Below are 56,792 nucleotides of genomic sequence, written 5' to 3'. Positions count from 1 at the left end.
GCGCCACCGCAGCGGTCTCGGTCGAGGAGGGCGCCGACAAGATCCGGCTCGGCAAGGCGCTGTTCGCCGTGGCGGGCGGGTTCGACGACCTCGGCATCGAAGGCATCGTCGGCTTCGGTGACATGTCAGCGACCGCGGACTCCGCGGCGATGGAGGCCAAGGGCATCGACGAACGTCGCTACTCGCGGGCCAACGACCGCCGGCGCGGCGGCTTCGTCGAGTCGGCCGGCGGCGGCACCGTCCTGCTGGCGCGCGGCGACATCGCCGCGCAGCTCGGCCTGCCGGTCCTCGGCGTCGTCGCGTGGGCGCAGAGCTTCGGCGACGGCGTCCACACCTCGATTCCGGCTCCCGGACTCGGCGCACTCGGCGCGGCCCGCGGGCAGGCGTCGTCGCCGCTAGCGACATCGCTCGCCTCGCTGGGTGTGAGCCCGGACGATGTGGCCGTCGTGTCCAAGCACGACACGTCCACCCGCGCCAACGACCCGAACGAGTCCGAACTGCACGAGCGTCTGGCCCGAGCCATCGGCCGCGGCGACGGCGCACCGCTGTTCGTGGTGTCGCAGAAGTCGCTGACCGGCCACGCCAAGGGCGGTGCAGCCGCGTTCCAGCTGATCGGCCTGTGCCAGGTGCTCCGCGACGGCGTCGTCCCGCCGAACCGCAGCCTCGACTGCGTCGACGAGAAGATGGCCGAGTACCCGCATCTGGTGTGGCCGCGGGAGACGCTGCGGATGGGCGAGAAGTTCCCGCTCAAGGCCGGTGTCCTCACGAGCCTCGGCTTCGGCCACGTGTCCGGCCTGATCGCAGTCGTCCACCCGGAGGCGTTCGTGGCCTCGCTCGACGAGTCGGCTCGCGACGGCTACCGTCGTGCGGCGACCGCTCGCCTGCGGGACGGCAAGCAGCGGCTGCTGTCGTCGATGTGTGGCGGTGACGCCGCCTACCAGCGGCCGGAGGGACGACGCTTCGGTGACGGCGATGAGCACACCGTCGAATCGGCCGTGCTCCTCGACCCGGAGTCGCGTCTGGCCGCGGACGGAACATACGCCCGATGAGCATTGTCGGAGTGGGGATCGACATGGTGTCGGTTCCCGAGTTCAGCGAGCAGTTGTCGACACCCGGCTCGACGTTCATCGGCCACTTCTCGGTCGGTGAACGGCGGGACGTCGCAGATCGCACCGGCGACGGCGCGCGGAACCTCGCGGTCCGCTGGGCGGCGCGCGAGGCTGTCATCAAAGCGTGGTCGTCGAGCCGGTTCGGCCTGGCGCCCCTGCTGCCGGACACCGCCGTCAACCAGGTGGAGATCCAGTCGGACGCCTACGGTCGGCCGCGTGTGCGGCTGCACGGCGATCTAGCGAATGCGATCGGGCACTTGAACATTCATGTGTCGTTGACACACGACGGCGACATGGCTGGCGCCGTCGCGATCCTCGAAGAGCCTGCCGCCGGATAGGAGGAGTGGCCCGACCGGTGCGGGCCAGACGCGTTAGGGGATCAGACGCGCTAGGGGATCAGATGCGGTAGGGGATCAGACGCGGTCGACGGACTCTTCGAGGAGCAGGTAGCCGGCGAGCATGCGCTTGAGTTCGCCGACCACGCTGTCGTGGTCGTGCGGCGCCTGCACCGAGAAACTCAGCAGCGAGTACGCGGCGTGCACGAGGACCTCGGCCATCATCTGGCGGCGGTCCCGCTCGGACGTCGGCGTCAGCGGGGCGAGGATGCGCGCGACCTGCTCGGCGAGGATCTTCTCGGTGATCGACGCCGTCGCGCGGGTGGCGGGCGTCGACTGCACGGCCAGCCACACCGCGCGACGGGACGGGTCAGTGCGCCACAGGTCGGCGAGATGGTCCAAGAACTTCTCGAGGAGTTGCGGCCACTGCAGTGACGGGATCTCCGACGCGAACGCCGAGAGCTCCTCGCTCACCGCGGTCGTGTCCTGGCGGTCGAGCTCGCACACCACGACGTACTTGTTGGCGAAGTACTGGTAGATGGTGCCGATGGGGAGCTCGGCGCGCTGCGCGATCTGCTCGCACGTCAACGACTCGAAGCCGACGTCGGTCAGCACGTCTCGTGCCGACGTCAGAATCGCTTCGAAGGTGCGCCGACTCCGTTCCTGCGTCGGTCGTTTACGCGGGACCAAGGGTTCCGGCGCCGGCTCTGGCTCGGTCATGCCGCCTCGCGTCAGATCGAGAGGTCGCGTCGCAGCTTCGCGACGTGTCCGGTGGCGCGCACGTTGTATTGGGCGGCTTGGATGACGCCGTTCTCGTCGACGAGAAACGTCGACCGGATGACGCCCTGTACGACCTTGCCGTACATCTTCTTCTCGCCGAACGCGCCCCATGCGGTGAGCACAGTCTTGTCGGGGTCACTCAGGAGCGGGAACGTGAGCTCGTCGCGTTCGACGAATTTCGCGAGCTTGGCGGGCTTGTCGGGCGAGACGCCGATGACGTCGATTCCCTGACCGTTGAGCTCGGCGAGGCTGTCGCGGAAGTCGCACGCCTGTTTGGTGCACCCGGGCGTCATCGCCGCAGGGTAGAAGTAGACGATCACCTTGCGTCCCGCGTAGTCCGAGAGGGACACCGGCTTCTCAGCCGAGTCGAGAAGAGTGAAATCGGGGGCGGTGTCGCCGACGGAAAGACGCGCGTTCTCAGACATACCGCCAGGCTATCCGATGGGAGTGACACTGAACTCCCATAGGCGTCAACACCTTGTAGGCTTCAACCCGAAGTAGAACCCTGATAAGTCGACGAGTAGTGGAGGACGACCGTGGCCGGTGACACCGAACGGATCGAGAAGGACATCGCCCAGGCGCGCGAGGATCTCGCGAAGACCCTCGATCAGCTGGCGGTGAAGGCGAATCCGCAGCGTCTGGCCGACGATGCGAAGACCAAGGCGCTCGCGATCGCGAACACGCCCGCCGTGAAGTACGGCGCCGCTGGGGTTGGCGCCCTCGTCCTGGTCGTGGTGATCCGCAAGATTCTGCGCTGACACTCTGCTGGTCAGCACGCCCGCATGGCCCGTCGGTCTGATTCAGGCTGGCGGGCCATGCGGCGTCCTGGACCCGATAACCGATTCCGACCAGGCGATTTGGGTTATCTCGACGCGTGCTGTTAATGTTTCTTTTCGCAAGGCCAAGCGCCATTAGCTCAATTGGCAGAGCAGCTGACTCTTAATCAGCGGGTTCGGGGTTCAAGTCCCTGATGGCGCACTTTCGAAACCCCCGGTCTGGACCATCTGGTCCGACGGGGGTTTCTCGGTTCTCCGAAGTCAGGCCTCGACCACGTCCGGGTCCCGCATCGACTCCAGGAGCATGATCGCTTCAGTCGTCGCGCCGTGAAAACCGATACCGGGGGTCCTTCTCGTGAGTCGCCGTACGCAGCAGCACTCGCCACCGTCGAGACCGTGTAGTACGTAATCAATGCGAGCCGACGTGCGCGGCGGCTATAGATCAGGCTGCGAGGTGGTGTTGGTCCTCTCGCTTGATGGTGGCCGCGGCGACGAGCACGCCGATCGCCACTCCGATGAGGGTGTCGCAGACGCGCGTCGCGGCGACCGCGGCGCCACCGGAGGCGCCGAGACTGGTCAGCACCAGCGCCACTGTGGTGATGAAGATCTGGGCGACGGCGTAGTTGCGGGTCACGAACATCTCGCCGCAGGTCTGGCAGACGATCGCGACGATGACCAGCGGCCAGTATCCGGGCTCGACCGCGAAGATGCCGACGGCGATCATCGCGCCGGCGACGTTCCCCATGACGCGCTGGATGCCGCGCTGCACGGTGTGTCGATAGTGTGCGCCCTGCAGGGCGGTCAGTGCGCCGATAGTGGCCCACAGTGGATGATCCAAGCCCAGGGCTGCGGCGACGAGTCCGGCGATCAGGCATGCCGCGGTCAGCCGAGCGACGTCCAACAGGATGCTGCGGTCGCCGACGCGCCGTACTCCCTCACGGAAGACGCCGTCGGGTCGAAGCGCTTCGATGCCGGCGATCTCGGTCGTCGACGGCGGGCGGACGTCGGCGCGGATTCTGCGCAGGTCTGCGGCGAGACCGGCGAAGTCGCGGTGCGCGGGATCGAGGCTGTCGCGTGAGCGGCCGTCGACGACCTTCTCGGCGGCGTCGATGAGCGCGAACAGTTCGCGGGTGTGCTCGTCGACGCGTCGCCGCGGGGTCAGCGCGACGACCTCGCGCGCCTGAGAGACGGCGTGCCGTGCTGCGGATTCCGACGCGTCGTCGCCGGCCTCGATCGCAGATGCGGCGGCGAGTGCACGCGCCACCGCGACGCGGGCTGGGGCGTGCGGGTGCAGCAGCGCGGGCCACATCGTGACGACCCACCCGAACACCGCGCCGACGGTGATCGCGAGGGTGACCACGCCGACGTCGTGAGCGGTGTCGGCGAACCCGGCGGCGCCTGCGGCCGCGAAAACCATGATGGCCGCGCCGGGACCGGTGATGCGGAAGGCCTGCAGCAGCCAGAAGGCCAGGCCGCCTGCGGCCGACAGCAGGACGACCTGCGTCCAGATGGTCAATCCGAGGGCGCCGAGCGCGGCGCCGAAGGCTGCGCAGACGATGACGGCTCCAACGACGACTGCCAGTTTGGGAGCCAGTCGCGGGTACGGCTCGTAACGCAGAAACGCCGAGCTGAGTGTGCCGAGGGCTGCGAACGCGGCGACGTCGGTGAATCCGAGGAGCCCGCACCCGACGAGCGCGACCATGGTGGCGAACCCGACTCGCAGTGCGAGTGCCACGGTCGGGTCGGCCTGACGCATCTCAAGAGCTCCCCGCCATGCTGCGGGCGATGCCACATGCGCCAGTGCCAGCCCCGACTGGCGAGCGCGAGTCTGGGGGACAGGGGAGGGGGCGGTGTGCATGAACTCAGAATAATAGTTTACGGATAAAATATCTATGAAATACTTCCGCGAACTCGGTATGGTGTGTCACATGGCTCCGCAAACCACTCCGGGTGGACCCGATGCTCCGGGTGGACTCGACGCTCCGGGTGGACTCGACGCTCCGGGTGGACTCGACTACGTGGAGCGGGCTCGCAGCGATTGGGCGAAGCGGTTTCCGGGCATGGATGTGCGGCCGATCGACGTCATCGGACGCATCACGCGGATCAGCACGCTCGCGCTCGCGCGTTTCGAACGCGAACTCGACGCGACCGGCATCGGCCGCACCGAGTTCGATGTGCTGAGCGCGTTGGCGCGCAGTGACCATCCGTTGCGTGCGAGTGAGGTGACCTCGGTGACCGGGGCATCGGCCGCGTCGACCACCAAGCATGCGGAGCGGCTCGCGACGATGGGGCTGATCGAGCGTGAGCGACTCGAACGCGATGGACGAGTCGTGCTCCTGTCGTTGACCGAGGCCGGCCGCGAGCTCGTCCACGAGCAGTTTCCTCGGCGGGTTGAGAGTGAACTGCAGATGCTCGACGGGCTCGATGACGGTGAGATCCGGTTGCTCACCGACATGCTCAGGCGGATCACCGAGAACGTCGAGAAGCGGAGCTGATGATCGGTACTGCGTGCCCGGTGATTTGCCTGGTGGTGGGCGCGAGACCTCAACCTCTGGTCGACGTCGGAACCCATTCGACCGAATGGGTTACAGCAATGTGATCTTCGGGTCGGTGCTGTGGTCGATGTCGGACCCACCAGGTACTGTCGGAGTCGATTCATCGAGGTAGTGGAGCTTCTGTTCATCGGTAACGTCGCCGACCGCAGCGACGACAAATTGGACAGTGCTGCACCTGCGTGTGGCGAATCGGTCCGGCCGTTCTCGACGACGAGGAAAGCGGTCGGCATCTCGTACAATCGACGAGAACCGGAACACGGTCCGCTTTGGGTCCCATGACCATGTGTCGGGGACAGTAAGAAGAGGTTTGGGAGCAAGATGGGCATCACTCGGAGTGGTCGACGCCGATCCGCAGTCAAGATATGGGCGATCATGTTACTGGTCGGGGCGACCGCATTCGTGTCGGCCTGTGGCAGTACGTACGGCACTGAAGTGCATGCGAACGGCGAGTTCGCCGACATGATCAAGCCTGCGGTCTCGGTTACCGACACGGCCGGTAAGGCGCTTGATAAGAACGAGGTCGATGTCCAGCCCGGGCAGCCGATCGTGGTGAAGGCGACCGAGGGCGCCATCACCGACGTGAAGATCAAGAAGGCGAGCGGCGGCTACATCAAGGGCGACGTCAGCGACGACGGTGCTACCTGGACGAGCGCGGAGGCGTTCGGTTACGGCCGCACCTACTCGGTTAAGGCGACCGCCTCGGGCGTCGGTGGCACCACCACCAGCACCACGAGATTCACCACGCGTTCTCCGGAGAATCAGACGGCCGCCTACATCAGCCCGCCGGACGGCGAGACCGTCGGCGTCGCGCAGACGATCGGCGTCCGATTCGACGAGCCGATCGCCGATCGAGAGGCCGCACAGAAGGCCATTACGATCACGACCAACCCGAAGACCGAGGGTGCGTTCTACTGGATCAGTGACCAAGAGGTTCGCTGGCGTCCCAAGGAGTTCTGGAAGACCGGCACCAAGGTCGACGTGAAGGTCAACATCTTCGGCATCGACCTCGGCGCCGGGACGTTCGGCCAGGACAACGTGTCGTCGAGCTTCAAGGTCGGGCGCGACATGGAGTTGTCGGTCGACGACAGCAACAAGATGGTCGTCGTCAAGCGTGACGGCAAGGTGATCCGCCGGATGCCCACGTCGATGGGCAAGGATGCGACCCCCACCGACAACGGCATCTACATCATCGGCGACCGCCTCGACCACATCATCATGGACTCGTCGACCTACGGTGTGCCCACCAACTCACCTGACGGCTACCGCACCCCGATCGACTACGCGACGCAGATGTCCTACAGCGGCATCTATCTGCACGCGTTGCCTGCGACCGTCTGGGCCCAGGGCAACACCAACACGTCGCATGGCTGCCTCAACCTGAGCAACGAAGATGCGCTCTGGGTGGTGCAGAACACACTGCGCGGCGACCCGGTGACTGTCTCGGGCACCGTTGGTGGAACTCTGTCGGGGACTGATGGGCTCGGGGACTGGAACATTCCCTGGTCTGAGTGGTCGAAGGGCAACGCGTAGCCACCGAGACGCGCGCCGGGGCACGCCTCCGGCTGCCATAAGTGAACATATGATTCAGGGTCCGGCCGAGTGTTCTCGGCCGGACTCTGCCATTGGTTGGTGTTAGTATCGCCTCCGATAGAAAAAATCACTGAAGATTGGTATGCACACCATGGCTCGTCCCTCCTGGGAAACTGAGGATCTGACCGCGCTGCGTGAGATGGCGCGTGCCTTCTGTGAGAAGGAGATCGCACCCAACACCGAGCGGTACATCGACCAGCACCACGTCGACCGCGATCTCTGGAGCAAGGCAGGCGAACTCGGCCTCCTCTGCATGTCGATCCCGGAAGAGTACGGCGGCGGTGGCGGCACCTTCGCCCACGAGGCCATCCTGATCGAGGAACAGGCCCGCGTCGTCGACTCGTCGTGGGGCCAGAGCCTGCACAACGGGATCATCGCGCATTACATCCTGGCCTATGGTTCCGAGGACCTGAAGAAGAAGTGGTTGCCGAAGCTGGCCTCCGGTGAGGTCGTCGGCGCCATCGCCATGACCGAGCCCGGCACCGGCTCGGACCTGCAGAGCGTCAAGACCAAAGCGATCAAGGACGGCGACGACTACGTCATCGACGGCTCCAAGACGTTCATCACCAACGGCGGCCAGGCAGACCTCGTGATCGTCGTCGCCAAGACCGACCCGACGGCAGGCGGCAAGGGAATCTCGCTGATCCTCGTCGAGACCGACCGCGACGGCTTCAGCCGCGGCCGCATCCTCGACAAGGTCGGCATGCGCGGCCAGGACACCGCCGAACTGAACTTCGCCGGTGTGCGAGTTCCGCAGTCGAACCTGCTCGGCGAGCAAGAGGGCCTCGGCTTCATCCAGCTGATGACACAGTTGCCGCAGGAACGACTGATCATCGCCGTCGCATCCGTGGCAGGCATGGAGACCGCCCTTCAGAAGACCCTCGAATACACCAAAGAGCGCACCGCATTCGGCAAGCCGGTGTTCGCGTTCCAGAACACCAAGTTCAAGCTGGCCGAGGTCGCGACCGAAGCGCACATCGCACGCCTGTTCGTCGACGACTGCATCGAGAAGCATCTGCGCGGCGAACTCGACATCCCGACCGTCGCGATGGCCAAGTGGTGGACAACCGATCGCGCCATGCAGGTCGCCGACACCTGCCTCCAACTGTTCGGCGGCTACGGCTACATGAACGAGTATCCGATCGCCCGCCTGTGGGCCGACAACCGCGTCCAGCTGATCTACGGCGGCACCAACGAGATCATGAAGGAAATCATCTCGCGCTCGTTGTGAGACGTCGGAGGTCGAGCCGCATCGACTGACGGGAAGGGCCCGGTTACCAGCGGTGGCCGGGCTCTTTTGGTGTCCCCCTTCCGTTGTCTCCCCTCCTCGGTCGTCGCAGGTTCACGGGGCCGGATTCGAGTACGCGGCCAAGAACTCGGCGAGCAACTTCGCAGTGACGGGCTTCGGCAGCGACTCGATGGCGGCGATCACCGCACTCAGGTCGAGCGAGCCCGCGGCGTCGGACGGATCGGTGTGCGGATCGATCCCCGCGCCGACGAGAACAGCTTCGGTGGAGGCGGAGTCGAGCGTCAGCGCGTCGTCGACGCTGACGGCGCCGGAGTCGAACGCGGCCGCGAGCTCCCGCAACGCGGCAGGCGCCACCGAGCGTTCGAGTCCGCGTGCCGTGTCCGCGCCGTCGCGCAGTGCGTGCGACAGCTCGTCGACGACGGCCGACGTCACGGGCGTGATCGTCAGGTGGGTGCTCGCGGCGAGAGTCGACTCGTCGGCCTGCACATACGCCGGCTGTGGCTGCAACGTGAATCCGCGCGCGGCCACCTCGTCGGCCCAGCGATGCGGATCGATCGGCGTCGCCGCGTCGGGGTCGGCCGCGACGGCGAACACCGGTCCCGTCGGATCGCCGACGACACGTAGCCCGTCGATGCCGCCGACGACGTCAACTAACCGTCCGGCAGTGGCCGCGATGTCGGCGACGAGCCGGGTGAACCCGGCCTCGCCGAGGTACCGCGTGATGGCCCACGCGGCGGTCGCGCCCGCCGCCGACTTCGATCCGAGAAGGGTGGGGTTGACCACCGGATACCCCGGCCAGTCGGTGGTCGCGAAGAAGGCGGCGCGATGTCGGTCGCGGTCGGTGTGCAGGAGTACGGACGCGCCCTTCGGTGCGTAGCCGTACTTATGGAAGTCGGCGGACAGACTCGTGACGCCGGGCACCGTGAGGTCCCAGTCGGGCAGCGGCGTCGGCCACCAAGCCAGGGCGAGTCCGCCGAGGCACGCGTCGACGTGGAGGCCGACCCCTCGTCGTAGGGCTAGATCTCCGAGTTCGACGATCGGGTCGAGCGTTCCGGTCGGATAGTTCGGAGCCGACCCGACCAGCAGTATGGTGTCCTCGTCGATTGCACCCGCAATCGCGTCGACGTCGGCCCGCGTGGTGGTCGGATCCACTGGCACGCGGCGCACCGTGACTCCGAGAAGCTTCCCGGCCTTGTCGAAGGCGGCATGAGCCGTCGAGGGGACGACGACATTGCCCGCTCCGGCGGGCGTGCGCGTGTATTCGCGCGCCGACAGAACCGCCAGGACGCAACTCTCGGTTCCGCCGGAGGTTATCGAGCCGACCGCGTCCGACGATCCGAAAGCAGTGCGCGAGAACGAGATCAGGTCGCGTTCGATGGCCGCCACCGAACCGAACGTCGTCGGGTCCAGACCGTTGACCGGCTGCACGAGCGCTGCGGCGTCGGCGGCGAGCCGGTCGACGGCCGCCAGACCCGAATCGTAGACGTAGGAGAGGATCCGTCCACCGTGCGTCGGGGCGTCCGTGGCCCGGAGGCGTCGGAGCTCGGCGACTATCTCATCGGGGGTGATCACCGGTTCGGTGTCCTTTCGTAGCGCAGGAGTACGACGATGCTGACCGCGACCAGGACTGCGGGCAGGAGCGAGAATCCGCCTGCGATGCCGGCGACGGCCGTGTCGCTCTGGGGTTTCGTCTCGTCGCCGGTCGACGAGACGAAACCGGTCATTGCGAGTACGAGCAGGTATGCACCGGGACCGAGCGCCAGCCCCAGCGTCTCGCCCGCGGTCCACAGTCCCGATAGCGCGCCGCCCTGGTCGCGACCGCGCGCGGTGGACACCTCGTCGATCACATCGGGGAGCATCGCGAGCGGGAACGTCTGCATGCCCGCATAGCCGATCCCGGCGACAGCGACCAACCCGAAGATCCACGGCCCCGGCGCGGTCATCGCTCCGGCCAGCCCGAGCGCGGCGACACCGAATAGCAGCGACGCGACGATCAACGCGACACGTTTGCCGTAACGGGCACCGACCCGGACCCACACCGGCATCACGAGGAGCGCGGGCCCGACGAGCGCCGCGAACAGATAGGTCAACGCGGCCGAGTCGTCCAGTACGTACGTCGCCATATACTGCGCGCCCGCGAGCATCACCGCGCTTGCCAACGCCTGTACGACGAAGACCGTCAGGAGGATCCGGTAGTGGGCGTTCTCGCGCACCGCGGTGAACGCGTCGCGGTGGTGGACGCGAGCATCGTCGACGACGGGTCGCGCGCGAGTACCGGTCGCCGCGAACGAGGTGGCGGCGACCATCCCTGCCGCGATGAGGGTCGCGGCCGCGACCGCCATGACTAGGTATCCGACGGCTCCGCCGCCCAATGCGTCCCGGATCGCGGGCGCCCCCGCACCGACGATGAGGATCGTCAACGCCAACACCGCGATACGGACCGAGATGAGGCGGGTCCGCTCGTCGTACCCGTCGGTGAGTTCGGCGGGCAACGCGATGTACGGGACCTGGAAGCATGCGTACGCGATCGCTCCCGCGGTGAAGAACAGCAGGACCCAGACGGCGGAAGCCGCGGGGCCGAATCCGGTCGGAGTCGCGAACGTCAGAACGAACGTCGGCACGAGTGCGGCCGAACCGAACCACATCAACCCAGTGCGGGTGCCCGCCGTCGCAGCATGGCGGTCGCTGATCGCACCGATGACCGGGTTGACGACGACGTCGACCGCTTTGGGAACCACGACGACGATCGACGCGACGAGGGCGGCGACCCCGAGGGTGTCGGTGAGGTAGTACGCGAGCACCAGCCCAGGCAGGACCCCGAAGCCGCCCGTCCCGACGCTGCCGGCCGCGTAACCTGCGACGATGCGGCGACTGAGCCGACCGGCGGTGCGTTGCGACGTCACGCCCGGCGACCTTCGACGCGCTCCGGCGTGTGTGCGGTGGCCATTTCGTGAACCTATCGGACCAGGCGAGAATTGTCGCCGAGTTCAGCCTATGGCGCTCACGGGTCCCGTCCGCGTCACGCTCACCGCCGCCGTGTAGAACGGGAGGCATGCTGACCAACGACGACCGGATCGCAGCACTCGAGGCGATCGAGTCGATCAAGAGCCTCAAACACGGCTACTGGCGAGCCTGCGACGCCAAAGACCCGGACGGGTTCGCGGCGTCGTTCATCGCCGACGGTGCGGTGATCGACTACGGGCCCCTCGGCAGATTCGATGACGTGAAGCCGATGGTGGACATCTTCCGCACCATTGCGTGCCGCAAAGTCGACGGGCGGTACGCGGTGCTCGACATGCACCACGGCACGCACCCGATGATCGAGTTGACGGCGCACGACACCGCGGTCGGCCGCTGGTCGTTGCGGTTCCGTCAGGTGAACACGATCGAGCGGACCGAGACCGTGAGCATCGGAGAATACGACGACGAGTACCGCTTCTCCGACGGCGCGTGGCGCATGTCGGTGTGCCGATTCACGCAGCGGTGGTCGATCACGAGGCCGCTGAGTGACGACGTGGTGCTCGAAGAGGGTATTTTCGATAACCGTGGTTGACTTCGCATATGTGATCGCCGGCTCGGAAGCGACCGGCGGCGCCGGTATCCAGACCGACCTCAAGACCTTCCAGACGCTGGGCGCGTTCGGACTCGGCACCATCACGTGCATCGTGTCGTTCGATCCGAAGAACGGGTGGGGTCACCGGTTCGTGCCGATCGAACCGGCCGTCATCGCCGACCAGATCGAGGCAGCGACGAGCGCATACGATCTCGACGTCGTCAAGATCGGAATGCTCGGCACACCAGCCACCATTGATGTCGTTGCCGATGCGTTGGCGGCGCAGCCCTGGCGGCACGTGGTCCTCGACCCGGTGCTGATCTGTAAGGGGCAGGAGCCCGGTGCGGCCCTCGACACCGATCAAGCGCTGCGGGCGAAAGTGCTGCCACACGCTACCGTCGTCACCCCGAACCTGTTCGAGTCGCAGACTCTGTCGGGGATGGACGAGATCACCACCGTCGACCAACTCGCTGAAGCCGCGCGACGGATCGCCGAGCACGGACCCCGGTACGTGCTGGCCAAAGGCGGGGTCGAACTACCGGGCGACGAGGCGGTCGACGTTCTGTTCGACGGTCAGGATGTGACCGTGCTGCGCGCACCGAAGATCGGTGGCGAACGGGTCTCCGGCGCAGGCTGCACGCTGGCTGCGGCCCTCACCGCCGAACTCGCGAAGGGCGCGGGTGTCCTCGACGCTGCCCGTCGTGCCAAAGAGTTCACCAGGGCGGCGATCGAAGCCCGGGTGAGCGGCAACCTCCCTTTCGACGCGGTCCGGCAAGGAACGTAGGGGCTCAGCCTTCGCCTAACTGGCCGGACAGGCGGTCGCGGCGTTCGGCGGACGGCTGGTTCAATCCGACGATCTCCACCTGCTTGCCCTTGGCGTGGTACTTCGCCTCGATGGCGTCGAGCGCGGCGACCGTCGATGCGTCCCACACGTGTGTGTCGGCGAGATCGATGACGATGCGTTCGGGATCGTCGACGTAGTCGAACTGGTAGACGAGGTCGTTACTGGAGGCGAAGAACAGTTCGCCGCGCACATGGTAGGTCCGGACGGCCTGGCCGTCGTCGACACTGTCGGCGTGCGTGACCTCGGTGAAGTGGGCGACTCGCCGCACGAACAGCAGAGTCGCGACGACGACGCCCGAGATGACGCCGATCGCGAGGTTGCTGGTGACGACGGTCGCGACGACGGCGATCACCATGACGGCCGTCTCGCTCTTCGGCATCCGGCGGAGGGTGGACAGACGGATGCTGTGCCAGTTGAACGTGGTCGCCGAGACCATGATCATGACGGCGACGAGCGCAGCCATCGGGATCTGCCCGACGATGTCGCCCAACCCGACGACGAGCACCAGCAGCGCCACACCGGTCAGGAACGTCGAGATGCGGGTGCGCGCGCCCGCCGTCTTCACGTTGACCATCGTCTGGCCGATCATGGCGCAGCCGCCGATCCCGCCGAAGAAGCCGGTGACAACATTCGCGACACCCTGGCCCCAGGCCTCACGAGTCTTGTTCGAGTGGGTGTCGGTGATGTCGTCGACCAGTTTCGCGGTCATCAGTGACTCGAGCAGACCGACGAGCGCCATGCCGACCGCGTACGGGGCGATGATCTGCAACGTCTGGAGGTCGAACGGGACGTCGGGGATCAACCACTGCGGTAGGGAACTGGGGAGCTCGCCCTCGTCGCCGACTGTTGGCACGCCGACGCCGAAGGCCATCGCGACGGCCGTCAACACGATGATCGCGATGAGCGGTGACGGCACGACGGTGGTGAGTCTCGGCAGCCCGACGATGATGGCGAGTCCGGCCGCGATCATCGGATACACCATCCACGGAACATTCAGCATGTGCTGGACCTGCGCGGAGAAGATCAGAATGGCGAGAGCGTTGACGAAGCCGACCATCACACTGCGCGGAATGAACCGCATCAGTTTCGCGACCCCGCACACGCTGAACACGATCTGCAGGACACCCGCGAGAATGACGGTCGCCAACAGGTAGTCGATGCCGTGATCGCGGACGACGGGTGCGATCACGAGTGCGGTGGATCCGGCGGCGCCCGAGATCATGGCGGGGCGTCCGCCGACGATGGAGATCGACACCGCCATCGTGAAGGACGCGAACAACCCCATCCGAGGATCGACGCCTGCGGCGATCGAGAACGAGATCGCTTCGGGGATCAACGCGAGCGCGGTCACTACACCGGCCAGCGTCTCCCGAGTCAGGAGGCGAGGACTCCGCAGCGCGGTGATGACTGGTCCGTCGACGAGACGGGACACCGGTGCCTGCACTGCGGGCTACTCCTGACGGTCGATGGCTCTACAACCGGGGAAACGATACCCCGATGGTCGTGCAACCTTCGTGTCAGGAACGCAGGAGGTCCGCGAGGATCCCGAGGCCGCGGTCCGTCTGGTCTGTGTCGGCGTGGCTGAAGTTCAGCCGCATCGTCCCGATGCTCGGTCGGTCCGGAGAGAACTCCTCACCGGGCATGAATGCGACGCCACGTTCGATCGCGGCGTCGAGCAGCCCTCGCGTGTCGACGTTCCGAGTGAGGTGGAGCCAGAAGAAGAGCCCGCCCCTCGGTGTCTCCCAAGTGGCGAGATCGCCGAAGTGTCGGGTCAACGCATCGTCGAAGACATCCCGCCGGGAGCGGTAGAAGTCGGCGAGACGGTCCAGGCGCGCTCCCCACCCCGGATCGGTGACGGCGTCGAGCACGATGTGCTGCGACAGCCGGGAGGTGTGCAGGTCTGTCGCCTGCTTGACCATGACGAGTCTGTCGAAGAGGTCATCGGACGCCGCGATGAACCCGAGGCGCAGTCCCGGCGCGAACGTCTTGGAGAACGAGCCCTGGTAGATCCATGAACTGCCGCCCATGCGGGCCGCGATCGGCGTGCGATCGCAGGTGTCGTAGACGAGATCGCGGTACGGGTCGTCTTCGAACAGCACGGTCCCGTCCCGTAGACATCGTGCGGCGAGTCGATCGCGCTCGGCGTCGGACGCGCACGCGCCGGTCGGGTTGGCGAACGTTGGCACGACGTACGCCAGGGCTGTCCGCGCACTGTCGGGGTCGGCGAGGTCGACGAATCGCGCGCCATAGAAGCGGAACACCTGGAGTGCGGCGAGGTAGGTCGGGTACTCGACGGCCGTGGGGGTCCCCGGGTCGACGAAGAGCTTCGCTGCGAGGTCGATGCCCTGCTGACTCCCGCTGAGGATCATGACGCGATCCGGGGGAGCGTCCACGCCCAGTCCGCGCAGTTGCCGAGACACCGCCGCCCGCAGTTCGGGTTCGCCTTCAGTCGGGCCGTACTGGAGGGTCGACGCCGGCACGACGCCAGAGAGCTGCGGGAGGGTGTCGGTCGCGGGGAGACCGCCGGCGAACGAGATCATGCCGGGCCGGTCGATCACGTCGAGGATCGCACGGATCGGCGACGGTCGGAGACCTTCGATACGCTGCGAGAACACTCCGGAACCTCCACATATGGGTCAACACTGTTGATACAAGTGTGGGCTCGAACGCAAGATAGGTCAATATGGTTGACTCAAACCGCGAGGCGGAACTTCGACGGGCTGTCGAGGCGCTGTACTTCGGCTACCGCTCTTTTACGTCGTTGCCGGACCAGATCCTCGCCGAGTACGACCTCGGGCGCGCCCACCATCGCATCCTCTACTTCGTCCAGCGCGAACCCGGCATCTCCGTGGGCTCGCTGGTAGCTGTCCTCGACGTCTCCAAGCAGGCGCTCAATCGCCCGATCAGGGAGTTGGAAGCTCTCGGATTCGTGACGATCAGAAGCGATCCGCACGACGGACGGATTCGTCGCCTGTCGACGTCGGCGGCGGGCGCGGCGCTCGAGTCGCGACTCACCGGCGCTCAACTTGACCTCCTGGAGTCGGTGTTCGCCGACGTCGACTCGCATGCCGAGCGCGGATGGCGTGATGTGATGGCGCGCCTGGCTGGTGACGGGTAGGTGCGTGCGGGTGAACTCTGCTGGGTGGGAATATAAGCGGACCGCGGTACGGTTACGGTCGATATGAAGAAAATCGGATTCCTGTCGTTCGGGCATTGGTCGGACGCGTCGGGCTCACAGGCTCGGACCGCGGCCGACGTCCTCCACCAGTCGATCGACCTCGCGGTTGCCGCCGAAGAACTCGGCGCCGACGGCGCCTACTTTCGTGTTCACCACTTCGCGCGGCAACTCGGCTCGCCGTTCCCTCTGCTGGCCGCGATCGGCGCGAAGACGAACAGCATCGAGATCGGTACCGGCGTCATCGACATGCGGTACGAGAACCCGCTGTACATGGCCGAAGACGCGGGTGCGGCCGATCTCATCTCGGACGGCAGGCTGCAGCTCGGCATCTCGCGGGGATCACCGGAGCAGGTGATCGACGGCTACAAGTACTTCGGATACGTGCCGGACGACACGGAGTCCGACGCCGACATGGCGCGCAAGCACACCGACGTCTTCTTGAAGGTCCTCGAGGGTGAGGGCTTCGCGCAGCCGAATCCGCAGCCCATGTTCCCGAACCCGCCCGGACTGCTGCGCGTGGAACCGCACTCGGACGGCCTGCGCGAGCGCATCTGGTGGGGTGCGGGATCGCGGGCGACGGCCGAGTGGACCGCCCGGCAGGGGATGAACCTGATGTCGTCGACCTTGTTGACCGAAGACACCGGGGTGCCGTTCCACCGTTTGCAAGCCGAACAGATCCAGCGCTTCCGTGACGAGTGGGCCAAGCACGGGTTCGACCACGAGCCCCGAGTCTCGGTGAGCCGCAGCATCTTCCCGTTGCTCGACGACATGGACCGCGCATACTTCGGCGGCCGCGGCGACGACCGGGACCAGGTCGGGCACATCGACGGCGGCAGTGCGCGATTCGGCCGGTCGTACGCCGACGAACCGGACCGACTCATCGAGCAGCTGCGTGACGACGAGGCGATCGCGGCGGCGGACACCCTCCTGCTCACTGTGCCGAACCAACTAGGCGTCGACTACAACGCGCACGTGATCGACGGGATCCTCCAGCACGTCGCACCCGGGCTGGGGTGGCGCTGAGCTCCGCGGGAAATGTCGCGTACTCTTGCTCCCGCGCGGCGACGCACGTCGTCGTAGTCGGGGAGGGCTGAAAAGTGAAGAAGACCAGTATGCGAATCGCCGTGGTCACGGCAGCTGTCGTCACCACGGTGTCGGGGGCCGCGGCATCCGTCGTGCCCGCCGCCGGCGCCAAGACACGTACGTCCCACGTCTTGGAGTTCAAACTCGATCCGGTCTCGACGCAGCTCGTCGCGTCCGATCCGATGAAGGCGGCCGTGTCGTTGGCACGATCACCCGGCGGCAGCATGATCGGCGAGGACGCCTGGTTCGCGATGCTGACGGTGGGCCACATGGCAGACACCATTCGTCAAACGCGTGGACCGCGGCCGTGCCTCGTCGGCACCTATGAGCTGTCGGCGACCGACAGTGCGCGAAGTGCGACGTGGAGCGTCGACCGCTCGTGTGCACGTGTCGTACCCGAGTTCGCTCGGGTGATACGCACGTCGGAGCGCGGCCCGGACGGGCGGCCGATCGGCTCGGTCCGTGAGCGTCCCGCCACCGGATGATGCTCGGTATCCTGAGGTCATGACGGTCACGCTGCGCGCGCAAGAAGCGTCGGACACCGAATTTCTGCATTCGCTGTTCAGCGACCCGACGGCCGCCCGCTACTGGTTCATCGAGCCATATCTCACTCGGGCGGACGTGCAGACCCAGTTCGAGCGTCGTCGCGGCGACGTCACCGCACGCCGCTTCGTCATCAGCGATGACGGCGCGGACGTCGGGATCGTCGAACTCGTCGACATCTCGCCGTTGCATCGGACGTGCGAATTCCAGATCATCGTCGCGCCCGGCAACCAGGTCGCGGATACGCGCAGGTTGGGACGCGTCTCGTGTTGGACTACGCATTCGGGACGTTGAACCTGCACAAGGTGTATCTGCTCGTCGACGTCGAGAACGCCGGTGCGATTCACGTGTACGGCAAGGTCGGTTTCGAAACCGAGGCGACGCTGCGGGAGGAGTTCTACGCAGGCGGCGGGTACCGGGACGTGGTGCGGATGGTGATCTTCGCGAGGGATTGGGACGGAGTCTGACCTCGAGTTCCCCGCTCAGAGTCACCATCGACCGGTGAGGCAATGCCGGGCCTGAGCGGGGAATATGACGTCACACGCTCGGAACGACCCGCGTTCCGTGGTCGTCGACGAGCAGTGCTTGATCGTCGTCGAGCGCGAGCAAACGGAAACGGCGCCCGAACTCGGTGAATGTCCGCTCGATCACGGCGGACGGATACGCGGGCAGCATCCCGCCCGCGTGCGGCACCGGAACCTGCGGGATCCAACCGAAGCCCGCCGTGCTCGACAGACCCGGCGCGTCGGCGGGGTCGTCGAGCAGGCCTGCGGGTTCGATGTCGGGGCCTGCGATCACCGAGCCCGCGCTGAGTCCGATGTAGGGGAGACCGGCGCGGACCCGTTCGTCGAGTAGCGCGGCCGTGCCCGATTCGGTGAGCTCGTGCCAGAGGGCGAACGTATTGCCGCCGCCGACGTACACCGCGTCGACCTCGTCCGGCGACGCCGCGAAGTCGATCACCCGGAAGCCTCTGTCGACCAGCAGTTCTCGACCGGCCCCAATCACGTGGCCGATCGTCACCTCGCGCGGGGGCCGCCCGGTCGCGGCGGTGACGAAGCGCACGAGCGCCCCGTCACCGAGGGACAGGAGAAGTAGACGCACGGGAGCGAAGTTACACGCCTCCGCGCCGAACCATCCGGCCGTGAGCATTCTCGACGTCGACCTTCTCGCCGCGCAGCCACGTACTCCTGGCGACGGGATGCGACGCTGCCCACGCACGCGAAGACTAGTGGGGCGTCACCCATCCGATCTCCGAGGCGCTCCGAATCACCCTCGTACGTGTCATCTGTGATTGGAGAGAGTCTCATGTTCCGTCGTCTCATGGTTGCCGCGGTCGCCGCAGCGTCGTTCGCCGCAGTCCTGCCCGTCGCCGCTCCCGCCGACGCCGCACCGCTGCGTCCCGTGCCACGCGTCGACCTCGAGCGCTATCTGGGCACATGGCACCAGTTGGCCGCCAATCCTGCGCCGTACAACATCGACTGCGTACGGGACACCACCGCGAAGTATTCGCTCATCGACAGTCGCACTGTTCGCGTGCAGAACTCCTGCACCACGGTGACCGGCCAGAAGCGGTCGATTCTGGGGCGCGCGAGGGTCAACGGACCCGCATCTCTGCACGTGTCGTTCCCGAGCGTTCCGGGACAGAACCGAGTCGACGGACCGAGCAACTACCTGGTCGCGCACATCGCGGACGACTACTCGTGGGCGTTCGTGGGCGACCCGGGCCGCGTCTCCGGATTCGTCCTGTCGCGGAAGGGGTCGGTGGATAGCTCGACGTGGAAGCAGATCCGGACGGTCGTCGAACGCCAAGGCTACAACTCGTGCCTCATGCTGACGTCTCCGGTGACCGGCGGATTCCGTGACATCCGCCCGCTGTGCACGGTCAGTTCTTGAGCTCGGTCCAGCGGTCGAGCGCATCGAGGCGCTCGGCCGCGTGGTCGACGATCTGCGCGGGGTAGTCGTTTGGGCGGTCGTGTCGAAGGCGGTGGACCTCGCGTCCGGGGACTGCCCGCAGTTCGGGGATCCAGCGCCGGATGTAGGCGCCGTCCGGATCGAACTTTTCGCCCTGCAGGGTCGGGTTGAACACACGGAAATACGGTGCGGCGTCGGTACCCGAACCAGCCACCCACTGCCATCCGTGCTGATTGGACGCGAGATCGCCGTCGATGAGCAGGTCCATGAAGTGGCGGGCGCCCCACTGCCACGGGAGGTGGAGGTCCTTGGTGAGGAACGACGCGACGATCATGCGAACCCGATTGTGCATCCAGCCCTCGGCAGCGAGCTGGCGCATCCCGGCGTCGACGATCGGGTAGCCGGTACGGCCGTCGCGCCAGGCGCGGAACGCGGCGTCCGCCTCCGGTCCGGAATCGTAGGGCAGGCGCGCGAACCGCTCGTCGAAATTCTCATAGGCCGTGTCAGGCCGGTGGTACAGGACGTCGGCGTAGAACTCCCGCCAGCACAATTCGCTGCGAAACTTCGACGCGTCGGTGTCCGACCTGTCACGCAGGTCGTGAAGCAACGTCCTCGGATGCAGGCACCCGGCCTTCAGATACGCGGACAGTCTGCTAGTGCGGTCCAGATCGGGTCGATCGCGATCGCCTGCATAACCGTCGAGCGCATCTCGGAACTGCGTCCAGCGCCGCAGGGCGGCGTCTTCTCCGGGAGCCGTCTTCGGGTCCGCGGTCAGTGCGGGCAGCGGATTTCGTTCGCCGAAGTCCGCCGGGTCGATCCAGGCCACTGTCGAGGCGTCCGTCGATGCGGGCGAGCGCCACCCGTGGTCGTGCCACGCCCGCTGATAGGGGCCGAAGACGCGGTACTCGCCGCCGTCGGCCTTGCGGATGCGCCCCGGTGCGACGGCGTACGGCGAACCGGTCCGCACCAATGGCGTGTCGCCGAGTGCCCGTTCGACACGCTCGTCACGACGGGCACCGTATGGGGAGAAGTCGGCCGAGACGTGCACAGACCCCGCGCCGAGCCGATTGACGAGTTTCGGCAGCACGACGGCCGGGTCGCCGTCGAGGATGATCAGCCGGTTCTCAAGCGCACGATCATGCTCGGCCAGGCACGCGAGGAAGAAGTCGGTGCGGGGGCAGGGACGCGCGACGCGGCTGTCGAACACGAACACTGCTGCCGCGCTCTCGGCGTCCGCCGCCGCAGCCGACAGCGTCGGCAGATCGTGGACGCGCAGGTCGCGGCGGAACCACACGATGGCGGGACTCGTCTGATGATCGATCTGCAGCTCCTGTTCGTCGCACGACCGATTCCGACATCCGATGCGTCGGCCGATCGTATCCGCAACGGTAGTCGCGGTGAGCCCCCATGCGATGAATCGGTCGTCGCAACCGTCCCGGTCAAGGGGTGTTGCTCCATACCTTTACAGTGGCAGGGTCGAAGTATGGACACTTCAGGATCTGCAACCGATCAGCGGTGGCGTGAGACCTCAGATGGACTCGTCGCCACCTTCGCAACCGGCTCGATGGTGCGGGGCCTCGACTTCGTGACCCGCGTCGTGGCCGCGGCGGAAGCCGCCAATCACCACCCGGACATCGACTTTCGGTATCCCAAGGTTGGGCTGACCCTTATCACGCATGACGCCGAGGACACCGTCACCGATAAGGACCGTGCGCTGGCGCGGGAGATCTCGGCGATCGCGGGGGAGATGACGATCGACTAGCCCTGTTTCACCTGGTCATTCGTTCGGCTGACACGGCGGGGCGATGAGTGGTTCTCGGGGCGGAAATGTCGTACCTGCGCGTTAGTTTCCGACTAGCCCGATGATCATCGGTGCCTTCCAGCAATCGAAAGTGTTGCGATGACCAACCCCGACCCCTCCTCCCCGGACCCGTCCTTCGACCAGTACCACGACGCCGAACGTCCTTCGGTGCCGCAGGATCATTACCCACCGCAGAGTTATGCTTCGCCGCAGGGTTATGTCTCACCTCAGGGTTACGTCTCACCTCAGGGATATGCCCAGCCGCCGATGCCACCGACACCGAAGCGGCGGAACACAGTCGGCCTCGTCGCACTGATCTTTGCGATCATCGGATTCGTATTCGGGTGTATCCCCGGAGCCCTGATCGTCGGCTGGGTGCTCTTGCCGATCGCCTTCATCCTCGGCATCGTCGGACTGTTTCAGTCGGGACAACCGAAGAAGACGCCGATTTCGGCCATCATCATCTCGGCGATCGGCACGATCGTCGCCGCCGTGGTGTTCCTGACCGTCGTCAGCGACGCGATCGACGACGCGTTCACGCCGGACACGGCTACCGTCGTCGAGGAGGGACAGTCCCAGTCCGACGGTGTCGGCACACGCGACAACCCGGCGAAGATCGGCGCAACGCTGACCGGGGACGAGTGGAAAGTCGTCGTCAACGGCTTCACCGCAGATGCGACCGATCAGGTCATGGCCGCTAATGAGTTCAACGACGAGCCGAAACCTGGGAACGCTTACGCTCTGGTCAACCTGACCGTGACCTACACCGGCGACGAGTCCAGTTACGCGGACTTCGTCTCCGTGGCGTTCGTCGCCGCCGACGGGACCACCTACAAGCCGTACGATTCGTCGGCGGTCACACCCGAACCGGCTCTCGATGGAGAGCTCTACAACGGAGGCACCGCGACCGGAAACGTCGACATCGAGATTCCGAAGAATGCCGCGGGTCTGCTTCGCATCGAACTCGGTCCGCTCGGAGACGAGGCATTCGTCGCGATCCCGTAGGCAGACGTGAAGGTGCGCCGCCCGAGCCGTCGGCTTGAGCGGCGCACCTGAGGCAAACATCGGCCCACCCCAACTACGATTCTGACCATGACTGACGACGACGCCGATCAGGCAGCATCCGCCGAACCCGCCGAACACGACGAACGACGTGCCGCGCTGAAGTCCTGGAAACTGTGGCTCGCGCCGGTGATCGCTGTGGTGATCGCGATGGGTGCGATGGCGGGGCTGTACCTGAGCAGCATCCTCGATCCCGTCAAGAATCTGAGTTCGTTTCCGATCGCCGTGGTCAACGAAGATCAGGGTGCGGCCGGTCCGACGGGCGAGCAGAACCTCGGCGACACGATGCAAACCACCGTCGAGCAGAAAGTCGACCGCGACAAAGTCTCGTTGGAGAACCTCAGTTGGGCGGACGCGCAGGAGAAGATGCGCGACGGCGACGTGTACGGCACCATTCGTGTGCCCGCCGACTTCAGCGCAAAGACGATGGCGCTCGCAGAAGGAGCGATGACACCGACACCGGTCGAGCGGCCCCAGGTCATCGTGTACACGAACCCGAGGTCGGGCACATTGGGTAGCTCGCTCGTCACCGCGCTGAGCAAGGAAGCGCTCGCCGAGATGAACAGGCAGATCGGCGACCAGCTGACGGCGGCCGTCGCCGAACAGACGGCTGCGATGACTCCGCGGCCGGCAGTCAGCGGTGCTGCCGCAACCGTTCTCGCATCACCGGTGGACATCGTGTCGACGACGTTCGACCCGCTGCCGGCAGGCACCGGGATGGGGTTGTCGGCCTTCTACTTCGCGCTCCTCGTCCTCCTCGCGGGATTCACCGGCGCGATGCTCATCAACTCGCTCGTCGACTCGAGCCTCGGGTACATCGCGTCAGAAATCGGCCCCCGCGTCATCGTGCGGAAATCGCTCGACCTCACCAGAACGTCGGTTCTGCTCATCAAGTGGGCGATCATGGTCGCCGCGAGCCTCGTCGTCTCCGGTGCGTACATCGGAATAGCCGCGGCCCTCGACATGCCGATCGACCACGGTTGGGCACTGTGGGCCTACAGCGCACTCGCGGCGTCGGCCGTCGGCATCACGGCAATGGCGGTGATCTCGGCGTTCGGCACCATCGGCCTCCTGATCAACATGTTCGTGTTCATCTTCCTCGGCCTGCCGTCCGCAGGAGCGACGACGCCCATCCAGGCGGCGCCCGGCTTCTTCGCCTGGCTGGCGTCGTTCGAGCCGCTGCACCAGGTGTACGAAGCGATCCGCGCGATCCTCTACTTCGACGCCCGCGGCAGCGCAGGCCTCACCCACGGGCTGGTCATGACCGTCATTGGCCTCGCCATCGGCGTGGTCCTCGGGCTCGGCGTCAATTGGTACTACGACCACAAGGGCCTCTCGCGTGCCACCGTCAGCGAACTGACGCAACCCCAGCTATCTCGTCGCAACGTCAATCCGTCGTAGCAACCTGAGCGCAGGCTGCTGAGACAGGTCGAGGTTGCGGGAAGGTAGGTGAGGGTGCGACGACGGAGTTGAGGCTGCGGTAAGTGGGGTTCAGCCGAGGAAGTGGGTGGAGTCGGCGGTAAGGTCGAGGAGCCATTGGGGGAAGATGCCCAACAGGAGCGTCAGGCCTGCGCTGATCGCGATCGGGACGGTCGTCAACGGGCTCGGAGTGATCACCGTCGGCGCGTCGGTGGGCGGGTCGGCGAAGAACATTGTGACGATCACGCGAACGTAGAAGTAGGCGGCGATCGCACTGCACAGGACGCCGACGATCACCAGCGGCCACGAATCCGCGTCGCCCGCCGCAGAGAACACCGCGAACTTGGCGATGAAACCACCGGTCAACGGGATGCCCGCGAACGACAGCAGCAACAGCGACATCATCGCGCCCACCAGCGGATGCCGTCTGCCGAGCCCGGCCCACGCCGCCAAGTCCGACTCCTCGCGGCCCGCCGCGTCCCGCACCACTGAGAGCAGGGCGAATCCGCCGAACGCCGACACCGCGTACACGGCGACGTAGAACAATGTCGCGCCGACCGCGTCCGAGGTGATCGTGATCGCGCCGACCAGCGCGAAACCCACATGGCTCACCGACGAATAGGCGAGCATCCGTTTCACGTCGTTCTGCGTCACCGCCATCACCGTCGCGATCACCATGGTCGCGATCGTGACCGTCCACAACGCCGGACGCGCCACATCCGCGAGATCCGGGAAACCGACATGCAGAACCCGGAGGAGCGCGCCGAACGCCGCGGCCTTCGTCGCCGACGCCATCAACGACGTGACCGGCGTCGGAGCCCCTTGGTAGACATCGGGCACCCACGAACCGAACGGGACCGCGCCGACCTTGAACAGCAGACCGACGGCGATCAGACACAACGCGATGACGCCGAACGTCCGCTCGTCGGCGGCGAACAGAGTGGCACCGATGTCGCGCAACGAGAGGGAGCCGCTCGCGCCGTACGCGAACGCCGTGCCGAACAGGAAGATCGCCGATGAGAAGGCACCTAACAGGAAGTACTTGAGCGACGCCTCCTGCGACAACAATCGGCGGCGCCGCGCCAACCCGCACAACACGTACAGCGGCAGCGACAGAACCTCCAGCGCGATGAACATGGTCAGCAGATCTCCGCACGACCCGAACAGCATCATGCCGCCGACCGCAAACAACGTCAGCGGATACACCTCGGTCGTCAAGAAGCCGGCGCGGCCCGCGGCGAGCTCGTCGGCCGAACCGGGCACCGTCGCGCCCGACGGCGTGAACGCGTCCGCCGCCAGGTCGGCGTCCTCAACGTCGGCGACCTCGTCCGGCCCGCCGCCGACCGCGATCCGCTCGCCCGCGGCGGTACGGACCTCGACGGATGCCCACACCCGGTCGAGTCGTCGCTCGCCCATGAACGCGACCGCGCTGAGCGCCACGACGAGCACCACCGCCTGCACGAACAGTCCCGGCCCGTCGACGAGGACCGCTCCGTTCATCAACGAGCGGGCGGCAGCCGAATCACCGGACGCGGTGGCGGCGACGAAACCGAGCGCGACCATTGCCGCGACGAGTCCCACGCACGTGAGCGACAGTTGCGTCCGGTAGCGGACGCGCGACGACACGAACGCTTCCACCAGGACGCTGACCACGGCGACACCGAACACGACGAGCATCGGCGAGAGCCGGTAATAGTCGATGCTCGGCGCTTCGAGCGCGACGACGTCGACGGTCGCAATCATCGGTCACCTCCGTGCACGGTCGAGACACTGATGTCGACGGTCGGATTCACGAAGTCCAGAATCAACCGCGGATAGAAGCCGAGAACGACGAGTGCGGCGATCAACGGCACCACGACCACCTTTTCCCGGACTCCCAGATCGGTGATCGGCGACGCCGATTCCCGTACCGGACCACCCATCATCCGCTGGTAGGTCCACAAGATGTAGACGGCCGACAGGACGAGCGCGATCGACGCGATGATCCCGGCGACCGGGTAGCGCGTGAACGCTCCGATCAACACCAGGAACTCGCTGATGAACGGTCCGAGACCCGGCAGCGACAACGTGGCGAGCCCGGCGACGAGGAACGTCCCGGCCAGGACGGGCGCGATCTTCTGGACGCCGCCGTAGTCGGCGATCAGGGAACTGCCGCGTCTGCTGACGAGGAACCCGGCGATCAGGAACAGTGCCGCCGTCGACACCCCGTGGTTGACCATGTAGAGAGCGGACCCGCTCTGGCCCTGCGCCGTCAACGCGAAGACGCCGAGGACGATGAACCCGAAATGCGAGATCGACGTGTACGCGATCAACCGCATCACGTCGCGCTGCCCGATCGCCATGACTGCGCCGTACACGATGCTGATCACGGCGAGCGTGCACAACAGTGGCGCGAACGTCGACGAAGCGTCCGGGAACAGGCCGACACAGAACCGCAGCATCGCGAAGGTGCCGACCTTGTCCATCACCGCCATCATCATCACGGCGGCGGCCGGCGTCGTCGACACCGCGGCGTTCGGCAGCCACGTGTGCAACGGCCACACCGGCGCCTTCACCGCGAACGCGAACACGAACCCGCCGAACAGCAGATTCTGCGTCGTCGCCGACATGTCGAACGACCCGTCGGCGACCCCCGAGGAGATCGCGATGAAGTCGAAATCGCCTGCCACCACATACAAGCCGATCACCGCGGCCAACATCACGAGGCCGCCGAGCAGGTTGTAGAGCAGGAACGTGACCGCGGCGCGCGAACGTGCAGGCCGGACACCGGGGCCGGTCGGGCCGAAACCGCCGATCAGGAAGTACATCGGGACGAGCATCGCCTCGAAGAAGATGTAGAACAGCAGAACGTCCGTGGCGACGAAACTCATCAACACCATCGCCTCGACGGCGAGAAGCAACGCCACATAGATGTGGACGGACTTCCCGCTCGTCGCGCCATCGACACCGTCGGTGTCCCGCGGCCTATCGGCACCGTCGGCGTCCCGCCACCCGGCGATCAACAGGAGCGGAGTGAGCGCCGCCGTCAACAAGATCAACGCGAGACCCAGGCCGTCGAGAGCGAGCGAGTAGCGCGCGCCGAACTCCGGAATCCAACTGGTGTCCTCGACCAATTGAAACCGGTCGCCGCTCGAGTCGAAACGGAACGCGACGATCACCGCCCACACCAGCACGATCAACGACGCGCCGACACCCGTCGTCTTCACCTGCGCCGCGCGGTCGGCCGGTAAGAACATGACGACGCCCGACGCGACGGCAGGCAGGAGCCACAACACGGTGAGCCAGGGCATCGTCACAGTACGTTCACCACCAATGTGAGAGCGGCGATCACCACGGTCCCCGCCAGGATCGACAACGCATACGACCGGACGAACCCGTTCTGCGCCCGCCTCGTCACTTCCGACACCTCGGTCACCGCGGTGCCGATACCGGACGGGACAGCGCCGAGACCATGATCGTCGACGACGACCAGAGCGGACGTCGCGGCAGTGCCCGGCCCGACGATCACCTTCTCGTTGAACGCGTCGCCGTACAGGTCGGCGCGCGCCGCCAGCGTCAGTGCGGACACGTCGTCCGGCGCCGTCTCCAGGATCGGCGCACGACCGTACTTTGCCCACGCGATCGCCGCACCCGCGACGACGCAGACCAGCACGATCACCGTGACTGCCCACGCGGGCACGCCGCCCTCGTGTTCGGGCGCCTCTCCCACGACCGGGGCGAGCCAGTCCTTCAACGTCCCGCCGATCGCCAGGAGGCCGCCGGCCGCGACCGAACCGACCGCCAACGCGATCATCGGCGCTGTCATCGAACCGCCCGACTCGTGCGGATGCGGGGCTCCGCCCTCGGCATCGCTCCGCCACCGTCGAGGTCCGAAGAACGTCATCACCATGACGCGGGTCATGTAGAACGCGGTGATCGCCGCGCCGAGGATCGTCGCGCCGCCGAGCACAACCCCGCGGGCGCCGCCCTCCGCGACCGCCGCTTCGATGATCGAATCCTTGGAGAAGAACCCGGAGAACGGCGGGATCCCGATGATCGCGAGATACCCGAGACCGAACGTCACGAACGTGATCGGCATGACCCGCCACAGTCCGCCGAACCGCCGCATGTCGGTCTCGTCATTCATCGCATGCATGATCGACCCGGCTCCGAGGAACAGTCCGGCCTTGAAGAACCCGTGCGCCAGCAGATGCATGATCGCGAACGCATAGCCGGCCGGTCCGAGCCCCGCCGCCAACACCATGTACCCGATCTGACTCATCGTCGACGCCGCGAGCGCCTTCTTGATGTCGTCCTTCGCGCAGCCGACGATCGCACCGAACAGCAACGTCACGGCGCCGGCCACCACCACCCCGGTCTGGGCGTTCGGCGCGAGATCGAACAGCGGCCCGGACCGAGTGATCAGATAGACGCCCGCGGTGACCATCGTCGCCGCGTGGATGAGCGCGGACACCGGGGTCGGGCCCTCCATCGCGTCACCCAGCCATGCCTGTAACGGCACCTGCGCCGACTTGCCGCACGCCGCCAACAGCAGCATGAAACCGATACCGGTGACGGTCGCCTCGCTCGCCGACGACGCCGACGCGAACACATCGTCGAAGTTCACCGACCCGAACGTCGAGAACATCAACATCATCGCGATCGCCAGACCCATGTCGCCGACCCGGTTCATCACGAACGCCTTCTTCGCCGCGGTCGCGGCCGACGGCTTGTCCTGCCAGAAACCGATCAACAGGTACGACGCGACACCGACGCCCTCCCAACCGAGATACAGGCCGAGATAGTTGTTCGACAAGACCAGCACCAGCATCGCCGCCACGAACAGATTCAGGTAGGCGAAGAAGCGGTAGCGGTCCGGGTCGTCCCGCATATAGCCGATCGAGTAGACGTGGATCAGCGATCCGACCACCGTGATCAGCAGCACGAAGCACATCGACAACTGGTCGAGCGTCATTCCGAAACCGACTCGGAGCTCGCCGACCGGCACCCATGAGTACAGCTCGCTCGTCGCGGCCTTGTCCGGCCCGCCCCGACCGATCATCGCGATCCACATGACGATCGCGAGCACCGCGGACGCCGAGACGAGCGTCGTAGTCAGCAGGTGCGCCCACGCCCGCGTCCGACGACCGGCGATCAACACCGATGCGGCGCCGACCGCGGGCAGAGCCGGAATCAACCAGAGCAGATGGCCGGTCAGCGACTGGTCCATGCCGTCACCGCCTCAACAAGTCTGCGTCGTCCACCGAAGCGGAACGGCGGGTACGGAAGATCGTCATGATGATCGCGAGCCCGATCACCACTTCGGCCGCGGCCACCACCATCGTGAAGAACGCGATCACCTGGCCGTCGAAGCTGCCGTGCATGCGAGCGAACGTGACGAACGCCAGATTGGCCGCGTTCAACATCAACTCGATGCACATGAACACGACGATCGCGTTGCGGCGCAACAAGACTCCCGCAGCACCGATCGCGAAGACGATCGCGGCGAGATAGAGGTAGTTGGCGGGATTCACGATCTCGGCTCCGCTCGCTCCGAGGTGTTCGACTGCGAGGTGTTCGACTGCGGTGTTCTCGACGCTGGTGGTGGGTCGGCGGCGGGGAGAGCGTGCCCCGCCTCGGTCAGGGCCCGCGGCGTCAGGCGGTTGTTCACCGAGAGGCGGGACGGGCTCCCGTCGGGGAGACGGCCGGGAATGTCGACCGCGTTGTGGCGGGCGTACACGCCGGGCGCCGGGAGCCCCGTGACGTGACCGCCGTGCCGGAAACGCTCGACGGACAGTTCGCGCTGGCCTCGAACGGGCCCGGTCCTTCGGCGGTGGGCGAGGACCATCGCGCCGAGCGTCGCCGTGATCAACAGCGCACCGGTCAGCTCGAACGCCCACAGATAGCGGACGAAGATGATCTCGGCGAGCGCCCGAATGTTGGCGTTGCCGCCGCCGGGAGCCGTGCCGTCGCTCAGATCAGGAGCGCCGACGAACGGGGCCATGGACGCCGACCCGATCGCCGCGACCAACAGCACACCGAAACCGAGTGAGAGGCCGATCGCGACGAGACGCTGGCCGCGGACGGCCTCCACGAGGGAGTCCGACGAGTCGACACCGATCAGCATCAACACGAACAGGAAGAGCATCATCACCGCGCCCGTGTACACGACCACCTGGACGACCCCGAGGAACAGTGCGCCCTGCATCACGTAGAAGACCGCGAAGATGATCATCGTCATCGCGAGGAACACCGCCGAGTACACGGCCTTCGGGCTGAGGACGACGCCGAGTGCGCCGATCACCACGATGATGCCGAGAATCCAGAACGTGACCGCTTCCGTCCCGGGCGTCGTCGCCAGGCTCGCGGCGAGAACCGCGCTCATACCTCACCGCGGTAGTAGTCTTCGGGCCGCGTGCCCTCGGCCATCGGATGCGGTGGCTCCTCCATCGAATCGCTGAGCGGAGCCAGTAGTTGGTCCTTCTCGAAGATCATGCTGTCGCGGTCGGTGCCGACGATCTCGTACTCGCCGGTCATGGTGAGAGCCCGCGTCGGACACGCTTCGATGCACAGACCGCAGCCGATGCAACGCAGATAGTTGATCTGGTAGACGCGGCCGTACCGTTCGCCGGGCGAGTACCGTTCCTCCTCGGTGTTGTCGGCTCCTTCGACGAAGATCGCGTCGGCCGGACACGCCCACGCACACAACTCGCAGCCGATGCACTTTTCCAACCCGTCGTCGTACCGGTTCAGTTGGTGTCGGCCGTGCGAACGGGCCGGCGCGGGCTTGCGCTCTTCCGGGTACTGCTCGGTGATCGGCGTACGGAACATCGACGCGAACGTCGTACCGAATCCGGCGACCGGCTTCAGTCTGTCGGGGATCTCGGGCATCACGGGGCTCCCTTCTGATCGACGGCGAGTGTCTTCTCGAGAGGATGGTCGGGCAGGGTCTGACCGGGAAGGGGCGGGACGGGGAATCCGCCTGCCATCGGATCGAACGGCTCGAGCCCGTCCGGCCGGCGGGGCGCGGAGTCTGGAGGGCGCGGACGGCTCAGCCGGCTGATCGCGTAGATGAGCAGCGCGGTGACGCAGACGCCGGCGGCTGCGAGGATCAACGATGTCACCAGATCGGACTGTCCGCGGGTGGCCTGATCGATCACGCCGACCACCATCACCCAGCCGAGGGCGACCGGGATGAGCACCTTCCAGCCGAGGTTCATGAACTGGTCGTAGCGCAGCCGCGGAAGCGCCGTCCGCAGCCAGAAGAACATGAACAGGAAGCACCACATCTTCGCGGTGAACCACAGCAGCGGCCACCAGCCGGAGTTCGCGCCGTCCCACACGCTGATCGGCCACGGCGCCTGCCAGCCGCCGAGGAACAGCGTGGTGGCCAGCGCCGACACGGTCGCCATGTTGACGTACTCGGCGAGCATGAACATCGCGAACTTGAGCGACGAGTATTCGGTGTGGAACCCGCCGACGAGTTCCCCCTCGGCCTCGGGGAGATCGAACGGGGCACGATTGGTCTCGCCGACCATCGAGATCAGGTAGATCACGAACGACGGCAGAACCAGCAGGAGATACCAGTGGTGTCGTTGTCCGCCGACGATCTCCGACGTCGACATGGTCGCCGAGATCAGGAAGACCGACGCGAACGAGAGTCCCATCGCGATTTCGTACGAGATGACCTGGGCCGTCGACCGTAGACCGCCGAGCAGCGGATACGTCGAACTCGACGCCCACCCGGCCAGGATGATGCCGTAGACACCGATCGACGTGATCGCCAGGACATAGAGAACACCGACCGGGAGGTCGGTTAGCTGCAACGGGGTGACGTGCCCGAACACCGAGACCTGCGGGCCCATCGGGATGACGGCGAACGCGGTGATCGCCGGGACCACCGCGATGATCGGCGCCAACAGATAGATCACCTTGTCGACGCCCGCAGGGGTCAGCCCCTCTTTCAACGCGAGCTTCACCCCGTCGGCCAACGACTGGAGGAGACCGCCCGGGCCGAGACGGTTGGGGCCGAGCCGCCTCTGCATGCGCGCCATGATCTTGCGTTCGATCAGGATCCCGGCGAGGACCGTCACGACGAGGAACACGAAGATGCCGACGGCTTTCGCGAGCATCAGCCACCACGGGTCGTACCCGAAGTCGGCGAGCGTCGGATAGTCGGTGGCCGCGATCATTGCGCGCTCCCGATGACGACGGTGTCGCCCGGCCGGGCGCGCAGCGTCGGATACAGCTGTGATCCGGGGGAGTTCATCGGCAGCCAGACGACGTCGTCGGTCATCTCGGTGACCGCGAGCGGCAGGGTGATGCGGCCGTGCTCGGTCGACACTGTGAGCGACTGGCCGTCGGCGACACCGATCTCGTCGGCGGTGGCCGACGACAGTCGCGCGACCGGCGGCCGTGTCGTCCCGGCCAGATACGGTTCGCCATCCTGCATGCGACCGAGGTCGAGGAGCATCCGCCAGGAGGCGAGCACCGCGTGCCCGGCGCCGCGGTCGGACCGCGCCACTGCGGCCACCGACTCGGCGGTGTGGCGGGGACCGTCCCACGCGCCGACCCGGCCGAACTCGTCGTGGATCGCCGCGGCGTCGTCACAGTTCAGGTCGGTGCCCATCTCGGTGGAGAGTGCGTGCAGCACCCGATGATCCGACAGCGGGACGCTTCCCGCCTCGGCGGACAGCGCCGCCGCGAACGGCCGCGGACGTCCCTCCCAGTCGACGAACGTGCCAGCCTTCTCCGGGGCGGCGGCGACCGGCAGCACCACATCGGCGAGAGCGGTCACCGCCGACTCGCGCTGTTCCAGACTCACCACGAAAGACGCGGCCCGGAGCGCGTCGGCGGCGGCCGCCGGATCGGGCAGGTCGTCCAGTCCGACGCCGCCCACGACGACGGCGTCCAGGTCACCCGCCGTGAGCGCGTGCAGGATCTGCGACGTCGACCGGCCCGGCCCCGTGGGGATCTCGGCGCCCCAGACCGCGCCGATCTCTGTGCGTGCCCTCTCCGACGACACCGGGCGACCCGCGGGCAGCAGATTGGGCGCCGCACCGACGTCGAGGGCTCCGCGTTCACCCGCGCGGCGCGGGATCCAGGCGAGGCGTGCGCCCGACTGGACTGCCGCAGTCAACGCGCCCGGACTGCCCGCGAGACGTTCGCCGACCACGAGGATCGCACCCGGTTCGGCCAGGAGATCGGCGACGTCGCCGCTGCACAGCGCGTGCGCTTCGTCGCCGGGGACGCAGCCGATCAACGTCGCCGACAGCTTCTGTGCACCCGCGCTGAGCAGCGGGGCAATCGTGTGCACGCGCTGCCCGCTGGTGCGCACGGCCTTCCGCAGACGCAGGAAGACGATCGGCGACTCCTCCTCGGGCTCGAACCCGGCGAGCACCACCACCGGCGCGGTTTCGAGGTCGGCGTAGGTGACGCCGACTCCCGTGCCCGCGACGTGCGCGGCGAGGAAGTCGGTCTCCTCGGCCGACTCCGCACGGGCACGGAAGTCGACGTCGGACGTGCCGAGGGTGACACGTGCGAACTTCCCGTACGCGTACGCGTCCTCGACCGTCGCTCGACCGCCGACCAGGACGCCGACCCGTGCCGACCCGAGTGCCGCCGCGGCCACCGCGAGCGCATGCGGCCACGACGTCGCGGCGAGTGTCCCGTCGTCGCCGCGCACCATCGGCGCGGTGATCCGGTCGCGTTCGGTGACGTAGGCGTGCGCCCACCGCCCCTTGTCGCAGTTCCACTCCTCGTTGACTTCGGGATCGTCACCGGCCAAACGTCGCAACACCTGTCCGCGACGGTGATCGGTGCGCTGAGCGCAGCCGGACGCACAGTGCTCGCAGACGCTCGGTGACGAGGTCAGATCGAACGGGCGCGACCGGAATCGGTACGCGGCGCCGGTGAGCGCGCCGACCGGACAGATCTGGACGGTGTTCCCCGAGAAGTACGACATGAACGGATCGTCCGCGTAGGCCGAGACCTGCTGCAGGGCACCGCGATCGGCGAGCTCGATCAGCGGATCGCCTGCGATCTGCTCGGAGAATCGCGTGCAACGCGCACACAGTACGCAGCGTTCACGGTCGAGCAGCACCTCCGACGAGAGGGGGACCGGCTTCGTGTACGTCCGTTTCACGCCGCCGAATCGGGACACGGGCCTGCCCGCCGACATCGCCTGGTTCTGCAGTGGGCACTCACCGCCCTTGTCACAGGTCGGACAGTCGAGTGGATGGTTGATGAGCAGCAGTTCCATCACTCCGCGCTGGGCCGACGCCGCTTCCACTGACGAATGCTGGGTGCGGACGACCATGTCGGGACTGACCACCGTCGTGCACGAGGCCATCGGCTTGCGCATGCCCTCGATCTCGACCAGGCACTGTCGGCATGCGCCGACCGGAGCCAGCAGCGGGTGATCGCAGAAGCGGGGGATGTCGACGCCGATCATCTCGGCCGCGCGGATCACCAGCGTGCCTTTGGGCACTGAGACCTCGACGTCGTCGATCGTGAGAGTTACCAGGTCGGCCGTTGTGCCCGTCATACCGCACCTCCGCTGGGGAACACCGTCGAGAGCGCCGGGTCGAACGGGCAGCCGCCGTCGCGCACGTGCGCGAGATACTCGTCGCGGAAGTACTCCAGCGACGATGTGATCGGGCTGCCCGCGCCGTCACCGAGCGCACAGAAACTCTTGCCGACGACGTTGCCGGTGGTCTCGGCGAGCAGTTCGATGTCGGCTTCGGTCCCCGTCCCGTCCTCGATGCGCTGCAAGATCTCGACCAGCCAGTACGTGCCTTCGCGGCACGGCGTGCACTTGCCGCACGACTCGTGTTTGTAGAACTCGGTCCACCGCAGCACCGCGCGCACCACGCACGTCGTCTCGTCGAAGAGTTGGACGGCTTTCGTGCCGAGCATCGATCCGGCTGCGCTGACGCCCTCGTAGTCGAGGGGGACGTCGAGGTGGTCGGCGGTGAACATCGGTGTCGACGATCCGCCAGGCGTCCAGAACTTGAGTTCGTGGCCGGCGCGGATGCCGCCCGCGAGGTCGAGGAGTTCGCGGAGAGTGACGCCCAGCGGCGCCTCGTACTGTCCGGGGCGGGTGACGTGGCCGGACAGCGAGTACAGGGTGAAGCCGGGTGACTTCTCGGTGCCCATCGACCGGAACCAGTCGACGCCGTTGCGCAGGATCGACGGAACGCTCGCGATCGACTCGACGTTGTTGACGACGGTCGGGCTCGCGTACAGGCCTTCGCTCGCCGGGAACGGCGGCCGCAGCCGCGGCTGGCCGCGGCGGCCTTCGAGGGAGTCGAGCAGGGCCGTCTCCTCGCCGCAGATGTAGGCGCCCGCGCCCGCGTGGACCACGACGTCAAGGTCGAAGCCCGACCCGAAGATGTGCGTGCCGAGCAGCCCGATCTCGTACGCTTCGTCGACCGCGGCCCGCAGCCGACGGATGACCGAGGCGACCTCGCCGCGCACATAGATGAACGCGTGCCGCGCACGGATCGCGTACGCCGCGATGATCACGCCTTCGACGAGGGTGTGCGGCGTCGCCAGCATGAGTGGCATGTCCTTGCACGTGCCCGGCTCGGACTCATCCGCATTCACCACGAGATAGTGCGGTTTGGGATGGTCTTCGCGCTGCGGGATGAACGACCACTTGGTGCCGACTGGGAAGCCCGCGCCGCCGCGCCCGCGCAGACCGGAAGCCTTGACCAGTTCGATGACCTCATCGGGGGGCATCTGCAAGGCCGCCTTGAGACCCTGATAACCGTTGCGGCGCACGTAGTTCCGCAGCAACCACGGTTCGTCGTCCGACCAGTACCGCGACAGGACGGGCACCTGCGCGGGCTCGGCGTCCGGGGTGGGGAGGTCGATGGCGATCATGCGGGGCCCTGCTCGTCGAGTCCGGCGAGGAGCCGTGCCGTCTGCCGGAACGTGCATAGTGACGACGCGCCGCGACTCGGTGCCGGAGGCGTCCCGGCGCGCAGCGCGTCGACGACCGCGCCCGCCGAGTCTGGCGTCTGCGCGTCGAAGAACTCCCAGTTCACCATCACGACCGGTGCGTGGTCGCACGCCGCGTTGCATTCGATGCGCTCGAGAGTGACCGCACCGTCCGCGGTGGTCTCGCCGTCTCCGATACCGAGCTCGTCGGACAGGTGCTCGGCGATCGCGTCGCCGCCCATCACCGCGCACAGCGTGTTGGTGCAGACGCCGACCAGATAGTCACCGGTCGGTTCGCGCCGATACATCGTGTAAAACGTCGCGACGGACGCCACCTGTGCCGTCGTGAGACGCAGCCGTTCCGCGCAGAACGTAATGCCGGCCCGGGTGAGGTAGCCGTCGACGCTCTGCACGAGGTGCAGCAGCGGGAGCAGCGCCGACCGGGACTGCGGGTAGCGCTGGACGATCTCGTCGGCTTCGGCACGCAGCGTGTCGACGACGTCTGCAGGAAAGGCATCAGGTCCGGTGAACTCGATCGGCGGCGTCGGCTCCGACGTCGAGAACAGGATCGGAAGCAGTTCGCGCTTGATGGGTTCGGCGCTCATCGGTCCACTCCTCCCATCACCGGGTCGATGCTGGCGACGGCGGTGATCACGTCAGCGATCAGACCGCCCTCGCACATGGCGGCGACGGCCTGCAGATTCGTGAACGACGGGTCCCGGAAGTGCACGCGGTACGGGCGCGTCCCGCCGTCGGACACCATGTGGACGCCCAACTCTCCTCGTGGCGACTCGATCGACACGTAGCACTGTCCCGCGGGCACGCGCATACCTTCGGTGACGAGTTTGAAGTGGTGGATCAGTGACTCCATGGAGGCGCCCATGATCTCGGCGATGTGTTCGGGGGAGTTGCCGTAGCCGTCCGGTCCGGCTGCGAGGTCGGCGGGCCACGCGAGTTTGCGGTCGGGGATCATCACCGGGCCCGGCTCCAACTTGTCGAGGGCCTGGTGGACGATGCGGATGGACTGCTTCATCTCCTCGACCCGGATCGCATACCGCCCGTACGCGTCGCAGGCGGTGTCGGTGACGACGTCGAAGTCGTAGTCCTCGTACCCGCAGTACGGCGCGCTCTTGCGCAGGTCATAGGGGAGGCCCGTCGCGCGGAGCACCGGCCCGGTGATACCGAGCGCCATGCATCCGGTCAGATCGAGGTAGCCGACGCCCCGGGTGCGGGCCTTCCAGATGTAGTTCTCGCTCAACAATGCTTCGACCTCGCCGATCTCGTTCGGCAGGTCGTCGAGGAGTGCGCGGATACGATCGCCGATCCCGTCGGGGAGGTCGGCGACTACGCCGCCCGGGCGGACGAAGGCGTGGTTCATGCGCAGTCCGGTGATCTCTTCGAACAGGTCGAGGATCTTCTCGCGGGCGCCGAAACCGAGGAACATCGGGGTCACGGCCCCCAGTTCCATGCCGCCAGTCGCGAGGGCCACCAGGTGCGAGGCGATCCGGTTGAGCTCCATCAGGATCACCCGGATCACGCTGGCCCGGGCGGGGATGTCGTCGGTGATACCGAGCAACTTCTCGACGCCGAGGCAATAGGCGACCTCGTTGAAGAACGGCGACAGGTAGTCCATGCGGGTGACGAAGGTGACCCCCTGCGTCCACGTCCGGTATTCGAGGTTCTTCTCAATCCCGGTGTGCAGGAAGCCGACCCCGCAGCGGGCCTCGGTGACCGTCTCGCCTTCGATCTCCAAGACCAGGCGCAGAACCCCGTGCGTCGACGGATGCTGTGGTCCCATGTTGACGACGATCCGTTCATCGGCGGTGTTCTCGGCCGCCCGGTCGGCGACCGCGGAGACGATGTCCTGCCAGTCGTTTCCGGTCACGGTGAAGGTGTCGGTCATCAGTGGTACGACCTCCGTTGATCGGGCGGGGCGATGGTGGTGCCCTTGTATTCGACGGGGATGCCGCCCAACGGGTAGTCCTTGCGCTGCGGATGCCCCTCCCAGTCGTCGGGCATCTCGATCCGCGTCAACGACGGGTGGCCGTCGAAGATCAGTCCGAAGAAGTCGTAGGCCTCGCGTTCGTGCCAGTCGGTGGTCGGATAGATCAGAAACAGGCTCGGCACGTGGGGATCGTCGTCGGGTGCCGTCGTCTCGAGCGTGACCGCGCGATTGTGGGTGATCGACCGCAGCGGATAGACCGCGTGTAGTTCCCGGCCGGTTTCCTCCGGGTAGTGGACGCCGGACACGCCGAGACACAGCTCGAAGCGCAGCGACGGCTCGTCGCGCAGCGTGGCGGCCACGGCCTGCAAGTGGGTGCGGGCGACGTGAATCGTCATCTCGTCGCGGTAGATCACACACCTGTCGACCGCGTCGTCGAATGCGATGCCGTGGGCGCTGAGAGCATTCGCCAGGTCGTCGGCGACCTCGTCGAAATAGCCGCCGAACGGCCGGTCCGTCTTGCCCGGCAGCGTGATCGGTGCGACGAGCCTGCCGTAACCGGAGGTGTCGCCGGTGCCGGAAGCGCCGAACAGGCCGTGCCGGGTCGCGATCACCTCCCGCCCCTCGGGCCCGGTGGAGAGTTCCCCACTCATCGCAGGAGCCCCGTGAACTCGATCGTCGGCTTCGACGCGAGGGCGGCCTGCTCGGCGGCGCGGATCGCCTCCTCGCGGTGCACGCCCAACGGCATCTGGCCGATCTGGTCGTGCAGGGTGATGATCGCGTTGAGCAACGCTTCCGGGCGCGGCGGGCAGCCCGGCAGGTAGATGTCGACCGGGACGACGTGGTCGACGCCCTGCACGATCGCGTAGTTGTTGAACATGCCACCGGACGACGCACAGACGCCCATCGCGAGAACCCATTTCGGTTCGGCCATCTGGTCGTAGATCTGGCGGAGCACCGGAGCCATCTTCTGGCTCACGCGGCCGGCGACGATCATCAGATCCGCCTGCCGCGGCGACGCACGGAACGCCTCCATGCCGAATCGGGCGATGTCGTAGCGGCCCGAGGTGCTAGCCATCATCTCGATCGCGCAGCACGCGAGACCGAACGTCGCAGGCCAGAGTGATCCGCGGCGCATGTATCCAGCGAGCTTCTCGACCGTGGTCAGCAACAGACCGCCGGGCAGGTTCTCTTCGATTCCCACAATCAATCCCACCTGAGTCCGCCGCGCCGCCACTCGTAGGCGTAGGCGATGGACACGTTGACGACGAACAGGGCGACGGCGATGAGCCCGAACCAGCCGAGACTCTCGGACGCGACCGCCCACGGGTAGAGGAAGACGATCTCGATGTCGAAGATGATGAAGAGCATCGCCGTCAGGTAGTACTTCACCGGGAAGCGTTGGACGATGTCGGCGGCCGGCGGCAGCGGTTCGATACCGCACTCGTAGGCGGCGAGCTTAGCGGCGTTGCGGCGCCGGGGTCCGACGATAGACGCGATGATCACGGACACGACGGCGAACGCCACAGCGATCGCAGCGAGCACCAGAATCGGTCCGTACGCGTTCATCTCCAAGCCCTCCACTGTCTCGACGGCGTCGAAGCGAGTACCTTCGGCGTCGATCGGTTTCTTGTGACTTGAACCACACCCTACTCACGGAATGATGTGTGCCGTGGGAGGTTTCGGCTATCTGTGCTCGGCCGGCCGCGTGCGCTGGGACAACGCGACCGTGCCGGTCAGCGAAGAAGGTCGACGAGCGTGCGCGAGAGTTCGATCGGGTCGACTGGGACGCGCGCAGTCGCGTCGGCGCGCGACCAGTCGGCCAGCCAGCGGTCGGCGTCGCGGGCGATCAGCACCACCAGCGGCGGGCAGGGATCGTATTCGTCGCGGACCTGTTTGGCCATGCCCATCCCGCCTGCGGGGGAGGCCTCGCCGTCGAGGATGGCGACGTCGACCGTGCCGCCGTCGAGGTGCTTCAACAGCATCGGGGACGTCGCCACTTCGACGAACTCTAGGTCGGGCAGGTCGGGATGCAGCGTGGTCCCCAGTGCTCGGAGCACCTCGCGCCGCGTCCCCGAGTCATCGGAGTAGACGAGAACGCGAACAGTGACACGATCGGTGGAGGTGCTCACGGATCCGACCCTAACGGCCGGGATGCTCCCGACGGTGGCTATTCGCAGACACGCACGTCCGGAGATAGTGCGCGACCGTGTGATCGTCCCAGCCGTGGGTCTCACGAAGACCACGGCTGATCATCGCGAGATACGGTTCGCTCGGCCCGGTGTGCGGAACGTCTCCGATGCCGCGGGGCGAGGTGAACGTGAGCGCGGACCGTCCGTCGATGGTGCCGACCCGGACCAGGCGCGAGTAGAGCCCGTCGTCCACGATGTGCGCGTCGCCGTGCCGCCGAAGGATCTCGCCGTTGCGGAGCGCGGCTTCGAGCGGGCCGTCGACGACGGGTTCGCGGTCGGACTCCTGTGCGGCGACGTCGGCGAACTGTTCGATCGAGATCAGGTAGGCGCCCGCCGGTGTCGGGCCCGGCGTCTGATGGTCGTAGAACGCCATGCCGCCGCGCCAGGTGCGGGACTCGCCCGCGAAGAAGATCCGGCCGGGCAGCGTCGTCGGTCGAGCATCGAGCGGCGGCGTGGTGTCGCGTGCGCCCGGGTAGGTGCGGAGTCCGCCGTCCGGCCGACCGCCCTGCAGATAGCAGGAGAGTCGGTCGGCGCACAGGTTGGAGCCGTAGCTGACGTACCAGAGGTGAGTCGCACTGGAACTACTCGCACTGGAACGACTCGCTCTGGAACGGTTCGCTCTGGGGCTACTCACACGGGAATCGGCCGCACGGGGTTGGGCAACGGGGTCGACCAGCTGTCCCAAGACATGAACTTCATCGGACTCGGCGGTCGCGGCGGCGGCCTGGCGGAGAAGATCGTCGTACAGCGACGGTGGGTTCACCCGGTCGGCGACATTCCGCTCGACCAGGCGGCGCTCATCGAACCGCTGTCGGTCGGCCACCACGCCTATGTGCGGTCCGGTGCGCGAGCGGGCCAGGTCGCGATCATCGGCGGCGCCGGGCCGATCGGTCTGCTCACCGCGGCCGTCTTGAAGGCGGAAGGTCTCACCGTCTACATCTCCGAACTGTCGGACGCGCGCAAACAGATGGCGCACTCGACAGGCGTCGCCGACGAAGTCCTCGACCCGAGGGACGGCGACGTGGCCGCGCGAGTACGTGCGCTGACCGGCGGCGCGGGCGCCGACGTCGGCTTCGAATGCTCGTCCGTGCCCGTCGTCCTCGACATGCTCCTCGACGCCGTCCGGCCGGGCGCCGTGATCGTCAACGTGTCGATCTGGGGGCATAAGCCCGAAGTCGACATGCCGAAACTCGTGCTCAAGGAGATCGATCTCCGCGGAACCATCGGCTATTCGAACGATCATCCCGCGACAATCGCGCTGGTACAGAGCGGGAAGGTCGACCTCGCCCCGTTCATCACCGGACGGATCACGCTAGACGGCCTCGTCTCCGACGGTTACGACCAACTCATCCACCACAACGAGCAGCACGTGAAGATCATCGTCGACCCGCACGCCTGAGCTACCCGACCGTCCCGCGCGGCGGCGTCGACGTGGCGAGCACGGCGGTGAGGTAGTCGTCCTCGGCCTCGTTCCCAGGCAAGTGCCGGGCGCGGCGGTACGCGTCGGCGGCGTCGGCGGCCCGCTCGGCGAGGACGACGCCTTCGGCTATCAACGCTCGATCCCATCTGGTCCGATCCTGATCGCCCAGCGGGATCGGCCCACCTGTGTCGTCCAGCCGTGCCGGGCGACCGGCGTGCGTGAGCAGAAAGAGCGCGAGCAGAAGGAGCGCGAGCAGGCCGGCCGTCTCCGCGCGTGGCAGCAGACCGTGGAGGACGCGGGCCAGACGAATCGCCTCGGCGGCGAGGTCGTCGGCGACGTGCGCGTCGCCTGCCGACCGGGCTGAACGGGACGCCCAACGTCCGAATCCGCTTCTTGGCGCGCACGATCCGCTGCTGCACCGTGGGTGTCGGAACGAGTAGCGCGTGAGCGACTTCGGGCGCGCTCAACCCGCCGACGAACCGGAGCGTCAACGCGGACGGTGTCGATCGCCTTGCGCTTGGCGGTCGTCATCAGCCAGGCTGCAGGCGAATCAGGGACGCCGGTCATCGACCACGACGTCAGGGCCTGCTCGGACGCGTCTTGGAGGGCGTCTTCGGCGAGGTCGAGATCGCCGAACCGCCTCGTCAACGCGGCGAGCAGGCGCGAGCGGTCGTCTCGGTCGACGGCCGCCAACGCCTGCCGCGTCGTGGTGTCACCCATCAGTCAGTACGGCGCGAGCGGTCGGATCTCGACATGGCCGCCTGCTGCCGACCCCGGACTTCGCCGGGCCCAAGCGATCGCCTCGTCGACGTCAACGACGTCGATGATGTAGCCGCCGCCGACGAACTCCTGGACTTCGGCGAACGGGCCGGACGCTGCGACGACTCGCTCGCCCGACTCGTCGGTGTGGACGACGACGCGTTCGTCTTCGAGGGCGAATGAACTGACGACGACACCGGCGGCGGTGATCTCTTGATCGAACGCGAAGAACTCCTCTGGTCTCGCGCCGCCCTCCTCACCGCACGCGGGGTCATCGACATGTCCCATGAGAAGCAGTGCGTACTTCATGATTTCCTCCTGTGTGGTGCGTCGAACCCGTGCGGTTCGACACCATGGTGACGGACGGGGAGCCGCAGAATCGACAGGTCGGCCAAAGAATCTTTCCCGCGCGCTCGCCTCACGTGAGCGCGTACACCGTCGTTCCGCCGACCGTCGTCGCGGTGAAATTGTCGGCCACCCACGATTCGATCTCCGTGCTGCCGCCTCGGCCGCCGCCCTGACCTGTGACGTAGTACGCGATCTGCCCACTGCGCACACACGCCTTGAACTCGTCGAGGGTCGGTGCGGGGTCGCCGCTCCAGCCGCCGATCGCCATCACGGCCTTGCCGGTCGAGATCTCGATGCCTGCCGCCGACTGCGAGCCGTTGGTGGCGGCCGCCCACGTCGTCGTGGTGTCTCGCAGGAGCGATGCCAATTCGGCGTTGTCGGGCATTCCTTCACCGGATCCGCCCGCGATGCCGCCGGGTCCGCCGCCGGACGGCCGGTGTGCGGCGTCGCCGCGCGTACCGTTGTGCGCGCCACCCTGCCCGCCCTGTCCACCCTGTCCACCCTGTCCGCCCTGTCGGCCCGGTCCGCCCGGTCGGCCCATGCCACCGGATTCGGCGGAAGTCTCGACAGCGGTCGGGATGGAGCCCTGGTGCGCAGTAGCCGCGGTGGCGATCGAGAAGGCAGCCGTGCCCGCGAAGCCGGCGAGTGAGCCCGCGACGATCGCGGCGACGACGGTCTTGCGCCATCCGAGTGGGCTGCCGACGAGCAGCACCACGATCGACGCAGCCGCTGCGACAGCGATCAGCCACCGGCACCATATCGGCCCGAAATCGTTGCGGTTCAACAGGATCACCGACCAACCCGCCGAGACGCCAATCAGCGCGGCGATCGTCACACGGCCGCCCAACCGGTCGCGGCGGCGCCACGCGAAGACAGCGCCCAGACCGATGAGCACACCGATCGCCGGAGCCAACGCCGACGCGTAGTACGGGTGGATGGTTCCGCTCATGAAGCTGAACACCAGTGCGGTGACGAGCAGCCAGCCACCCCACGCGACGACAGCAGCGCCCTCGATGCGCGACAGGCCGCCGTCGAACGGGCGGCGTCGCACGGTGCGCACCCCGAGGTAGGCAGCGAACACGAGTGCTACGAGGGCGGCCGGTAACAGCCACGAGATCTCGTTGCCCATCTCGGAACTGAACAGTCGGGACAGGCCGGCCTCGCCGCCGAACGAGCTTCCCGCGGCGCCGGCCCCGCCCCCGCCGCCCCCGGCTTCGCCGCTGAGACGGGCGACACCGTTGTAGCCGAGCACGAGGTCCATGAACGTGTTGTCGGCGGATCCGCCGATGTACGGGCGGGCCGACGTCGGAACGATCATCGTGACCACCACGAACCAGCCGGCCGACACGATCATCGACACGGTGGCGATCACGAGTTGGCTGATGCGTGCGAGCCACGCGTTGTTCGCCAGCAGCAGATAAGCGAGACCGAAGGCGGGGAGTACGAGGAATCCCTGCAGCATCTTCGTCAGGAACGCGAAACCGAGCGCGACCCCGACGAGCGCGAGCCAGCGCGTCGAGTTCGTCGCGACGGCACGGGTCAGCGCGTACCCGGCTGCCACCATCAGCAGTAGGAGCAGGGCGTCGGGGTTGTTGAAGCGGAAGATCAACGCGGCGGCCGGCGTGCACGCGAGGATGGTGCCCGCGATCAGGCCGGCGGTCGTCCCGTGGACTCGGTCGGTGAAGGTGCGCCGCATCGCGCAGTAGACGAGCGCGACCGACGTGATACCCATCAACGCCTGCGGGACGAGCACCGCCCAACTGTTCATACCGAACATGCGGACTGACAGGCCGGTCGCCCACAGGGAGGCGGGCGGCTTGTCGACCGTGATGAAGTTCGATGAGTCGAGCGCTCCGAAGAACCACGCGGTCCAACTCTGCGACCCGGCTTGTGCGGCCGCCGCGTAGAAGGTGTTGGCGAATCCGCTCGCTGACAGGTTCCACAGATACAGAACCGCGGTGGCGATGAGCAGGACGGCCAGCGCCGGTCGGCCCCACCATCCCGGCGTGCGGGCGCGGGCGTCGCCGTGGATTAGGTCGTCGTCGGCAGGTGGTGACGTCTGCCGTTCGAGCACTGCGGTCATCAGCGGGTCCTCTCTGGATTCCATGTCAGTGATCGAGAGTGCGCCGCCAGGCCCCGTCGAGGCTGGGATGCGCCTGCGGGAATCCTGTGAACGGGTGGGCGGGCGCCGACCGCGGCGCCCGCTCAGCCGTGCGGCAACCAGGTCGACGTGCGCGCGGCGACGTCGATCATCGTCTGCGCCGCGGGGGAGAAGGCGACGTCGCGAGGCCAGGAGATGCCGATCTCCCGGTGGGCGGCGGTGTCCGCGATGGACAGTTCGACGATTCCCGCAGGTGCGGGCGCGGCGGGCGGCAGGATCGCGACTCCGAGACCGACCGCGATCAGACCGCGCAGCGTGTGCAGGTCCTCGCCCTCGAATCCGCGCTCGGGCTCGGCGCCGGCTCGTGCGAGCAGTGCGTCCACGTGGCCGCGGAGCCCGAACTCGGGACGCAACTGAACCATGTGCTCCCCGGTCAGCTCACGCAGCCGGACGCGACTGCGGCCTGCCCACCGGTGACCGGCCGGAACGGTGAGGACGAGGGGTTCGGCGAACAAGCGGGCGGTCTGCACGCCCAACTCTCCCGCGTATGGCGGCGAGACGATCGCGGCGTCGACGTCACCGGCCTCGAGCGCGTCGGTGCACAACGTCCGCGAGCCCTGTCGGAGGTCGAAGCGGGCGCCGGGGCGCAGTTCGAGGACGGCGCGCAACAGCGCCGGGACCACGACCCGGCCCATGTCGTTCTGGAACGCCAGCGACACAGTGTCCGCGCGTTCGTCAGCGCGCCGCCCGGTCGACTCGATCCCCGCGCGGGTCGCGTCGACCGCACGGTGCGCGTACGGAAGGAACTCGGTGGCCTCCGGAGTGAGTGCGACGCCGCGACCGTCGCGGACGAGCATCGGCGCACCGAGCCGTTCACCGAGCCGGGTCAGCCCGCGGCTGACCGTCGGCTGCGGGACGCCGAGCTCGTCCGCCGCGGCCGTCACGCCGCCGGTCTCGGCGACGGCGATCAGATACGGCAGATCGGCGAGGATCTCGCGCAGCGCCGACGTGGTCAGTTCACTCATAGCTGTCCCGGAGCACTCATAGCGATATCGTATTCGTCGACGCCTATCTATGCATTGGTGTCGGATGGTCGGCGCTCGTAGCGTAGACGCTCGTGACAGATACTCTCCGCGCGTTCTCGTCGCCCTGGGCGGGCCACCCGAAGGGGTCGAGCGAGTATCGGCGGATCCTGTACGCGTTGGCGTGCGCAGGCGTGGCCACGTTCGCCCAGCTGTACTCGCCGCAGGGCATTCTGCCCGAGATCTCGGAGTCGTTGGACGTGACGGCCGACCAGTCGGCTCTGTTGATCTCCGTCGCCACGCTCGGTCTGGCCGCCGCGGTGCTGCCGTGGTCGATCGTCGCCGACCGGATCGGCCGCCTTCCGGCCATGCGGCTGTCGCTGATCGCAGCCACCACTTTCGGCCTCGCGGTGACGGTGTGTCCAAACTTCACCGGCGTCCTCGTCCTGCGTGCTCTCGAAGGCGCGGCTCTCGGTGGCCTGCCTGCCCTCGCCATGACCTACCTGCAGGAAGAGATCGCGCCGGCACACACCGCCGTCGCGGCGGGAACCTACATCTCGGGGACGACGATCGGCGGACTGTCGGGGCGGATCGTCGCCGCGCCGTTCACCCAGTGGTTGGACTGGCGCTGGGGTGTCGGCTCGGTCGTCCTCCTGTCGGCACTGGCCGCGACCGCTTTCATGCTGTTGGCACCGACCCCGCGCGGCTTCCGCCGAGCCCGCGGCGAGGACCGCCCGTCGCTCGTGTACGTGCTGTGGGCCAACCTGCGCAGTCCGCAGATGCTCGTCCTGTACGTGCAGGGGTTCGCGTTGATGGGCGGGTTCGTGACGATGTACAACTACCTGTCGTTCCGATTGCAGGCGCCGCCGTTCCTGCTGCCGAGTTCGCTCATCGCCTTCCTGTTCCTCGCCTACCTCGCGGGCACCTGGTCGTCGCGCCGGGCCGGGACCATTGCGGGGACGCGGGGGAGGCTGTCGGTCCTGCTCGTATCGATCGCCGTCATGGTGGCCGGCGTGCTGATCACGCTCGTCGACTCGCTGCCGGTCATCATCGTCGGTCTCGTAGTCCTGACCATCGGATTCTTCGGCGCCCACTCGATCGCGTCCGGCTGGTCGGCGGCACGGGCGAGAGTCGGACGCGCGCAGGCGGCGTCGCTGTACAACCTCTTCTACTACGCGGGTTCGAGCGTGGTCGGTTGGGCGGGCGGCGTCGTCTTCATTCATGCGGGGTGGACGGCGACGGCACTCCTCGTCGCCGGACTCGCGGTGATCGCCGGCGGATGCGCCGCGACGGTGCTGCGGAGTCGGTAGCCCGACGCCTCGGCGGGCTGGCTGGCCGCATCAGACGCTGGAGATCTTGTTCTCCCATGCCCCGCGGGTGTCGACGCCGATGCTGTCGGCGAGGGTCTCGATCTCGTCGATCTCGGCTCGGCTCAGGGCGAGGCCGGTCGCGTTGACGGCGTCGCCGATGTACTCGGGTCGGGTCACGCCGATGATGGGGACGGTGCCCTTCGTGATCGCCCACGCGGTGGCGACGTCGGCGGCCGACGAGTCTCGGCCGTTACCGATGGACGTGAGCAGATCGGTCAGGGCCTTCAGCCGAGGGAGCATCCTGTTGTAGACGGCTGCCCGCGTGCTGCCCTCGGGCAGCGGGTGGTCGGGACGGTAGACGCCGGCGAGCGCGCCCTGCTCCAGAACCATGTAGGAGAAAAAGGCGATGCCGTTCTCGGCGCAGTGGTCCAGGATTCCCGCGCGCTCGGAATTGCGGTACAGGAGGCTGTAGTGATTCTGGACGGCGTCGACGCGGAATCCGGCTTCACGCAGGATCGAGTCCGCGAGTTCGATCTCGTCGAGGTCGTGGTTCGAGACGCCGACCCGCTTGACGGTGCCTGCCTGCAGAAGTGGGATGAGCTGCGGTGTCCAGCGCGCGACGTCGGCCGGACTGTGAATCCAGTAGAGATCGACATAGTCGGTGCCGAGCCGGGTGAGACTCTCGTTCAGCATGTCGGCGACCGGGTTCTCGCCGTCGCCTGCGATGCGTGGCGTGAACTTCGTCGAGATCTGGTAGTCGCCGCGCTCGTAGCCGCTCAGTGCATGGGCGAGGACCGTCTCGGACCGGCCCATCCCGTAGATCGCGGCGGTGTCCCAGAAGGTGAGACCGCTCGACTGTCCGCGGTCGACGATCTCGGCGATGTCGGACTCGGTGAACCGGCTGCCGAAGATCCCGTCGCCGGACTCGCCGGTATCGCCCCATGCCCAGGTACCGAGCGCGACAGTGGGGGAGGACGGGTCGATGCTCGCCATGGAAAGCCTCCGGGACGGGTCGAGGATGTGTCGTCTCCATGGTGCAGCATCGGCGAGCGGAGTTCGTCGCCATGCAAAAAACGGGTTAAAGGGCGAAAGTGGGTTGAAGGGCGAAAAAAGTGGGAGACCCTTGGCAGGGTCTCCCACTTGCGGGGTGGATGACGGGACTCGAACCCGCGACAGCCAGGATCACAACCTGGTGCTCTACCAACTGAACTACACCCACCATCGGCGCCGACTTCTCACGTTCACACGTTGTTGGCCGAGCCAGGCTCATACTCTAGCCGGTTCCGCGCAGTAATTTCCAATCGGTTATTGACCTGCGTGTTTCGTCAGAGCATTCGTCAGGTCAGACGGGCGGAAGCTCGTCGACGATCGTCTCGAGTTTCTTCGCGTCGGGGCCGGGCGCCGACACGAATGCGGCGGCGCGGTAGTAGCGGAGCTCCTGGATCGACTCGCGGATGTCCGCGAGCGCCCGATGGGCGAGACCCTTGCGCGGCTGACCGAAATAGATCGCCGGGAACCAGCGGCGGCACAGTTCCTTGATCGAACTGACGTCCACCATCCGGTAGTGGAGGAACGAGTCGAGCTCTTTCATATCGCGCGCGATGAAGCCCCGGTCGGTCGCGATCGAATTGCCAGCCAGGGGTGCCGCCGCATCGCCGCTGATGTGCTCGCGCAGATAGTCGAGCACCATCTTCTCCGCTTGTGCGAGCGTCACCGTCGAGGCGCGGACCTCCTCGGTGAGCCCGGAGTCGGCGTGCATCTTCACGACCACGTCGGGCATGTTGGCGAGCGCGTCGTCGTCGGCGTGGATCACCACGTCCACCCCGTCGCCGAGAATGTTCAAGTCACTGTCCGTGACGAGCGCGGCGATCTCGATCAGCTTGTCGGAGCCCACATCGAGGCCGGTCATCTCACAGTCGATCCACACGAGTTTGTCCTGCACGCGATCGACTCTATGCCCGACGCGGGTGGCGCGGGTCAGTCGCCCTCGCCGAGCTTGCTGTAGAAGCGGCCGACGATCGGCGCGACCGCTGCCCGCGGCGAGTAACCGCCCGCCACCGACATCGCCTTCGACAACGTGCCGGGGACCACGCGCATCTTGTTGCGCCGCAAAGCGTTCAGGCTCATCTGTGCGACCTTCTCGGACGAGTGCCACAAGAAGTCGGGCACCATCTTGTCGACGATCGACTGATCCTCCGGAGCGGGCGCAGCGGTCCGCACCGGCCCAGGAGCCAGCAGGGTGACGTGTACGCCGGTGTCCTTGAGTTCGCCCCGCAGCGACTCGCTGAAGGTGTTCACGAACGCCTTCGTCGCCGCGTACGTGGCGTTGTTCGGGATCGCCATGTTGCCCGCGGCCGAACCGACCATCAGGATCCCTCCCGATCCTCGCGCGACCATCTGCGGGAGCACGGCGAGCGTGAGATCGTGGACGGCGTTCGCGTTCAATCGGACCTGTGCTCGCTCGTACTCGAAGTCGGAGTCGGCGACCGGACCGAAAGTGGCGATACCCGCGTTGTTGCACAGAACCGAGATGTCGCGGCCACGCAACTCGTCGCACAGCACGCCGATCGCGTCCAGATCGGACAGATCGACCGCGCGCACCTCCGCGTCGACGTCGAAGCGGCTACGGAGCTCCGTAGCCAGCTCGTCGAGGATCTCGCCGCGTCGAGCGACGAGGATGAGTGAGTGGCCGCGACGCGCGAGCTCCCGCGCGAGCGCCATCCCGATCCCGGACGACGCACCGGTCACGACGGCACGGGCAGCGTTACGAGGAGCTACAGGCATGGCGTCATGGTATCGGCAGCGAGAACGTCCGACCGGATTGGGGCGGTGTCGCGGCCGGGGGGCCGGCAACAACGACACACGGGGGCGGCCGGAGTTGTCCCCGCCCCCCCGCGCCCCGCCGGTTTCTGCCCCTCCCCCCCGGCCGGGTCGCATCAAACAGCGACTCACGGGGCCGGCGCATCCAGGTCCAGATATCGGCCGAGCGCGGCGTCGAATGCTGCCATGCACAGATCGATGTTCTCGCTCGGTGTGATGCGCGCGTCCAGGTAGGTGGCCAGCGACGTTTCACGGACGAAGGCCACCCACCCGACGAAGCCGACTTCGGCGGCCGCGCGAGAGTCGAGTTGGGTGCCCGCCGCGTCGATGAGGGTGCTGCTGAGTTCGGTGAAGCTTGCGTCGATCGGCCTGCGCACTGCCGGATCACTTGCGATCGAGCTTCGATTCGCGATCACCACCAACGGCAGATTCGCAACATAGAAGTCCAGGTACACACGGAGGCGGACTTCCGCCCAGTCGCGCACCGTCACAGGCGGTGACTGAGATTTCAGCGGGCTCGCGCCAGTGCGAAGGCGCTCGTGAGCCCGGGCCCAGACGCCGCCGAACAATTCGGCCTTGGTCGCGAAGTAGTGGTAGAGCAGCGCGCGCGTAACGCCCGCACGATCGGCGATCTGCTGCATCGACACGTCGTCGATGCTCGACTCCCGAAACACCTCCTCACCGACATCGAGCAAGGCGTGTCGCCGATGATCGGGGGGCAGGCGACGACGAGGGGGCACTGTGCCACTGTAGGCGAACCCGACGCGTGGTTGATGGCCGTAGACCTGGGACGTATCGTCTATTTGACAGCAGTAAAATTAGGAGGCTGTGATGGCACGGGTCTTTCGCGCATGGCTTGTCGTATTCGGTGTCGTCGTGATCGGAATCGCGGTGGCCCACTTCCTCGTCGGCCAGGCCACCTACATCGGAGGCGGCGACGTCAACGCCACCATGGACTCCGACCTACGCTTCTTCAACGTGCTCTTCGCCGCATACGGAGCTGCATTCCTATGGGCCTCCCAGGACGTCATCGGGCGGGCACGTCAGATCAACCTGCTCGGCATTCTGTTCTTCGTCGGCGCCCTTGGTCGACTCCTGGCCTGGATCGGCTCCGGCACACCGACGCCGTTCTACGTGGCGATGCTCGTCGTGGAGCTCGTCGTCCCTGTCGTCCACTACGCGGTGGTTCGGATGCTGACGAGCGGAGCCGAGGAGGATAGGGCCTCGACTCCGCACGACCAACGGGTGTAGGGCCGACGGCTCAGATCACTCGATGCCTGCGGCGACCTCTGTGCCCTGGCGGATGGCGCGCTTGGCGTCGAGCTCGGAGGCGAAGTCGGCGCCGCCGATCACATGGGTGATGACGCCGGCCTCGGTCAGCGGGTCGACGAGCTCACGAACCGACTCCTGGCCTGCGCAGACGACGACGTTGTCGACTTCGAGCACGCGAGTCCCGGTCTTGTTGCCCTCCCTGTCGTGCAGGGTGATGTGCAAACCAGCGTCGTCGATCCTGTCGTACGTCGCGCCGGAGATCTGCTCGACGCCCTTCATCTTGACGGTCGCACGGTGCACCCAGCCGGACGTCTTGCCGAGGGTCTTGCCCTGGCCGCCCGGCTTGCGCTGCACCATGTACACCTGACGAATGGCGGGCAGCGGACGGCTCTTGGTGACGAATCCGGGGGTGTCAAGGTCTTCGGTGACGCCCCACTCCTGCTCCCACTCCTTCAGATTGAGGGTGGGGGACTCGTCAGTCGTCAGGAACTCGGTGACGTCGAAGCCGATGCCGCCCGCACCGATCACCGCGACGCGCTTGCCGATCTCGCGATCGCCCAGAACGGCTTCGGCGTACGACATCACCATCGGATGGTCGATGCCGTCGATCGATGGGATGCGCGGGACGACGCCCGTGGCGACGATGACCTCGTCGAACCCGCCCTCGACGATGTCGCTCGCCGACACCCGGGTGTCCAGGTGGACGGCGACGTTGTTCACTTCGAGCTGCCGGGTGTAGTACCGGACCGTCTCGTTGAACTCCTCCTTGCCCGGGATGCGGGCGGCGATGGAGAACTGTCCGCCGATCGTGTCGCCGCCCTCGAACAGGTCGACGCGGTGCCCGCGCTGCGCGGCCGACACCGCGGCCGACAGGCCGGCCGGGCCTGCGCCGACGACGGCGACCCGCTTGGCGCGACGCGTCTGCCCGAGTGTCAGGACCGTCTCGCGGCCCGCCCGTGGATTCACCAGGCAGGACACCTTCTTCCCGACGAACGCGTGGTCCAGGCACGCCTGGTTGCAGCCGATGCACGTGTTGATCTCGTCCGCGCGGCCGGACTCGGCCTTGTTCGCGAAGTCGGGGTCGGCCAGCAGCGGCCGGGCCATCGAGATGGCGTCCACCTTGCCGCCGGACAGGATCTCTTCGGCGAACTCCGGTGTGTTGATGCGGTTCGATGCGATCAACGGGATGGACACGACGTCGCGCAGGCGCTCGGTGAACTTCACGAACGCGCCGCGCGGGACCGACGTGACGATAGTCGGGACCTGCGCCTCATGCCAGCCGATGTCGGTGTTGATCGCGTCGACACCGAGTTCCTCGGCACGTTTGGCGAGCAGCGCGATCTCCTCGAACGTCTGACCGCCCTTCACGAAGTCGGCGACCGATTGGCGCAGGATCACCGGGTAGTCGCGCGGCACCTGCTCGCGGATCTCCTTGATGATCTCAAGGAGGAAACGCTGGCGGTTCTCCGTCGACCCGCCCCACTTGTCGGTGCGGTCGTTGGTGTGCGGGCACAGGAACTGGTTGATCAGGTAGCCTTCGCCGCCCATGATCTCGATTGCGTCGTAGCCTGCGCGGCGTGCCAGTTTGGCGCTCTGGCCGAACGACCGGATGACGTGTTTGATGATCGCGTCGGTCATCTGGACGTGCTTGAACGGGTGGATCGGCGACGGTGCGCTGCCAGCGGCCACCTTGAACGGCGTGTAGCCGTAACGGCCAGCGTGAATGATCTGCAGGGCGATCTTGCCGCCCTCGTGGTGCACCGCCTTGGTGAACTCGCGGTGCCGCATCACGTCGGCCTGGTTGGTCATTTTGCCGGCGAACGGCAGCAGGAGGCCGGTGCGCGACGGGGAGAATCCGCCGGTGATGATGAGGCCGACGCCGCCGCGTGCGCGCTCAGCGTAGTAGGCGGCCAGTTTAGGGGTGTCCCACAGGCGGTCTTCCAGGCCGGTGTGCATCGAACCCATGACGAGCCGGTTCTTGAGTGTCGTGCCGCCGATCTGCAGCGGCTCGAACAGGAGCGGGTAGTGAGTGTTGGGTTCGGCCGTCGGGGCTGACATGGCTGGACCTTTCTTTCGTGGGGCTGTTCGCTCGTGGATCGAGCGGTAATCAGATCTGGGAGTCGAGTTCGCGACGTAGTCCTTCGATAACCTCGTCGCACCAGTCGACGGAGCCCTGGGTGGCGCGCACTCCACCGCGAAGTACCAGGTACTGGTGCAGTTTGCGTCCGCTCAGCGCGTTCGGTTCGGGATAGTAGTCGCGCTCGAAACCGGTGTAGAGGGCGAGCGCTGCCGCCGCTTCGGCGCGATGCTCTTCCAACTGCTTGATGATCTCGGCGAGGTCGCCGAACTCGGCGGCACGCAGCTTGACGCCGAGGTCGCTGCGCAACGGCGGAAACGGAGTCGGGCTGACGACCCACCGGGCCAGGACCTCTCGTCCGGCGTCGGAGATCGTGTACACCTTCTTGTCCGGTCGGCCGTCCTGGCTGACCGACTCGAAGCTCACGAGCTCATCGTCGTGGAGCTTCTTGAGCGTCCGATAAATCTGCTGGTGGGTCGCCGACCAGAAGTATCCGATGGACCGCACGAACTGCTGTCCGATCTCGTAGCCGGTTCCCGGGCGCTCGGACAGCGACACGAGGATGGCATGTTCCAAGGCCATGGCGCCACGGTAGCAGTGCAACAGTGTGGTATGCAATCGGGCGGTATGCAACAAGGTGCGTATGCTGCGCGTTTGCGTGAACCCTGCTAAGAATGTGCCGTGACCAGCTTGCGTCGAATCCCCGTTCCCGGATCAGCCCCCGAAGACGTCGTCGTACTGTCCGACGGGCGGGTCGGCACCGGACTGGCGGACGGGCGTCTGTTCGCTGTTACACCGGAGTCCGGCGACGTGGAACTGCTCGCCGACACGGCTGGACACCTCCTGGGCCTCGATGCGCGCGCCGACGGGTCGATCGTCATCTGCGACCACGATCGCGGACTTTTACTCCTCGAATCGGGACGGCAACGGGCGACGGTTCTCGCCGACACCGTCGACGGCCGACCGCTGCACTTCGCGTCGAACGCGACCACGGCGACCGACGGGACCGTGTACTTCACCTCGTCGACCCAGCGGTTCACGATCGACAAGTGGCGCGCCGATCTCATCGAGCACTCGGGGACCGGACGCCTGATGGCACGCAGGCCGGATGGGCGCGTCGACGTCCTTCTCGGCGGGCTGCAGTTCGCGAACGGTGTCGTGCTCGGTCCCGACGAGTCGTACGTCCTGGTCGCCGAGACCGGGGCCGCTCGCATCACCCGCTACTGGTTGACCGGCGATGCCGCTGGCACCGCCGACCTCTACGTCGACGACCTCCCCGGCTATCCCGACAACATGTCGGTGGGCAGCGACGGCCTCGTCTGGGTCGCTCTGGCGTCGCCGCGGAACGCAGTCCTCGAATCGCTGTTCAAGTTGCCGCCACGGGCACGGAAGGTCCTCGCCCGGGCGCCGCAACGTGTCGGGCCCGCGCCCGAGGAGACCGTCTGGGTGCTGGGTCTGCAGTTCGACGGCACCGTGGTGCACGACGTTCATGTCGATGCCCCCGACTTCTCGTTCGTCACCGGTGTCGCCGAGCGGGACGGCGTCCTATACCTCGGCACGATCATGCATGACGCGATCGGCGTGCTCCCCGTCCCCGTCCCCTGACCCGCAGACTCCCGACCCGCAGACTCCCGACCCGCAGACTCCTGACCCGCAGGCTGTGGCGATCCGGCCGTCGGCGAGTTCGCGGACGTCGTCGGCCAACGGCAGGATCCGCGCGTCATGAGTGATGAGCAGTGTGGTGCGGCCGGCCGCGAGAGCGCGCAGAGTCGCGATGAGGTCGGCGACCGTGTCGTCGTCGAGAGCCGACGTCGGCTCGTCGAGGATCAGGATCGGAGTGTCGCGCAGGAGTGCGCGGGCCATGCACAACCGTTGACGTTGCCCGCCGGACAGTTCCAGCCCGTCGGCGGCGAGCACCGTGTCGAATCCGTCGTCGAGTGCGGTGACGAACTCTTCGGCGCCAGCAGCGCGTGCAGCGACGACGATGTCGGCGCGCGTGGCGTCGGCTACGCCGTACGCGATGTTGTCGGCGACGGTGCCCGCCTTGATCACCGGGGTTTGGGGGAGCAGGGTGACCGCGTCGCGGACCGATCGTGCGGTGACCGACGCGATGTCGACGCCGTCGATCCGGATTGTGCCGTCCGACGGCGCGTCCATGCGCGCCAGGAGCGCGGCGATGCTCGACTTGCCTGCGCCGCTTCGGCCGACGAGTGCGGTCACCGCTCCCGGCGGCAGCGTCAGGTCGACGCCGTCGAGCACCACCCGGTCACCGTGTGCGCGGGTGACGCCGCGGAGTTCGACGGTGCCGCGGTTCGCGCGTAGGTCGTGGGCGCCGTCGACGTCGGTCGACCGGGGCTTCTCGTCGAGGAGTTCGCCGATGCGCGCGGCACTCACCGCGGTCGCCGCCAGGGACAACCGGACGTCGGCAAGCTCCTGAAGTTTGGGATAGAGCATGGCCAGATAGCCGGTCAGCGCCATCAGTTGGCCGACGGTCAGTGCACCGTCGCGGACCTGTGCGACGCCGACGACGGCCACGGCGAGCGTCACCAGGATCTCTGCGAATCCGAGGACCGATCCGAATCCGGCCTCCACCCTGGCCAGGCCGATTCGCGCATCCATCGCCTCCCGGCCGCGTCGGTGAAGCGCGGACTGTTCGGCCGACTCACGGTTGTAGGCGAGGGTCACCTCGTGACCGGTGAACGCCGACTGCAGCGTGTCCGCGAGGGCGCTCTCGGCGTCGCGCTCCCGCCAGGTGCGCTCGGTCTGGCGGCGGCCGTACCAGGCCGAGAGCACCCAGATCGGCGGCACACAGCAGAGTGCGACGAGAGTGAGGATCGGACTCATCCACCATGCCGCGCCGACGAGTGCGATCGTGTTGACCGCGGCGACGACTGCCGACAGGAGACCGGAGGATATCGCGTGCTCGACGGCTTCGAGATCGCTGGAGTGTCGCACGACGAGGTCGCCGATGCCGCGTCGCCGGTGGGCCGCGGGCGAGAGCCGCTGCACGTGCGCGAACACCCGGTCGCGCAGCGTCAGCACGATCTTCTCCGATTCGCGTGCCGCGGTCACCTGACCGATGTAGTCGGCTCCCGACGACACCGCCGTCACCGCGAGCCACATACCGACCAGCGGCACCAGCGCGGCGAGCGACGAGGCGTCGAGCGCGGTGTCGACGACGTCGGCGAGTACGAAGACGCCTGCCGCGTCACAGGCTGCGGCGACCAGGAACAGCACGCCTGCGGCGAATAGGAGTCGGCGGTGACCACGAAGCAGCGGAGCGAAGCGGGTGACGGCGCGGCGGTTCACAGAGATAGTCCTTCGGATGAGACGCCGCGTGCGCCGGGCTCGTCGACGAGCCCGGCGCACGCGTGGCGGATCGGGAGCTGAGGGGAGATCAGCGCCAGAGCCAGGTCCACCGGCGTGAGCGGCGGTCCCACTGACGGACACGGCGACGACGCTGCGGCGTCGCCCGGTGGTTGTTCTGCTGGTTCTGCTTCTTCGGGGCGGCCATGAGGGCTCCTTCGTGTCGAAGAGGTACGGGCTGTACCTCTTTTGCCTTGTGGTGCTGTTGTTCTCGGCGCCACACGGATCAAGGTATGAGCGGTTCCTGGACGCTGGAGGGGAGGTCTCCTGCCGGTTTCCTGAGCGCCCTCACACGCGGTGGCCCCGCCGTGCGAGGTGTTCATTACTTCGCGGTGACAGCTCCTGCGCTCGCGCGCAACACATGATTCTTAAGGTTCGTCAACATGAGCCCGACGGACCCGCCGTCGGCGTGACGAGAGGCGGAGCGCGTGCGAGGAAGTCACACGATCGACC

Annotated in this window: 56 protein-coding genes, 2 tRNA genes and 2 pseudogenes (2 of these 60 running past the window's edge); 23 read left to right on the top strand and 37 right to left on the bottom strand. The window is 66.9% G+C overall.

The annotated features are described in order from the left end of the window. Positions 1 to 1,049, top strand: the 3' portion of a protein-coding gene (locus tag L5G33_RS07810) for a type I polyketide synthase (RefSeq protein ID WP_236997583.1). Its footprint begins 8,218 nt before the window's first position; only the last 1,049 of its 9,267 coding nucleotides appear in the window; its start codon lies beyond the left edge, outside the window; its stop codon occupies positions 1,047 to 1,049. Further along, positions 1,046 to 1,447, top strand: coding sequence for a holo-ACP synthase AcpS (gene acpS, locus L5G33_RS07805; RefSeq protein WP_236997582.1), 402 nt, complete (start codon positions 1,046 to 1,048; stop codon positions 1,445 to 1,447). The genes L5G33_RS07810 and acpS overlap by 4 nt, the downstream gene beginning before the upstream one ends. Positions 1,448 to 1,522: 75 nt before the next feature. On the opposite strand, the gene L5G33_RS07800 is transcribed toward acpS, so the two are convergent. Further along, positions 1,523 to 2,164, bottom strand: a complete 642-nt coding sequence (locus tag L5G33_RS07800) for a TetR/AcrR family transcriptional regulator (RefSeq protein ID WP_236997581.1) — start codon at positions 2,162 to 2,164, stop codon at positions 1,523 to 1,525. Between the two features lie 11 nt (positions 2,165 to 2,175). Continuing rightward, entirely contained in the window at positions 2,176 to 2,649 is a 474-nt protein-coding gene (gene bcp, locus L5G33_RS07795) for a thioredoxin-dependent thiol peroxidase (RefSeq protein ID WP_236997580.1), read from the bottom strand. Positions 2,650 to 2,760: 111 nt separating this feature from the next. Between bcp and L5G33_RS07790 the strand changes: the two genes are divergently transcribed. Further along, a complete protein-coding gene (locus tag L5G33_RS07790; protein ID WP_236997579.1) occupies positions 2,761 to 2,982 on the top strand; it encodes a DUF3618 domain-containing protein in 222 nt (73 codons plus the stop codon). A gap of 147 nt (positions 2,983 to 3,129) precedes the next feature. Continuing rightward, positions 3,130 to 3,202 (top strand) — tRNA-Lys (locus L5G33_RS07785). 240 nt (positions 3,203 to 3,442) lie between these two features. Here the strand turns inward: L5G33_RS07785 and L5G33_RS07780 are convergent. Then, positions 3,443 to 4,858, bottom strand: a complete 1,416-nt coding sequence (locus L5G33_RS07780) for an FUSC family protein (RefSeq protein ID WP_236997578.1) — start codon at positions 4,856 to 4,858, stop codon at positions 3,443 to 3,445. Positions 4,859 to 4,928: 70 nt separating this feature from the next. On the opposite strand from L5G33_RS07780, the gene L5G33_RS07775 reads away from it, so the two are divergent. The 3 genes from L5G33_RS07775 (at position 4,929) to L5G33_RS07765 (ending at position 8,376) form a co-directional block, all read left to right on the top strand. Next, entirely contained in the window at positions 4,929 to 5,495 is a 567-nt protein-coding gene (locus L5G33_RS07775; protein WP_236997577.1) for a MarR family winged helix-turn-helix transcriptional regulator, read from the top strand. 432 nt (positions 5,496 to 5,927) lie between these two features. Beyond that, the gene (locus tag L5G33_RS07770) at positions 5,928 to 7,085 is read left to right on the top strand and encodes a L,D-transpeptidase (RefSeq protein ID WP_236997576.1); all 1,158 of its coding nucleotides are present in this window, start codon (positions 5,928 to 5,930) and stop codon (positions 7,083 to 7,085) included. A 142-nt stretch (positions 7,086 to 7,227) separates the two neighbouring features. Further along, entirely contained in the window at positions 7,228 to 8,376 is a 1,149-nt protein-coding gene (locus L5G33_RS07765) for an acyl-CoA dehydrogenase family protein (RefSeq protein ID WP_372476872.1), read from the top strand. A gap of 111 nt (positions 8,377 to 8,487) precedes the next feature. On the opposite strand, the gene L5G33_RS07760 is transcribed toward L5G33_RS07765, so the two are convergent. Beyond that, a complete protein-coding gene (locus tag L5G33_RS07760; RefSeq protein WP_236997574.1) occupies positions 8,488 to 9,966 on the bottom strand; it encodes a pyridoxal phosphate-dependent decarboxylase family protein in 1,479 nt (492 codons plus the stop codon). Further along, positions 9,963 to 11,297, bottom strand: coding sequence for an MFS transporter (locus L5G33_RS07755; protein ID WP_236997573.1), 1,335 nt, complete (start codon positions 11,295 to 11,297; stop codon positions 9,963 to 9,965). Before L5G33_RS07755 ends, L5G33_RS07760 begins: the two co-directional genes overlap by 4 nt. Positions 11,298 to 11,446: 149 nt before the next feature. Here L5G33_RS07755 and L5G33_RS07750 point away from each other — a divergent pair, with 149 nt between their 5' ends. After that, positions 11,447 to 11,947 (top strand): nuclear transport factor 2 family protein, encoded by a 501-nt coding sequence (locus tag L5G33_RS07750; protein WP_236997572.1) that lies wholly within the window; start codon positions 11,447 to 11,449, stop codon positions 11,945 to 11,947. Beyond that, positions 11,940 to 12,731: a bifunctional hydroxymethylpyrimidine kinase/phosphomethylpyrimidine kinase gene (thiD, locus tag L5G33_RS07745; protein WP_236997571.1), complete on the top strand. Its 792-nt coding sequence runs from the start codon at positions 11,940 to 11,942 to the stop codon at positions 12,729 to 12,731. The genes L5G33_RS07750 and thiD overlap by 8 nt, the downstream gene beginning before the upstream one ends. A 4-nt stretch (positions 12,732 to 12,735) precedes the next feature. Here the strand turns inward: thiD and L5G33_RS07740 are convergent, their stop codons facing one another. Next, complete coding sequence (locus L5G33_RS07740) at positions 12,736 to 14,235, bottom strand: SulP family inorganic anion transporter (RefSeq protein ID WP_236997570.1); 1,500 nt, start codon at positions 14,233 to 14,235, stop codon at positions 12,736 to 12,738. A 73-nt stretch (positions 14,236 to 14,308) separates the two neighbouring features. Continuing rightward, positions 14,309 to 15,406, bottom strand: a complete 1,098-nt coding sequence (locus tag L5G33_RS07735) for an aminotransferase-like domain-containing protein (RefSeq protein WP_236997569.1) — start codon at positions 15,404 to 15,406, stop codon at positions 14,309 to 14,311. 68 nt (positions 15,407 to 15,474) lie between these two features. Here L5G33_RS07735 and L5G33_RS07730 point away from each other — a divergent pair, with 68 nt between their 5' ends. The 5 genes from L5G33_RS07730 (at position 15,475) to L5G33_RS19390 (ending at position 18,062) form a co-directional block, all read left to right on the top strand. Then, positions 15,475 to 15,909: a MarR family winged helix-turn-helix transcriptional regulator gene (locus L5G33_RS07730; RefSeq protein WP_236997568.1), complete on the top strand. Its 435-nt coding sequence runs from the start codon at positions 15,475 to 15,477 to the stop codon at positions 15,907 to 15,909. Positions 15,910 to 15,972: 63 nt separating this feature from the next. After that, complete coding sequence (locus L5G33_RS07725; RefSeq protein ID WP_236997567.1) at positions 15,973 to 16,992, top strand: LLM class flavin-dependent oxidoreductase; 1,020 nt, start codon at positions 15,973 to 15,975, stop codon at positions 16,990 to 16,992. Positions 16,993 to 17,066: 74 nt separating this feature from the next. Further along, complete coding sequence (locus L5G33_RS07720; RefSeq protein ID WP_236997566.1) at positions 17,067 to 17,537, top strand: hypothetical protein; 471 nt, start codon at positions 17,067 to 17,069, stop codon at positions 17,535 to 17,537. A 19-nt stretch (positions 17,538 to 17,556) separates the two neighbouring features. Further along, positions 17,557 to 17,889, top strand: coding sequence for a GNAT family N-acetyltransferase (locus tag L5G33_RS07715; protein WP_308191546.1), 333 nt, complete (start codon positions 17,557 to 17,559; stop codon positions 17,887 to 17,889). Beyond that, positions 17,862 to 18,062, top strand: a complete 201-nt coding sequence (locus tag L5G33_RS19390; protein ID WP_308191545.1) for a GNAT family protein — start codon at positions 17,862 to 17,864, stop codon at positions 18,060 to 18,062. Before L5G33_RS07715 ends, L5G33_RS19390 begins: the two co-directional genes overlap by 28 nt. A 70-nt stretch (positions 18,063 to 18,132) precedes the next feature. Here the strand turns inward: L5G33_RS19390 and L5G33_RS07710 are convergent, their stop codons facing one another. After that, positions 18,133 to 18,744 carry a Type 1 glutamine amidotransferase-like domain-containing protein gene (locus L5G33_RS07710; RefSeq protein WP_236997565.1) on the bottom strand — a complete coding sequence of 204 codons (612 nt, stop codon included), beginning with the start codon at positions 18,742 to 18,744 and terminating at the stop codon, positions 18,133 to 18,135. 156 nt (positions 18,745 to 18,900) lie between these two features. On the opposite strand from L5G33_RS07710, the gene L5G33_RS07705 reads away from it, so the two are divergent. Continuing rightward, entirely contained in the window at positions 18,901 to 19,488 is a 588-nt protein-coding gene (locus tag L5G33_RS07705; protein ID WP_236997564.1) for a lipocalin family protein, read from the top strand. On the opposite strand, the gene L5G33_RS07700 is transcribed toward L5G33_RS07705, so the two are convergent. Beyond that, positions 19,478 to 20,803, bottom strand: a complete 1,326-nt coding sequence (locus tag L5G33_RS07700; RefSeq protein WP_236997656.1) for a cryptochrome/photolyase family protein — start codon at positions 20,801 to 20,803, stop codon at positions 19,478 to 19,480. The two genes, L5G33_RS07705 and L5G33_RS07700, sit on opposite strands and share 11 nt — an antisense overlap. A gap of 186 nt (positions 20,804 to 20,989) precedes the next feature. Here L5G33_RS07700 and L5G33_RS07695 point away from each other — a divergent pair, with 186 nt between their 5' ends. The 3 genes from L5G33_RS07695 (at position 20,990) to L5G33_RS07685 (ending at position 23,770) form a co-directional block, all read left to right on the top strand. Continuing rightward, a complete protein-coding gene (locus tag L5G33_RS07695; RefSeq protein ID WP_236997563.1) occupies positions 20,990 to 21,268 on the top strand; it encodes a 4a-hydroxytetrahydrobiopterin dehydratase in 279 nt (92 codons plus the stop codon). 306 nt (positions 21,269 to 21,574) lie between these two features. Beyond that, complete coding sequence (locus tag L5G33_RS07690; protein WP_236997562.1) at positions 21,575 to 22,312, top strand: DUF4352 domain-containing protein; 738 nt, start codon at positions 21,575 to 21,577, stop codon at positions 22,310 to 22,312. A gap of 87 nt (positions 22,313 to 22,399) precedes the next feature. Then, positions 22,400 to 23,770: a YhgE/Pip domain-containing protein gene (locus L5G33_RS07685; protein WP_236997561.1), complete on the top strand. Its 1,371-nt coding sequence runs from the start codon at positions 22,400 to 22,402 to the stop codon at positions 23,768 to 23,770. Positions 23,771 to 23,860: 90 nt separating this feature from the next. Here L5G33_RS07685 and nuoN read toward each other — a convergent pair whose 3' ends face one another. From nuoN to L5G33_RS07605, 16 genes are all read right to left on the bottom strand, one after another. After that, complete coding sequence (nuoN, locus tag L5G33_RS07680; protein WP_236997560.1) at positions 23,861 to 25,531, bottom strand: NADH-quinone oxidoreductase subunit NuoN; 1,671 nt, start codon at positions 25,529 to 25,531, stop codon at positions 23,861 to 23,863. Then, positions 25,528 to 27,084 carry an NADH-quinone oxidoreductase subunit M gene (locus L5G33_RS07675; protein WP_236997559.1) on the bottom strand — a complete coding sequence of 519 codons (1,557 nt, stop codon included), beginning with the start codon at positions 27,082 to 27,084 and terminating at the stop codon, positions 25,528 to 25,530. The genes nuoN and L5G33_RS07675 overlap by 4 nt, the downstream gene beginning before the upstream one ends. Further along, positions 27,081 to 28,997: an NADH-quinone oxidoreductase subunit L gene (nuoL, locus tag L5G33_RS07670; protein WP_236997558.1), complete on the bottom strand. Its 1,917-nt coding sequence runs from the start codon at positions 28,995 to 28,997 to the stop codon at positions 27,081 to 27,083. Before nuoL ends, L5G33_RS07675 begins: the two co-directional genes overlap by 4 nt. Positions 28,998 to 29,001: 4 nt before the next feature. Next, on the bottom strand, positions 29,002 to 29,301 hold the full coding sequence (gene nuoK, locus L5G33_RS07665; protein ID WP_236997557.1) for an NADH-quinone oxidoreductase subunit NuoK: 300 nt from the start codon (positions 29,299 to 29,301) through the stop codon (positions 29,002 to 29,004). Beyond that, positions 29,298 to 30,152, bottom strand: a complete 855-nt coding sequence (locus L5G33_RS07660) for an NADH-quinone oxidoreductase subunit J (protein ID WP_236997556.1) — start codon at positions 30,150 to 30,152, stop codon at positions 29,298 to 29,300. Before L5G33_RS07660 ends, nuoK begins: the two co-directional genes overlap by 4 nt. Continuing rightward, entirely contained in the window at positions 30,149 to 30,658 is a 510-nt protein-coding gene (gene nuoI, locus L5G33_RS07655; protein ID WP_236997555.1) for an NADH-quinone oxidoreductase subunit NuoI, read from the bottom strand. The genes L5G33_RS07660 and nuoI overlap by 4 nt, the downstream gene beginning before the upstream one ends. Further along, the gene (nuoH, locus tag L5G33_RS07650; RefSeq protein ID WP_236997554.1) at positions 30,658 to 31,959 is read right to left on the bottom strand and encodes an NADH-quinone oxidoreductase subunit NuoH; all 1,302 of its coding nucleotides are present in this window, start codon (positions 31,957 to 31,959) and stop codon (positions 30,658 to 30,660) included. Before nuoH ends, nuoI begins: the two co-directional genes overlap by 1 nt. Next, entirely contained in the window at positions 31,956 to 34,313 is a 2,358-nt protein-coding gene (locus L5G33_RS07645; protein ID WP_236997553.1) for an NADH-quinone oxidoreductase subunit G, read from the bottom strand. Before L5G33_RS07645 ends, nuoH begins: the two co-directional genes overlap by 4 nt. After that, entirely contained in the window at positions 34,310 to 35,653 is a 1,344-nt protein-coding gene (gene nuoF, locus L5G33_RS07640) for an NADH-quinone oxidoreductase subunit NuoF (protein WP_236997552.1), read from the bottom strand. Before nuoF ends, L5G33_RS07645 begins: the two co-directional genes overlap by 4 nt. Then, positions 35,650 to 36,315 carry an NADH-quinone oxidoreductase subunit NuoE gene (gene nuoE, locus L5G33_RS07635; protein ID WP_236997551.1) on the bottom strand — a complete coding sequence of 222 codons (666 nt, stop codon included), beginning with the start codon at positions 36,313 to 36,315 and terminating at the stop codon, positions 35,650 to 35,652. Before nuoE ends, nuoF begins: the two co-directional genes overlap by 4 nt. Beyond that, positions 36,312 to 37,613, bottom strand: coding sequence for an NADH dehydrogenase (quinone) subunit D (gene nuoD / locus L5G33_RS07630; RefSeq protein ID WP_236997550.1), 1,302 nt, complete (start codon positions 37,611 to 37,613; stop codon positions 36,312 to 36,314). The genes nuoE and nuoD overlap by 4 nt, the downstream gene beginning before the upstream one ends. Then, on the bottom strand, positions 37,613 to 38,305 hold the full coding sequence (locus L5G33_RS07625) for an NADH-quinone oxidoreductase subunit C (RefSeq protein WP_236997549.1): 693 nt from the start codon (positions 38,303 to 38,305) through the stop codon (positions 37,613 to 37,615). The genes nuoD and L5G33_RS07625 overlap by 1 nt, the downstream gene beginning before the upstream one ends. Next, positions 38,302 to 38,856: a NuoB/complex I 20 kDa subunit family protein gene (locus tag L5G33_RS07620; protein WP_236997548.1), complete on the bottom strand. Its 555-nt coding sequence runs from the start codon at positions 38,854 to 38,856 to the stop codon at positions 38,302 to 38,304. The genes L5G33_RS07625 and L5G33_RS07620 overlap by 4 nt, the downstream gene beginning before the upstream one ends. Before the next feature lie 2 nt (positions 38,857 to 38,858). Continuing rightward, positions 38,859 to 39,221 (bottom strand): NADH-quinone oxidoreductase subunit A, encoded by a 363-nt coding sequence (locus L5G33_RS07615; RefSeq protein WP_236997547.1) that lies wholly within the window; start codon positions 39,219 to 39,221, stop codon positions 38,859 to 38,861. 167 nt (positions 39,222 to 39,388) lie between these two features. Beyond that, positions 39,389 to 39,784: a DNA-binding transcriptional response regulator gene (locus L5G33_RS07610; protein WP_236997546.1), complete on the bottom strand. Its 396-nt coding sequence runs from the start codon at positions 39,782 to 39,784 to the stop codon at positions 39,389 to 39,391. A 10-nt stretch (positions 39,785 to 39,794) separates the two neighbouring features. Continuing rightward, positions 39,795 to 40,478, bottom strand: a complete 684-nt coding sequence (locus L5G33_RS07605) for a histone deacetylase (RefSeq protein ID WP_236997545.1) — start codon at positions 40,476 to 40,478, stop codon at positions 39,795 to 39,797. Between the two features lie 42 nt (positions 40,479 to 40,520). On the opposite strand from L5G33_RS07605, the pseudogene L5G33_RS07600 reads away from it, so the two are divergent. Next, a pseudogene (locus L5G33_RS07600) lies at positions 40,521 to 41,243 on the top strand (zinc-binding dehydrogenase); the annotation flags it as partial. 100 nt (positions 41,244 to 41,343) lie between these two features. Here L5G33_RS07600 and L5G33_RS19490 read toward each other — a convergent pair. The 4 genes and pseudogenes from L5G33_RS19490 to L5G33_RS07565 form a co-directional block, all read right to left on the bottom strand. Then, positions 41,344 to 41,984: pseudogene (locus L5G33_RS19490) on the bottom strand (DUF6596 domain-containing protein); the annotation flags it as partial. Positions 41,985 to 41,987: 3 nt separating this feature from the next. Further along, positions 41,988 to 42,332, bottom strand: a complete 345-nt coding sequence (locus L5G33_RS07575) for a YciI family protein (protein ID WP_236997543.1) — start codon at positions 42,330 to 42,332, stop codon at positions 41,988 to 41,990. Between the two features lie 109 nt (positions 42,333 to 42,441). Beyond that, on the bottom strand, positions 42,442 to 44,454 hold the full coding sequence (locus tag L5G33_RS07570) for an ArnT family glycosyltransferase (protein ID WP_236997542.1): 2,013 nt from the start codon (positions 44,452 to 44,454) through the stop codon (positions 42,442 to 42,444). Between the two features lie 122 nt (positions 44,455 to 44,576). Beyond that, the gene (locus L5G33_RS07565) at positions 44,577 to 45,497 is read right to left on the bottom strand and encodes a LysR family transcriptional regulator (protein WP_236997541.1); all 921 of its coding nucleotides are present in this window, start codon (positions 45,495 to 45,497) and stop codon (positions 44,577 to 44,579) included. 92 nt (positions 45,498 to 45,589) lie between these two features. On the opposite strand from L5G33_RS07565, the gene L5G33_RS07560 reads away from it, so the two are divergent. Beyond that, positions 45,590 to 46,804 (top strand): MFS transporter, encoded by a 1,215-nt coding sequence (locus L5G33_RS07560; RefSeq protein WP_236997540.1) that lies wholly within the window; start codon positions 45,590 to 45,592, stop codon positions 46,802 to 46,804. A gap of 30 nt (positions 46,805 to 46,834) precedes the next feature. On the opposite strand, the gene L5G33_RS07555 is transcribed toward L5G33_RS07560, so the two are convergent. The 5 genes from L5G33_RS07555 to L5G33_RS07535 form a co-directional block, all read right to left on the bottom strand. Then, entirely contained in the window at positions 46,835 to 47,797 is a 963-nt protein-coding gene (locus tag L5G33_RS07555) for an aldo/keto reductase (RefSeq protein ID WP_236997539.1), read from the bottom strand. Between the two features lie 153 nt (positions 47,798 to 47,950). Next, positions 47,951 to 48,023, bottom strand: a tRNA-His gene (locus L5G33_RS07550). 123 nt (positions 48,024 to 48,146) lie between these two features. Beyond that, positions 48,147 to 48,746, bottom strand: coding sequence for an oligoribonuclease (orn, locus tag L5G33_RS07545; RefSeq protein WP_236997538.1), 600 nt, complete (start codon positions 48,744 to 48,746; stop codon positions 48,147 to 48,149). Between the two features lie 35 nt (positions 48,747 to 48,781). After that, positions 48,782 to 49,588: a mycolate reductase gene (gene cmrA, locus L5G33_RS07540; protein ID WP_236997537.1), complete on the bottom strand. Its 807-nt coding sequence runs from the start codon at positions 49,586 to 49,588 to the stop codon at positions 48,782 to 48,784. Positions 49,589 to 49,752: 164 nt separating this feature from the next. After that, positions 49,753 to 50,364, bottom strand: coding sequence for a TetR/AcrR family transcriptional regulator (locus tag L5G33_RS07535; protein WP_236997536.1), 612 nt, complete (start codon positions 50,362 to 50,364; stop codon positions 49,753 to 49,755). Between the two features lie 91 nt (positions 50,365 to 50,455). On the opposite strand from L5G33_RS07535, the gene L5G33_RS07530 reads away from it, so the two are divergent. Then, positions 50,456 to 50,875, top strand: a complete 420-nt coding sequence (locus tag L5G33_RS07530) for a DUF4345 domain-containing protein (protein WP_236997535.1) — start codon at positions 50,456 to 50,458, stop codon at positions 50,873 to 50,875. A gap of 15 nt (positions 50,876 to 50,890) precedes the next feature. Here the strand turns inward: L5G33_RS07530 and L5G33_RS07525 are convergent, their stop codons facing one another. After that, entirely contained in the window at positions 50,891 to 52,954 is a 2,064-nt protein-coding gene (locus tag L5G33_RS07525; protein WP_236997534.1) for an NADPH-dependent 2,4-dienoyl-CoA reductase, read from the bottom strand. A 49-nt stretch (positions 52,955 to 53,003) separates the two neighbouring features. After that, positions 53,004 to 53,555, bottom strand: coding sequence for a PadR family transcriptional regulator (locus tag L5G33_RS07520; RefSeq protein ID WP_236997533.1), 552 nt, complete (start codon positions 53,553 to 53,555; stop codon positions 53,004 to 53,006). A 99-nt stretch (positions 53,556 to 53,654) separates the two neighbouring features. Here L5G33_RS07520 and L5G33_RS07515 point away from each other — a divergent pair, with 99 nt between their 5' ends. Beyond that, a complete protein-coding gene (locus L5G33_RS07515; RefSeq protein WP_236997532.1) occupies positions 53,655 to 54,578 on the top strand; it encodes an SMP-30/gluconolactonase/LRE family protein in 924 nt (307 codons plus the stop codon). Here the strand turns inward: L5G33_RS07515 and L5G33_RS07510 are convergent. Then, positions 54,519 to 56,282: an ABC transporter ATP-binding protein gene (locus L5G33_RS07510; protein ID WP_236997531.1), complete on the bottom strand. Its 1,764-nt coding sequence runs from the start codon at positions 56,280 to 56,282 to the stop codon at positions 54,519 to 54,521. The genes L5G33_RS07515 and L5G33_RS07510 overlap by 60 nt on opposite strands. 485 nt (positions 56,283 to 56,767) lie before the next feature. Between L5G33_RS07510 and L5G33_RS07505 the strand changes: the two genes are divergently transcribed. Continuing rightward, positions 56,768 to 56,792: the start of an MFS transporter gene (locus tag L5G33_RS07505; RefSeq protein WP_236997530.1), read on the top strand. The gene runs 1,349 nt beyond the window's last position; the window shows 25 of its 1,374 coding nt (coding positions 1–25); it begins with the start codon at positions 56,768 to 56,770; the stop codon falls past the right edge of the window.

The sequence above is a fragment of the Gordonia liuliyuniae genome, assembly GCF_021738805.1.
Lineage (GTDB): Bacteria > Actinomycetota > Actinomycetes > Mycobacteriales > Mycobacteriaceae > Gordonia > Gordonia liuliyuniae.
Note: the sequence above shows the minus strand (reverse complement) of the source record. Positions and strands in the feature narration are given on the sequence as shown.

Coding starts and splice junctions, on each gene's coding strand:
- nuoD (WP_236997550.1), bottom strand. CDS start 37,613: ATGACCGACACCTTCACCGTGACCGGAAACGACTGGCAGGACATCGTC.
- nuoE (WP_236997551.1), bottom strand. CDS start 36,315: ATGAGCGCCGAACCCATCAAGCGCGAACTGCTTCCGATCCTGTTCTCG.
- nuoI (WP_236997555.1), bottom strand. CDS start 30,658: ATGCCCGAGATCCCCGACAGACTGAAGCCGGTCGCCGGATTCGGTACG.
- L5G33_RS07575 (WP_236997543.1), bottom strand. CDS start 42,332: ATGAAGTACGCACTGCTTCTCATGGGACATGTCGATGACCCCGCGTGC.
- L5G33_RS07690 (WP_236997562.1), top strand. CDS start 21,575: ATGCCACCGACACCGAAGCGGCGGAACACAGTCGGCCTCGTCGCACTG.
- L5G33_RS07725 (WP_236997567.1), top strand. CDS start 15,973: ATGAAGAAAATCGGATTCCTGTCGTTCGGGCATTGGTCGGACGCGTCG.
- cmrA (WP_236997537.1), bottom strand. CDS start 49,588: ATGCCTGTAGCTCCTCGTAACGCTGCCCGTGCCGTCGTGACCGGTGCG.
- L5G33_RS07555 (WP_236997539.1), bottom strand. CDS start 47,797: ATGGCGAGCATCGACCCGTCCTCCCCCACTGTCGCGCTCGGTACCTGG.
- nuoF (WP_236997552.1), bottom strand. CDS start 35,653: ATGATCGCCATCGACCTCCCCACCCCGGACGCCGAGCCCGCGCAGGTG.
- L5G33_RS07695 (WP_236997563.1), top strand. CDS start 20,990: ATGGACACTTCAGGATCTGCAACCGATCAGCGGTGGCGTGAGACCTCA.
- L5G33_RS07705 (WP_236997564.1), top strand. CDS start 18,901: ATGTTCCGTCGTCTCATGGTTGCCGCGGTCGCCGCAGCGTCGTTCGCC.
- L5G33_RS07615 (WP_236997547.1), bottom strand. CDS start 39,221: ATGAACGCGTACGGACCGATTCTGGTGCTCGCTGCGATCGCTGTGGCG.
- L5G33_RS07645 (WP_236997553.1), bottom strand. CDS start 34,313: ATGACGGGCACAACGGCCGACCTGGTAACTCTCACGATCGACGACGTC.
- L5G33_RS07570 (WP_236997542.1), bottom strand. CDS start 44,454: ATGACCGCAGTGCTCGAACGGCAGACGTCACCACCTGCCGACGACGAC.
- L5G33_RS07660 (WP_236997556.1), bottom strand. CDS start 30,152: ATGAGCGCGGTTCTCGCCGCGAGCCTGGCGACGACGCCCGGGACGGAA.
- L5G33_RS07625 (WP_236997549.1), bottom strand. CDS start 38,305: ATGAGTGGGGAACTCTCCACCGGGCCCGAGGGGCGGGAGGTGATCGCG.
- L5G33_RS07710 (WP_236997565.1), bottom strand. CDS start 18,744: ATGCTCACGGCCGGATGGTTCGGCGCGGAGGCGTGTAACTTCGCTCCC.
- L5G33_RS07530 (WP_236997535.1), top strand. CDS start 50,456: ATGGCACGGGTCTTTCGCGCATGGCTTGTCGTATTCGGTGTCGTCGTG.
- L5G33_RS07715 (WP_308191546.1), top strand. CDS start 17,557: ATGACGGTCACGCTGCGCGCGCAAGAAGCGTCGGACACCGAATTTCTG.
- L5G33_RS07565 (WP_236997541.1), bottom strand. CDS start 45,497: ATGAGTGAACTGACCACGTCGGCGCTGCGCGAGATCCTCGCCGATCTG.
- nuoH (WP_236997554.1), bottom strand. CDS start 31,959: ATGATCGCGGCCACCGACTATCCGACGCTCGCCGACTTCGGGTACGAC.
- L5G33_RS07685 (WP_236997561.1), top strand. CDS start 22,400: ATGACTGACGACGACGCCGATCAGGCAGCATCCGCCGAACCCGCCGAA.
- L5G33_RS07765 (WP_372476872.1), top strand. CDS start 7,228: ATGCACACCATGGCTCGTCCCTCCTGGGAAACTGAGGATCTGACCGCG.
- nuoL (WP_236997558.1), bottom strand. CDS start 28,997: ATGGACCAGTCGCTGACCGGCCATCTGCTCTGGTTGATTCCGGCTCTG.
- acpS (WP_236997582.1), top strand. CDS start 1,046: ATGAGCATTGTCGGAGTGGGGATCGACATGGTGTCGGTTCCCGAGTTC.
- L5G33_RS07780 (WP_236997578.1), bottom strand. CDS start 4,858: ATGCACACCGCCCCCTCCCCTGTCCCCCAGACTCGCGCTCGCCAGTCG.
- L5G33_RS07775 (WP_236997577.1), top strand. CDS start 4,929: ATGGCTCCGCAAACCACTCCGGGTGGACCCGATGCTCCGGGTGGACTC.
- L5G33_RS07525 (WP_236997534.1), bottom strand. CDS start 52,954: ATGTCAGCCCCGACGGCCGAACCCAACACTCACTACCCGCTCCTGTTC.
- L5G33_RS07750 (WP_236997572.1), top strand. CDS start 11,447: ATGCTGACCAACGACGACCGGATCGCAGCACTCGAGGCGATCGAGTCG.
- bcp (WP_236997580.1), bottom strand. CDS start 2,649: ATGTCTGAGAACGCGCGTCTTTCCGTCGGCGACACCGCCCCCGATTTC.
- L5G33_RS07730 (WP_236997568.1), top strand. CDS start 15,475: ATGGTTGACTCAAACCGCGAGGCGGAACTTCGACGGGCTGTCGAGGCG.
- L5G33_RS07800 (WP_236997581.1), bottom strand. CDS start 2,164: ATGACCGAGCCAGAGCCGGCGCCGGAACCCTTGGTCCCGCGTAAACGA.
- L5G33_RS07770 (WP_236997576.1), top strand. CDS start 5,928: ATGTTACTGGTCGGGGCGACCGCATTCGTGTCGGCCTGTGGCAGTACG.
- nuoN (WP_236997560.1), bottom strand. CDS start 25,531: ATGATTGCGACCGTCGACGTCGTCGCGCTCGAAGCGCCGAGCATCGAC.
- L5G33_RS07520 (WP_236997533.1), bottom strand. CDS start 53,555: ATGGCCTTGGAACATGCCATCCTCGTGTCGCTGTCCGAGCGCCCGGGA.